This is a genomic window from Ruegeria sp. Alg231-54, assembly GCF_900143525.1.
GTDB lineage: Bacteria > Pseudomonadota > Alphaproteobacteria > Rhodobacterales > Rhodobacteraceae > Ruegeria.
This window is the reverse complement of record NZ_FREZ01000003.1, coordinates 57,672-115,342: the sequence shown is the minus strand read 5'-3', so window position 1 is coordinate 115,342 and position 57,671 is coordinate 57,672. Positions and strand designations below refer to the sequence as shown.

The 57,671-nt window shown below is 56.6% G+C and carries 51 protein-coding genes (1 of these 51 only partly in view); 29 read left to right on the top strand and 22 right to left on the bottom strand.

Annotation, left to right across the window (positions count from 1 at the left end; all coding sequences use genetic code 11):
- Positions 1–745 precede the first annotated feature (745 nt).
- The 7 genes from DHN12_RS07395 to DHN12_RS07365 all read left to right on the top strand — a co-directional run bounded on the left by DHN12_RS07395 (position 746) and on the right by DHN12_RS07365 (position 8,445).
- Complete coding sequence (locus tag DHN12_RS07395) at positions 746–1,810, top strand: hypothetical protein (RefSeq protein ID WP_108859616.1); 1,065 nt, start codon at positions 746–748, stop codon at positions 1,808–1,810.
- A 208-nt stretch (positions 1,811–2,018) separates the two neighbouring features.
- The gene (locus DHN12_RS07390) at positions 2,019–3,437 is read left to right on the top strand and encodes an MFS transporter (protein ID WP_108859615.1); all 1,419 of its coding nucleotides are present in this window, start codon (positions 2,019–2,021) and stop codon (positions 3,435–3,437) included.
- A 170-nt stretch (positions 3,438–3,607) separates the two neighbouring features.
- Positions 3,608–3,880, top strand: coding sequence for a hypothetical protein (locus DHN12_RS07385; RefSeq protein WP_108859614.1), 273 nt, complete (start codon positions 3,608–3,610; stop codon positions 3,878–3,880).
- An 18-nt stretch (positions 3,881–3,898) separates the two neighbouring features.
- On the top strand, positions 3,899–4,330 hold the full coding sequence (locus tag DHN12_RS07380; RefSeq protein WP_108859613.1) for a DUF2141 domain-containing protein: 432 nt from the start codon (positions 3,899–3,901) through the stop codon (positions 4,328–4,330).
- Positions 4,331–4,496: 166 nt separating this feature from the next.
- Positions 4,497–6,269 (top strand): DUF1800 family protein, encoded by a 1,773-nt coding sequence (locus DHN12_RS07375; RefSeq protein WP_108859612.1) that lies wholly within the window; start codon positions 4,497–4,499, stop codon positions 6,267–6,269.
- Between the two features lie 4 nt (positions 6,270–6,273).
- Positions 6,274–7,656 carry a DUF1501 domain-containing protein gene (locus DHN12_RS07370; RefSeq protein ID WP_199913483.1) on the top strand — a complete coding sequence of 461 codons (1,383 nt, stop codon included), beginning with the start codon at positions 6,274–6,276 and terminating at the stop codon, positions 7,654–7,656.
- A 198-nt stretch (positions 7,657–7,854) separates the two neighbouring features.
- Positions 7,855–8,445 carry a TetR/AcrR family transcriptional regulator gene (locus tag DHN12_RS07365; protein ID WP_108859611.1) on the top strand — a complete coding sequence of 197 codons (591 nt, stop codon included), beginning with the start codon at positions 7,855–7,857 and terminating at the stop codon, positions 8,443–8,445.
- 26 nt (positions 8,446–8,471) lie between these two features.
- On the opposite strand, the gene DHN12_RS07360 is transcribed toward DHN12_RS07365, so the two are convergent.
- The 3 genes from DHN12_RS07360 to DHN12_RS07350 all read right to left on the bottom strand — a co-directional run bounded on the left by DHN12_RS07360 (position 8,472) and on the right by DHN12_RS07350 (position 11,640).
- Complete coding sequence (locus DHN12_RS07360; protein WP_159089988.1) at positions 8,472–9,533, bottom strand: 2Fe-2S iron-sulfur cluster-binding protein; 1,062 nt, start codon at positions 9,531–9,533, stop codon at positions 8,472–8,474.
- Positions 9,534–9,616: 83 nt separating this feature from the next.
- On the bottom strand, positions 9,617–10,492 hold the full coding sequence (locus DHN12_RS07355) for an ABC transporter six-transmembrane domain-containing protein (protein WP_108859609.1): 876 nt from the start codon (positions 10,490–10,492) through the stop codon (positions 9,617–9,619).
- Positions 10,489–11,640, bottom strand: a complete 1,152-nt coding sequence (locus tag DHN12_RS07350; RefSeq protein ID WP_108859608.1) for an aromatic ring-hydroxylating dioxygenase subunit alpha — start codon at positions 11,638–11,640, stop codon at positions 10,489–10,491. Before DHN12_RS07350 ends, DHN12_RS07355 begins: the two co-directional genes overlap by 4 nt.
- A gap of 326 nt (positions 11,641–11,966) precedes the next feature.
- Between DHN12_RS07350 and DHN12_RS07345 the strand changes: the two genes are divergently transcribed.
- The 3 genes from DHN12_RS07345 to DHN12_RS07340 all read left to right on the top strand — a co-directional run bounded on the left by DHN12_RS07345 (position 11,967) and on the right by DHN12_RS07340 (position 14,164).
- Positions 11,967–12,848 carry a patatin-like phospholipase family protein gene (locus tag DHN12_RS07345; protein ID WP_159089987.1) on the top strand — a complete coding sequence of 294 codons (882 nt, stop codon included), beginning with the start codon at positions 11,967–11,969 and terminating at the stop codon, positions 12,846–12,848.
- A gap of 56 nt (positions 12,849–12,904) precedes the next feature.
- Positions 12,905–13,093 (top strand): hypothetical protein, encoded by a 189-nt coding sequence (locus DHN12_RS24410; RefSeq protein ID WP_234416573.1) that lies wholly within the window; start codon positions 12,905–12,907, stop codon positions 13,091–13,093.
- Between the two features lie 159 nt (positions 13,094–13,252).
- Complete coding sequence (locus tag DHN12_RS07340) at positions 13,253–14,164, top strand: LysR family transcriptional regulator (protein ID WP_108859606.1); 912 nt, start codon at positions 13,253–13,255, stop codon at positions 14,162–14,164.
- Between the two features lie 28 nt (positions 14,165–14,192).
- Here the strand turns inward: DHN12_RS07340 and DHN12_RS07335 are convergent, their stop codons facing one another.
- Positions 14,193–14,771 (bottom strand): TetR/AcrR family transcriptional regulator, encoded by a 579-nt coding sequence (locus DHN12_RS07335; protein WP_159089985.1) that lies wholly within the window; start codon positions 14,769–14,771, stop codon positions 14,193–14,195.
- 193 nt (positions 14,772–14,964) lie between these two features.
- Here DHN12_RS07335 and DHN12_RS07330 point away from each other — a divergent pair, with 193 nt between their 5' ends.
- Positions 14,965–16,152 (top strand): SRPBCC family protein, encoded by a 1,188-nt coding sequence (locus DHN12_RS07330; RefSeq protein WP_108859604.1) that lies wholly within the window; start codon positions 14,965–14,967, stop codon positions 16,150–16,152.
- Between the two features lie 173 nt (positions 16,153–16,325).
- Here the strand turns inward: DHN12_RS07330 and DHN12_RS07325 are convergent, their stop codons facing one another.
- Together DHN12_RS07325 and DHN12_RS07320 are read right to left on the bottom strand one after the other, a co-directional pair.
- On the bottom strand, positions 16,326–17,876 hold the full coding sequence (locus DHN12_RS07325) for a class I adenylate-forming enzyme family protein (protein ID WP_108859603.1): 1,551 nt from the start codon (positions 17,874–17,876) through the stop codon (positions 16,326–16,328).
- A 120-nt stretch (positions 17,877–17,996) separates the two neighbouring features.
- Positions 17,997–18,494 carry a flavin reductase family protein gene (locus DHN12_RS07320; RefSeq protein WP_108859602.1) on the bottom strand — a complete coding sequence of 166 codons (498 nt, stop codon included), beginning with the start codon at positions 18,492–18,494 and terminating at the stop codon, positions 17,997–17,999.
- 186 nt (positions 18,495–18,680) lie between these two features.
- Between DHN12_RS07320 and DHN12_RS07315 the strand changes: the two genes are divergently transcribed.
- Positions 18,681–20,120 carry a coniferyl aldehyde dehydrogenase gene (locus DHN12_RS07315; protein ID WP_199913482.1) on the top strand — a complete coding sequence of 480 codons (1,440 nt, stop codon included), beginning with the start codon at positions 18,681–18,683 and terminating at the stop codon, positions 20,118–20,120.
- 111 nt (positions 20,121–20,231) lie between these two features.
- On the opposite strand, the gene DHN12_RS07310 is transcribed toward DHN12_RS07315, so the two are convergent.
- The 5 genes from DHN12_RS07310 to DHN12_RS07290 all read right to left on the bottom strand — a co-directional run bounded on the left by DHN12_RS07310 (position 20,232) and on the right by DHN12_RS07290 (position 25,258).
- Positions 20,232–20,933 (bottom strand): ABC transporter ATP-binding protein, encoded by a 702-nt coding sequence (locus DHN12_RS07310; RefSeq protein ID WP_108859600.1) that lies wholly within the window; start codon positions 20,931–20,933, stop codon positions 20,232–20,234.
- On the bottom strand, positions 20,933–21,697 hold the full coding sequence (locus DHN12_RS07305; RefSeq protein ID WP_108859599.1) for an ABC transporter ATP-binding protein: 765 nt from the start codon (positions 21,695–21,697) through the stop codon (positions 20,933–20,935). Before DHN12_RS07305 ends, DHN12_RS07310 begins: the two co-directional genes overlap by 1 nt.
- On the bottom strand, positions 21,694–22,980 hold the full coding sequence (locus DHN12_RS07300) for a branched-chain amino acid ABC transporter permease (protein ID WP_108859598.1): 1,287 nt from the start codon (positions 22,978–22,980) through the stop codon (positions 21,694–21,696). The genes DHN12_RS07305 and DHN12_RS07300 overlap by 4 nt, the downstream gene beginning before the upstream one ends.
- The gene (locus tag DHN12_RS07295) at positions 22,977–23,933 is read right to left on the bottom strand and encodes a branched-chain amino acid ABC transporter permease (protein ID WP_108859597.1); all 957 of its coding nucleotides are present in this window, start codon (positions 23,931–23,933) and stop codon (positions 22,977–22,979) included. Before DHN12_RS07295 ends, DHN12_RS07300 begins: the two co-directional genes overlap by 4 nt.
- 80 nt (positions 23,934–24,013) lie before the next feature.
- The gene (locus tag DHN12_RS07290) at positions 24,014–25,258 is read right to left on the bottom strand and encodes a branched-chain amino acid ABC transporter substrate-binding protein (protein ID WP_108859596.1); all 1,245 of its coding nucleotides are present in this window, start codon (positions 25,256–25,258) and stop codon (positions 24,014–24,016) included.
- 379 nt (positions 25,259–25,637) lie between these two features.
- Here DHN12_RS07290 and DHN12_RS07285 point away from each other — a divergent pair, with 379 nt between their 5' ends.
- The 11 genes from DHN12_RS07285 to DHN12_RS07235 all read left to right on the top strand — a co-directional run bounded on the left by DHN12_RS07285 (position 25,638) and on the right by DHN12_RS07235 (position 37,896).
- On the top strand, positions 25,638–26,471 hold the full coding sequence (locus DHN12_RS07285; protein ID WP_108859595.1) for a xanthine dehydrogenase family protein subunit M: 834 nt from the start codon (positions 25,638–25,640) through the stop codon (positions 26,469–26,471).
- Positions 26,464–29,214, top strand: coding sequence for a molybdopterin cofactor-binding domain-containing protein (locus DHN12_RS07280; protein ID WP_108859594.1), 2,751 nt, complete (start codon positions 26,464–26,466; stop codon positions 29,212–29,214). Before DHN12_RS07285 ends, DHN12_RS07280 begins: the two co-directional genes overlap by 8 nt.
- Entirely contained in the window at positions 29,204–30,697 is a 1,494-nt protein-coding gene (locus DHN12_RS07275; protein WP_108859593.1) for a 6-hydroxynicotinate reductase, read from the top strand. The genes DHN12_RS07280 and DHN12_RS07275 overlap by 11 nt, the downstream gene beginning before the upstream one ends.
- Before the next feature lie 6 nt (positions 30,698–30,703).
- Positions 30,704–31,567, top strand: coding sequence for a UPF0280 family protein (locus tag DHN12_RS07270; protein ID WP_108859592.1), 864 nt, complete (start codon positions 30,704–30,706; stop codon positions 31,565–31,567).
- Positions 31,560–32,141, top strand: a complete 582-nt coding sequence (locus tag DHN12_RS07265) for an amino acid synthesis family protein (RefSeq protein WP_108859591.1) — start codon at positions 31,560–31,562, stop codon at positions 32,139–32,141. Before DHN12_RS07270 ends, DHN12_RS07265 begins: the two co-directional genes overlap by 8 nt.
- A complete protein-coding gene (locus DHN12_RS07260) occupies positions 32,138–32,719 on the top strand; it encodes an amino acid synthesis family protein (RefSeq protein ID WP_108859590.1) in 582 nt (193 codons plus the stop codon). The genes DHN12_RS07265 and DHN12_RS07260 overlap by 4 nt, the downstream gene beginning before the upstream one ends.
- Before the next feature lie 88 nt (positions 32,720–32,807).
- Positions 32,808–34,022, top strand: coding sequence for an ABC transporter substrate-binding protein (locus tag DHN12_RS07255; RefSeq protein WP_108859589.1), 1,215 nt, complete (start codon positions 32,808–32,810; stop codon positions 34,020–34,022).
- 67 nt (positions 34,023–34,089) lie between these two features.
- Entirely contained in the window at positions 34,090–35,934 is a 1,845-nt protein-coding gene (locus tag DHN12_RS07250; RefSeq protein ID WP_108859588.1) for an ABC transporter permease, read from the top strand.
- A complete protein-coding gene (locus tag DHN12_RS07245) occupies positions 35,931–36,704 on the top strand; it encodes an ABC transporter ATP-binding protein (protein ID WP_108859587.1) in 774 nt (257 codons plus the stop codon). Before DHN12_RS07250 ends, DHN12_RS07245 begins: the two co-directional genes overlap by 4 nt.
- Positions 36,697–37,398: an ABC transporter ATP-binding protein gene (locus DHN12_RS07240; RefSeq protein ID WP_108859586.1), complete on the top strand. Its 702-nt coding sequence runs from the start codon at positions 36,697–36,699 to the stop codon at positions 37,396–37,398. Before DHN12_RS07245 ends, DHN12_RS07240 begins: the two co-directional genes overlap by 8 nt.
- Before the next feature lie 72 nt (positions 37,399–37,470).
- Positions 37,471–37,896, top strand: a complete 426-nt coding sequence (locus DHN12_RS07235; protein ID WP_108859585.1) for a MarR family winged helix-turn-helix transcriptional regulator — start codon at positions 37,471–37,473, stop codon at positions 37,894–37,896.
- Here DHN12_RS07235 and DHN12_RS07230 read toward each other — a convergent pair.
- The gene (locus DHN12_RS07230) at positions 37,891–39,003 is read right to left on the bottom strand and encodes a CaiB/BaiF CoA-transferase family protein (RefSeq protein WP_108859584.1); all 1,113 of its coding nucleotides are present in this window, start codon (positions 39,001–39,003) and stop codon (positions 37,891–37,893) included. The genes DHN12_RS07235 and DHN12_RS07230 overlap by 6 nt on opposite strands.
- Before the next feature lie 270 nt (positions 39,004–39,273).
- On the opposite strand from DHN12_RS07230, the gene fdxA reads away from it, so the two are divergent.
- Both fdxA and DHN12_RS07220 read left to right on the top strand, forming a co-directional pair.
- Complete coding sequence (gene fdxA, locus DHN12_RS07225; protein WP_108859583.1) at positions 39,274–39,603, top strand: ferredoxin FdxA; 330 nt, start codon at positions 39,274–39,276, stop codon at positions 39,601–39,603.
- A gap of 9 nt (positions 39,604–39,612) precedes the next feature.
- A complete protein-coding gene (locus DHN12_RS07220; RefSeq protein WP_108859582.1) occupies positions 39,613–40,419 on the top strand; it encodes a ferredoxin--NADP reductase in 807 nt (268 codons plus the stop codon).
- Between the two features lie 76 nt (positions 40,420–40,495).
- Here the strand turns inward: DHN12_RS07220 and DHN12_RS07215 are convergent, their stop codons facing one another.
- Together DHN12_RS07215 and DHN12_RS07210 are read right to left on the bottom strand one after the other, a co-directional pair.
- Entirely contained in the window at positions 40,496–41,266 is a 771-nt protein-coding gene (locus DHN12_RS07215) for a crotonase/enoyl-CoA hydratase family protein (protein ID WP_108859581.1), read from the bottom strand.
- A gap of 9 nt (positions 41,267–41,275) precedes the next feature.
- On the bottom strand, positions 41,276–42,037 hold the full coding sequence (locus DHN12_RS07210) for an SDR family NAD(P)-dependent oxidoreductase (RefSeq protein WP_108859580.1): 762 nt from the start codon (positions 42,035–42,037) through the stop codon (positions 41,276–41,278).
- A 208-nt stretch (positions 42,038–42,245) separates the two neighbouring features.
- On the opposite strand from DHN12_RS07210, the gene DHN12_RS07205 reads away from it, so the two are divergent.
- Genes DHN12_RS07205 through DHN12_RS07190 form a run of 4 tightly spaced genes read left to right on the top strand, consistent with a single transcriptional unit; the run spans position 42,246 to position 47,305 of the window.
- Positions 42,246–44,090, top strand: a complete 1,845-nt coding sequence (locus DHN12_RS07205) for a feruloyl-CoA synthase (RefSeq protein WP_159089984.1) — start codon at positions 42,246–42,248, stop codon at positions 44,088–44,090.
- Positions 44,087–45,715 carry an acyl-CoA dehydrogenase family protein gene (locus DHN12_RS07200; protein WP_108859578.1) on the top strand — a complete coding sequence of 543 codons (1,629 nt, stop codon included), beginning with the start codon at positions 44,087–44,089 and terminating at the stop codon, positions 45,713–45,715. The genes DHN12_RS07205 and DHN12_RS07200 overlap by 4 nt, the downstream gene beginning before the upstream one ends.
- 16 nt (positions 45,716–45,731) lie before the next feature.
- Positions 45,732–46,145 (top strand): Zn-ribbon domain-containing OB-fold protein, encoded by a 414-nt coding sequence (locus DHN12_RS07195; RefSeq protein ID WP_108859577.1) that lies wholly within the window; start codon positions 45,732–45,734, stop codon positions 46,143–46,145.
- Between the two features lie 11 nt (positions 46,146–46,156).
- Positions 46,157–47,305, top strand: coding sequence for an acetyl-CoA acetyltransferase (locus tag DHN12_RS07190; RefSeq protein ID WP_108859576.1), 1,149 nt, complete (start codon positions 46,157–46,159; stop codon positions 47,303–47,305).
- Positions 47,306–47,508: 203 nt separating this feature from the next.
- Here DHN12_RS07190 and DHN12_RS07185 read toward each other — a convergent pair whose 3' ends face one another.
- From DHN12_RS07185 to DHN12_RS07150, 8 genes are all read right to left on the bottom strand, one after another.
- The gene (locus DHN12_RS07185) at positions 47,509–48,678 is read right to left on the bottom strand and encodes an amidohydrolase family protein (protein WP_108859918.1); all 1,170 of its coding nucleotides are present in this window, start codon (positions 48,676–48,678) and stop codon (positions 47,509–47,511) included.
- 286 nt (positions 48,679–48,964) lie between these two features.
- Positions 48,965–49,258: a hypothetical protein gene (locus DHN12_RS07180; protein ID WP_108859575.1), complete on the bottom strand. Its 294-nt coding sequence runs from the start codon at positions 49,256–49,258 to the stop codon at positions 48,965–48,967.
- Positions 49,255–49,569 carry an LLM class flavin-dependent oxidoreductase gene (locus DHN12_RS07175; protein WP_108859574.1) on the bottom strand — a complete coding sequence of 105 codons (315 nt, stop codon included), beginning with the start codon at positions 49,567–49,569 and terminating at the stop codon, positions 49,255–49,257. Before DHN12_RS07175 ends, DHN12_RS07180 begins: the two co-directional genes overlap by 4 nt.
- A gap of 254 nt (positions 49,570–49,823) precedes the next feature.
- Positions 49,824–51,593: an acyl-CoA dehydrogenase gene (locus DHN12_RS07170; protein ID WP_108859573.1), complete on the bottom strand. Its 1,770-nt coding sequence runs from the start codon at positions 51,591–51,593 to the stop codon at positions 49,824–49,826.
- Between the two features lie 12 nt (positions 51,594–51,605).
- Positions 51,606–53,903, bottom strand: a complete 2,298-nt coding sequence (locus DHN12_RS07165) for a 3-hydroxyacyl-CoA dehydrogenase/enoyl-CoA hydratase family protein (protein WP_108859572.1) — start codon at positions 53,901–53,903, stop codon at positions 51,606–51,608.
- On the bottom strand, positions 53,904–55,085 hold the full coding sequence (locus DHN12_RS07160; protein WP_108859571.1) for an acetyl-CoA C-acyltransferase: 1,182 nt from the start codon (positions 55,083–55,085) through the stop codon (positions 53,904–53,906). It lies immediately after the preceding gene.
- Positions 55,086–55,108: 23 nt separating this feature from the next.
- Entirely contained in the window at positions 55,109–56,758 is a 1,650-nt protein-coding gene (locus DHN12_RS07155) for a long-chain-fatty-acid--CoA ligase (RefSeq protein WP_108859570.1), read from the bottom strand.
- A gap of 38 nt (positions 56,759–56,796) precedes the next feature.
- Positions 56,797–57,671: the 3' portion of an amidase family protein gene (locus DHN12_RS07150; protein ID WP_108859569.1), read on the bottom strand. The gene runs 514 nt beyond the window's last position; only the last 875 of its 1,389 coding nucleotides appear in the window; the start codon falls outside the window, past its right edge; the stop codon is at positions 56,797–56,799.

The following is a 57,671-nucleotide window of genomic DNA, read 5'->3' as shown; positions in this document are numbered from 1 at the left end:
CTGCCTTTCCTAGCGCAAATCCCGCAAAAGTGTGAGCGGAACCCTGGTGTTTGTGGGAACTGGATCAAAGCCCTGAAAATACAACGTTTGCCGCGAAATATTATTCCAATTCTGACGTACAATACAAACGTATTGAAAAGTTGTCTGCCATGTGCAACAAATAATTGTCATATCCGACAAACAACAAATCGACGGGTAAACAGCAGGGGCAGATCCATGACCAATCCAGAGCACATTCGGGTCATTGATGAAGTTCGTGCAAGACAGTTGTTCGGTAACGCGGCGCAGACCCAAGAGGAGCGTGCCAATCAAAACATCTAAACAACGAGGAGGTGTCAGCCCGGGGATACTCGCACCGCACTAACCAGATCAAAACCCGGCCTAAGACTGGGCTGCAATAAACGACAGGGACTATGAAAAATCGCGCAGTCGGCTTGTTTGCCGAACCAATTGGTATTGCCTGCTGCAAAGCGGCCGACATCAGGGTCGAGGCATTGCATTCAACGGAAGACAACGTTCCGCCATCGCACCTAATTGCGACGGCCTCACGCTGCGCGCCTCCCTGCTGCACCACAAACAGTTTCACAGGCCGGAAGCGCAACCATTTGAAGACACGTCATTCGATGGTTGCACGACCATGCGCAAACCACGGCGCTTTCAACAGGCCGCCGCGCCCTAGCGCCACGGTCACATCAGGTCCCCTCGGCACAATTGAAGACACAAAGCCGAGGAAAGGGAGGGAAGAATGAATAAAATTGCAACATTGGCATTGGGCGCGTGCTTGATTTCAAGCCCAGCATTTGCCGGCGGAATCGAGGGGTTCCCATCGGTAAACCGGTTCCTTTTTGAGCAGGGCCGTTATGTCGAAATCACCGGAGGATGGGCCGATTCAAAAACCGAAGGCACTGAGTTCGGACAGCCAACAGGTAATGTTACACCCAGCATTAGCGGCCTGTCCCTGGCTTACAAACAGGATGTAGGCGACAAATGGGCAGTCGCAATCCACGGCTTCAACTCGGTCAACTATAAGCTTCTATACCCAACTGGTACGGGCGCCCCGTCTGCTGGCACCAACGTCCGGTATCGCGGCACCGAAGTCGCTTTGATGGCGCGCTACAAATTTAATGAGAATTTTAGTGCCTTTGCCGGGGTACGGTTTGAAAAGATTAACGATTTCAGCGGTGCACTGATAAATCCCTCTCTCAGCTACTCGCTGGATTCCGAGGGTGACTTCAATCCCGGTTTCCTTGTGGGTGCCGCGTATGAGATCCCGTCGATCGCGTTTCGCGCCGACCTGACATACTACTCGGAAATCGATCACGATCTGGATGGCGTCGAACAGCTGCAACCCCTTTCGCCATCTGACGTGACGACGCAATTGAGCACCCCTCAGACAGTCGCACTGAACGTGCAAAGTGCGATCAAGGGCCCTTGGGGTGCCTTTGGATCGATCCGCTGGAGGAACTGGGATGATGTCGCCGTACAGTCTCCGGTTCTTGGCGGTCCGCTTGCGGAATTTGCGGAAAACTCGGTCGACTACCAAATTGGCGTCGGCTACCTACTGAACCCGAAATGGTACTTCTACGGCATTCTGTCCCGCTCTGAACCTGAAGGCGGTTTTGGTGGCTTTGACTACGAAGGCGGCGGCAAAGGTATCACACTGGGTGCCGTGCACTCGATCGGTCAGACCCGAATTCTGGTTGATGTCACGTATGGCACGCTTGGCGATGTGAACGAACCTGACGCGGGCCTGCAGATCCGGGATGTTTCCGGCACCGCTGTACGTGTGAGCCTGTCGCATAACTTCTGATCAAGCACCCGACCGCGAACGCGGTCGGGATTCGCTCTCCACTACGCGAATGGCCCCTGCTTGTTGCCTGTTGCTTCGGCGGTCATTTGCTTCTCAAACGCGGTCGTTAGGCACCTTTTCTAACACCTTTGACAAAAAACGATCCTTGTGATCTGTTTTGAGTGATCGTTCACTCACCGTATTGCTGCAACCAAGATCCGGAGGAAAAATGAACACCAGTACTGAAAGCCCACCGGTCAGCATGCAGTTGTTTTACGGGGCGGGCGGCATAGCCAACGGCATCTTGTCGAACGGGCTGAGCTTTTTCCTGCTTATCTACTACAATCTGGTCATCGGTCTTCCGGCCGAGACGGTGGGGTTTGCCCTTTTCATTGCTCTGATGTTCGACGCTGTGTCCGATCCTGTTGTCGGTTACTTGTCGGATAACACACGTTCTCGGGCCGGCAAGCGCCACCCGTTCATCTACGCGGCGATCATACCTGTCGCACTCCTGTTCTGGTTTATTTGGAACCCACCTGCAGCACTGACCTCAGAGACCCAGCTGTTCTGGTTCCTGCTGATCACAACGATCCTACTGCGGACGGCGATGACGTTGTTTGACGTTCCACACAACGCGATGGTGCCAGAGTTGACCAAGGACTATGGCGGACGAACCATGTTGTCTGGCCTCAAGGTCTCGGTCACCTGGATTGCCGGTCAGATCATGGTCATCGCGATGTATGTGATCTGGTTGGTTCCGACCGACACGATGCCTTACGGCATCCTAAACCAGGCCGGCTATCAGGAAGCAGGCCTTGTCGGCGCAATCCTCATAGCGCTGGCTATCACTGTCACCGCCTTGGGCACGCGCAAATGGCAGAATAGAATGCTGGATATTTCGCATGTGGCGACCTACAGCATCTCTGGGTTTTTCAGACAGTTCTTCGCAGCGTTCAAGCTGCCCGCATTGCTCGCCATCTTTGTCAGCTCGGCCGTTTTCGCGGTGGGCGCCGGGATCGGAGCAGCTTTGTGGACCTACCTGACCTCGTTCTTTTGGGAGCTAAACAATGACCAAATAGCTCTGATTCTGATGGCCAACCTGATCGGCGCTTTGATAGCGGGCGTAACCCTGAAACCTATCGCACGATCCGGCGACAAGAAATCGAGCGCCATATACTTGTCGATTCTCTCGGCAATTGTCGGTGTCGCCCCTTACGTGCTGCGTGAAATCGGGTTCTTCCCTGCAAATGGCACAGAGCTTCTGATCTGGTTGCTGTTTATTCACGGCATTCTGCAAATCATCCTGATTGTCTGGACCACATCTTTGCTGACGTCGATGACCGCGGACGTCGTTGAATTGGGTATCAGCCAGAACGGTTTCCAGAACGAAGGGATCATCACATCGGTCATCACATTCGTGCTTAAGGCGGGCACGGCTGGCGGGTTAGCGATCTCTGGAATGTTCCTGGCATATGTTGGCTTTCCGGAAGCGCCAGATCAATCGAATCTGACCCCCGAGGTCACCCGTGCACTAGGATGGAACTATGCCTGCCTTAGCCTCGTCATATACATGGCCTCGATTGTTGCCCTGATGTTCTACCGGTTGGATAAAGCGCAATTCGACCAGCTTCAGGCAATCCATGACTAAAGAGTTGGCACGTCGCCCGCGTGGACGGAACTTCAACTGATCAGCAATGGCGGCAAGCCAGAATAATACACAGCCTCTTCAAAGCCACACAGTTTTTTGAGGCATAGGTAACCCTTCGTCGTGCCCACTTTGATGCGGGCACAAACCCCGAAAATAGATAGAGAAGTTCAATGCAGTATCTCAAATCCCACCCCCTTTCTTGGATCATCTTCTTATGCTTGCTGTTGGCCACATGGTTTCAGGTCTACGCGATCTGGGGGTTGCTGTTTATGTGGTGGGCCGCCTCATCCTTCATGACCGGTCAGGCCTTTTTGATTGAAACAATCGACAGCCGAGAAAACCCGCCGCTTTTCTACGCCATCACGATCATGTGGTTCGCCTTCGGGCTGCTTTACGTCGTGCAGGATCTCGCATGGCGTCTGTTCGGAATTTACATTGGTTAACTGTTCTGGAGAAACTCAATGACCAAGATTGCATTCTTCGCTGGCCTTATGGCTCTGGCGACCTCTCAGGCTACGGCTGGGGACATACAGATCGATATCACTGGTGTCGACGCCGGACGCGGGGGCGTCATCCACGTCCTGGCATTTGACGATAAGGCCGCATTTGACCAAAGCCAGATGGCGAAAATCGTGGGCTACGCGAAGATCCCGGCCTCAGGTAGCACAGTTTCCGGAACGCTCGAGAACCAGAAGCCCGGACAGCTTGCGATCATGATACACCATGACCAGAACGACAACGGCCAGTTCGAGATGAAAGGGCCGATCCCGCAAGAAGGTTGGGCTTATTCCAAGGGCGCAGGCGTCAGATCGTTGCCGGCGTTCGAAGACGCGGCGATCGAATACGATGGCAATACCTCATCGCTTGGTTTGAAAATGAATTACGCAAACTAAGGCTACCCTACAAGTTTAACCCCAACTGCCCCGGAAACGGGGCATTTTTTTTGCGGATATCGGATTCTTTAGGTTGAAACAGCGGGGCTAAGTTTTATTTTGTCGTATATGACAGTTTATTGAAGTCGCAGCCGCTGTCGTCAGATCTAAAGGACCGCCATCCACCATGAAGTCATCCCTGGAAGACACCAGTCGATTCTTGATGCAGGCCACGCTTGGGGCCGATCAGAGGTTACTGCATCAGGTTAGCAAGACCGGCCCGGAACGCTGGTTGGATGATCAGCTGAACGCCTCGATCGGAAACAAAGGGCCGTTCGAAAAATCCACTCGCAAGATTTGGAAGAATTTCAGAAAGCGCCTGAAGCGCGCGCATGGCGAATGGGCGATCAACGGCGACGGAAACAACCCCGCCCTGCCCTATAAATGGTATTTCCAAATGGCTTGGTGGAACCACACCCTGACGCAACGCGACGACCTGCTGCGCCAGCGTGTTGCGCAGGCACTGTCCGAGATCCTGGTCATCTCGGACGCCTCATCGCTAGAGCTGGATGCCATCGGGATGGCGAATTACTATGACCTGCTCTATAAGCACGCGTTCGGCAGTTATTCAGACCTTTTGTACGATGTGTCGATGCACCCGATGATGGGTATCTACCTGTCGCATATGACCAGTCAAAAGGCGAATGAGTCCAAGAACATCCATCCGGATGAAAACTATGCGCGTGAGATCATGCAGCTGTTTTCGATTGGCTTGTTCGAGCTGAACCCCGATGGCACGGAAAAACTGGATGCCAGTGGGAATCCGATCCCGACCTATGACAATCGCGACATCAAGGAACTAGCTCGGGTCTTCACCGGCCTGTTGCCCGCAGCCTATAAGTACGAGTGGAACACATCGTTCTGGGAAAACAGCTATAACGGCTATCCCGTTCAGTTTGATGACGGGGTTGAAAATGCCTATAAGACAGTGCCCTTCATTGACGCCACAAAACCGATGATCGTGGAAGAAGCCTTTCACGACCGCGGCGCAAAATCCCTGTTGAACGGTCGTCTGACCCTGCCCGGCGATCAGCCCGGCCCAACGGAAATTCGTTCGACCATCGACCAACTGGTTGCCCACCCTACGACCGCGCCGTTCATCGCAACACATCTGATCAACCGGCTGGTCACCTCCAATCCCTCGCCCGCCTATGTCGAAGCGGTGTCCCGGGCATTTGGTCCAAACGGAGATCTGAAAAGCGCGGTTCGCACAATCCTGACCTACCCATTGACCAATGAGGTTGCCGCCAAACGTCTGCCTTCGGCATACAAATCCCCGACACAGATAGTACAATCCCAAAAGCTGAAATCGCCCTTGCATCGCGTCACGCAGGTTCTGCTTGCGTTTGGAGCACATAACCAAACCGGCAAGCTGTGGCTGCTGGGTGATGACATTCAAGAGGCGCTGCAGATGCATCCGCTGTCCGCGCCCACGGTGTTCAATTTCTACAAACCCGACTTCACCCCGCATGGCGCATTGCAGAAGATGGGCCTTCGCGCGCCCGAGTTCGAGCTGCACACGGCCGCGACCTCGGTCGCTTATGTCAACAACATCTACTATTGGTTCTTTGGCGGCTACTTGCCGCTGGTCTCGACTCAGATCGGCACGGGCCCTGAACAGATGATGGTGATGGAATTTGACCCCGATACACTATGGGCCAATTCCAAGAACGCGCTGCGCTTCGACCTGAGCGAAGAGATCAAAATCGCACAGAACCGAGGCCGTCATGATGAGCTGATAGATCGGATTTCGGTCCTATTGACCGGTCGGACTGATGCCGAAGTGCGCAAACGGATCAAGCAGGCCTATGTGCAGTATGCGGACAATCCCGAATGGGTGGTGCAGACCATCGCCTTCATGATTGCCGTTTCCCCAGAATTCACCGTGCAGGAGGCCTGAGCCCATGCTGATCAAATCCTTTACGCGCCGGCAGTTTTTGGCCTCGACCGGTGTTGCCGCAACTGGCGCAATGATGGGTGCCGCCCTGCCCGGTTTGGCGCAAGCTGGGACGGGAATGATCAAGCCCGCCCGCAGGGCGCTTGTTTTTGTTATGTTGGATGGTGGCAATGACAGCTTCAACATGCTGGTACCAAAAGACAAAATCGCGCACGGCCAATACTCGAAGACGCGGGCCAATCTTGCCCTTTCGCGAGGTGAGCTGCTGGACTTGGATACGCCCAAAGATCGGCTGGGCCGCAGCTTTGGCCTGCACCCGTCGATGCCCGAGGTGGCCGAGCTGTTCGATCAAAGGCGCCTCTCTTTTGTCGCCAATGTTGGGCCCTTGGTCGAACAGGTCCGGAAAGAGCAGTTCTATGACGGCTCGGCCGCACTCCCCCTGGGACTGCTGAGCCACGCGGACCAGTTCAAACACTGGCAAACCTCGCGCCCGGATCTGCGTGTGAATGACGGATGGTTCGGGTTCTTTGCTGATGACCTGCAGCCCTCAAAGTCGGCGCACGAGATCGGAATGAACATCTCGCTGGCCGGAAACAACATTGCGCAAAACGGCAAGATAGACTTGCCATATTCAATCACAGACAAGGGCAGCGTCGGTCTATACGTGAAAGAAGAGAAAAGTCCGCTCAACGACCTGCTTTTGGACAGTTTCAACCGAATGATGAATGCCGATCAAAACGGCGATCCCTTCCGCGAGACATATCTGAACCTGACCCGCGACGCGCAGTCCAAACACGACACGTTCAAATCAGCAACCCGCGGGATCAAGATACCCCGGTCCTTCCCGTCTTCGGACCTCGCGCAACAATTGCGCATGGTCGCCAAAACGATTGCCGCCTCGGACCGGCTGGGTCACGAGCAGCAGACGTTCTTTGTGCGCTATATCGGTTGGGACCATCACGATGAGCTGTTGACGAACCATGCCCGTATGCTGCGCGTATTATCCGAAGCCCTCGGTGCATTTCAGGCAACGCTTGACGACATGGGGTCAGCTGATCGTGTTGTGACGTTCACCGGATCAGATTTCGGCCGGACGTTGACGTCGAATGGCAACGGTACGGATCATGGTTGGGGCGGCAATACTCTGGTTATGGGCAACGCTGTCAAAGGCGGGCAAATTCTGGGGGATTACCCCGAACTTGGCCTAGCCAGTGACAACCAGCTTGATGTGGGCGACGGTGTTTTGATCCCAACGACCTCGACCGATCAACTTTATGCTGACCTGTCTATTTGGTTTGGTGTGCAACCTTCGGCACTGAACACTCTGTTCCCAAATCTCAACAGATTTGCGGATGTGGCGGGAGGAGAAAGGCTTGGGCTTTTCACCTAGACCCACCGCCCTCAAACACTTCGCCCCACCGGGAAGCTTGAACATTGCTTGCGTTAGATTATCGACTGGAACGATGGGCACTAATGCAGAAAGCGCTGAAGAGCGGTAGGCAATCTTAGTTTAAATTGACTGTCAATCTTGACAGTCAATTTAAACTAAGATATCACTAAAATTCCGTTTCTGTGTAAGGGTAATCGCATGGGTCGCCCCTCGGTACAAGATCAACGTAAAAAAGAAGTCCTCGATGCCTTTATGTCGTGCGTCGTTCGCTACGGCGTCGAAGGGGCCACACTTGAACATATCGCGGCACAAGCCGGGCTGAAGCGCCCACTGATCCGCCATCATCTTGGCAACCGCAAAGCAATGGTTCTGGCGCTAGGTGAGCATGTCGTCGAAACATTCAGCAAACAGACCGAAACATTGCGCGTTGCGCTGGACGAACATCCCGATGTCCGCAATCTGATCGAGGCCCTGTTCAACTCTGACGGTGAGATGGATCCCCGGATCAACATTTGTTACCAGGCTCTCGTCAACTCGATTGAGATCTACCCAGAGCTTCGCAAGCCGCTACTGGAATCGATGGAGGCTTTTTACAAGGTCGCGATAGACATCGTTCTTGCCTCACACCCAAAAGCCGACAAACAAGCCTGTGAGATCGTCGCGCACGGAATCATAAACCTGTTTATCACCACGGATGCATTCATTCCGCTCAAACCTCCAAAAACATGGGGTTATTCGTCCTATTTCGCCGCGCTGAAATTGGCTGAAACACTGGAAGACAAAACCTGACGGCGACGGCCTGGCCAATGGCCGGGTTAGTCGTAACTGACCGCAAGCTTGTCCATCGTGGCAACGGCCTGGCAGGACAACACGGCACCTTTCGCGATCTCATTATCATCTAAAGCGGTGCGCGCCCGCATATGAACCGAGCCCTTTTTCAACTGGCAACGGCACGCGCCGCAAACCCCAGACTGGCAAGAATATGGCGGCTCCAACCCCGCGTGTTGTGCAGCCTGTAAGATCGTCTGACCAGATGCCATCTGAACCGATTGTCGCTGACCGTTCAGCGTTATGTCCACAACAGCATCAACGCCCTTGATACTGTCATCGGTCTCTTGCGCGCCGCCGTAGCTTTCCATGTGAATCCGATTGGCGGGCACATCCAAAGACATAAGCGCGTCTTTAACAGCTTTGTTCATCCCGCCGGGACCACAGATATAGTACTGGGCATTTTGGGCATACGGCGGATTTTCTGTGATCAGCGCCTCGATCGCATCCTTATCGATGACACCCCTGCGCCAATAGGCGAAACTGGACCACATTGAGGGCTTGGACAGAAGGTGATGCACTGTCAGGCGTACCAGGAACGTCTGCTGGTATGCGGCAAACTCATCTTTGAACAGGATACTGTCCGCGTTCGCATTACCATAGGCCAAATGCGCAACCGACCACGGTTCGGCCAAAAGCACAGACTGAAGCATGGAATGTAACGGGGTGATGCCACTGCCTGCCCCAAAAAAGTAGTGTGTGCGCCGTTCTTCCGGGTCTGTATCCAAACAAAAACTGCCGAATGGCGGCATGACGTCGATCACATCACCCTGTTGAACCGCATCGTTGATATGGTTGCTGACGAGCCCCTTTTTCACCCGCTTAACTGTGATACGCAGCGGATCCCCTGAAACGGGTGAAGACGAGATCGAATAGCTTCTGCGCACCTCTTCACCTTTGATCCAAAAGCGAAGGGTCAGGTGCTGACCAGCACGCCAGGCAAAGTCTTGGGCCAGATGTGGCGGCACGTCGAACATGACGGATTTGGCCTGCCCGCCGATCTCATTGCGCGTTTCAAGCACCTCAAGCGGGTGAAAATCTCTGGTCATTTGAGCCTCCGAAATTCGTGCCATGCGAAAGGGCAGGATGTGTGATGATACCCGATATGGGCCGGGCGTTTGAATTGAACGGATTAGGCATTGGCACCCTGTTTCGATGCCGGTGCGTTGATCCGCTCGGTGATCTCGGACAAGCGCGCGAGGCTTTGCAGGACCATTGGTAAAACCACGACCGATTGCACAAACTCGAACGAATACGTGACAACCGAGAAGATCTGCCCTGCCGTCGCCCCGCTTTGCGTCGCTGCAAACCACAGGTTGAAGGCCAGCATGCTGAGCAAGACAGCAAAAATCGCAGCGTAGACAAGTGCCTCGGAATCCGACAACCGAACCTCATGCTTGCGCAATCGAAACAAGTGCTGGCCGATCTTTTTCAGATCCATGCTTTGCAACGCAGTCACCTGTCTTTCTGACTGGTGGTTCAACAGCCCATTCAGGCGGAAGAAGCGACGCGAAAACAAGGTAAAGATGATCATGATAATCACCGCAGCGGCCCCTGCAGCGGTGGCAAGTGCCCCGTGAAAGGACATTAGAATACCGACCGAGACCATAACCTGCACGACTGCACCCATCGATTCAGGGGCCTCATTCTCCAAAAAATCAACCAGCTCGCGGGCCATCAGCACCCGCGCATTTAGCACCGAAACCCCGCGCCCCGCATCCCGTTTGGCCTGAGCCTTGCCCAATTCGACGCGGATCGTGCCATAGGCCCGCGTGTCGTAAATACGCCGCAACGTCGACACAACCAACAGCGCTGCCATCGCAACACCGAAATGGATGAACGACTTGTAGTCCCCACTCGACAGACCGTCGATCGAATAGCCGATCAAAAGGGGAAGAAGGGTAAACAACGCCGTTTCAACCAGGGTCAGACCCCAGGTCGTTGCGATTTTTGTGCGGAAGACCCGCAGCAAGGTCGCAATCGACAACCGGTCGTCTGGGTTGATCATTCTTCTTGCAACCAATCGCGAACGACCCCTTGGTGCTGAACCACGGGGCTTTCCCCAACTGCGGCTGGACCAACCTCGAAATAGGGCGAGGTCAGGGATTTCTGTTGCTGTTCACAGGCATAGATGTCCTCTTGCGTGAAATCGCCCGAGGCCATTGGATCGTTTTCATCATACGCATCATCACCGTCATATTTGCCTTTGATACCAAAATTGTTCCAGAAGGACGCCGACCGGGTGGCCTGTTTCGAAAACTCCCAGCCCGAGGCATTGGCAACACGCGTCCGGTTCAGAATCCGCGTCCTGTCCGGAGCAAGCGGGGTAATGATAAAGACGTTCCACACGTCCTCGGACGCGCCAATTCCGACCCCGGGAAACAGCATCGGCACCCATGCACCATTCTGATCTTCGGGAACGACCCGCGGCATCTGAAGCTTTTTGTTCTGATCTTTGGCGAACTCTTCGACCGGCGGCTCCCAAAAGATGTAGTGCGGCCCGTACCAACCATATTGCGCATTGGCGTGGTCATACATCTGTAGGGTGTTCGAATGCAGGTGGCTCAGATGGTAGACGTCGATGTAATTCTCGACGACGATTTTCCAATTGGCCTTGATTTCATAGGTGTTCGAGGTGTCCTCGTGTTCCACCAGTTCTTCTGGCACGTGTGGTCCGACCTTATCGTCCACGTCGCCAAACCATTTCATGATCGACCCTGCGTTCGGGTCGGGATGCACAAACAACATACCCTTCCAGATATCGACCGAAGCAGATTTCAGGCCAAGGCAGGATTTGTCGACGGACTTATATTCGCGATGCTCATCCGGGACCGAGATCAGGTTGCCCTCAAGATCATAGGTCCAGTCGTGATAGGGGCAGGTCAGCGCTTTTTGGGTCTTTCCCACGGCGCGGATCAATTGGGTGCCCCGATGTCTGCAGATGTTGTGGAAGGCCCGCAGCCTGCGATCGCGACCCATGACGATAAACAGGTTGTTCAGTCCTGCCTGAACCGAAAGGTAGTGCCCCGGCTCGGGCAAGTCCTCCATGAAGCCAGCAAACCGCCATGTTTTTGAGAATATCTCTCGCTGCTCTCGGTCGAACCACTCCTGCGATGTATACGCCTCTGCAGGTAACTCATGGTACATTTGCGGCATGCTGTCCTCTCCTAGGGCCGTCGTCTTCACGGTTGGCAAGCTAAACGTTTTGACCTCAGCAACAGTGGTTAACACATGCCCGATCTTACGGTGCTTTGAAACGAGATAGGCAAACAGCAAATGTCTGTCAATAGTGACAATTTAAAGAATGAGATCAGCCGAAACACGTAAGCGTATTTTTGCAATGTCTGCCTTTCCGATCGGTGTCATCTCGCACAAGACCTAACGATACAACCAGATTTAGGCACCTGCAGAGATTTGGTACTCAACAAAATATGCTTGGTACTATACAGAGCGGCACCACTTTCAAGACGGACAATTCACCAATGCCTTCATTAAAGATTTGCGTCAATTTAGCCGTCGTGCTGATGCTAATCGCCTGTGCAGGCAGCTATGATCGGTCAGCACTTACGCCGACTCCCGAGAATTACGAGGCCTTTCTGCCGGTTGGCACAACCCCGGACAGCCGGTTTTTCGAGGATGACAGCCGCGACCGTCTGGCAACTCTCAATGCGGAAATGCGCAAGACGCTGGCGCAGGTTCCAAGGGGACAAGGCCTGAACATTCTTGCGCTGTCAGGCGGCGGCCAGCACGGAGCTTTTGGAGCCGGCGTTCTAAATGGCTGGGCCGACAAGGGCACACGCCCATCCTTTGATGTGGTCACCGGAATCTCCACTGGCGCGCTGATTGCGCCCTTTGCGTTCCTCGGTCCAGATTATGACAGCCGTCTGAAGCGGTTCTACACCGAAACCGCGACCCAGGATATCGTGCGATTAGACGTTTCGGGTGCCGTCTTTGGGCGCGGTTTCCTGACCAAAGCAACGCCGCTGAAAGCGGCGATCAGGCAAGAACTGACCGACGATCTGATCCGCGAGATCGCGGAGCAGCACAGATTAGGCCGCCAGCTTTTGATCGGCACCACCAACATCGATGCGGAACGTCCGGTGCTGTGGAACATCGGAGCTATCGCCCAAACCGACACGCCGGGCGCACGGGATCTGATCCGGGACGTAATTTTGGCTTCGGTCTCTATACCTGTCGTATTCCAACCAGTTACAATCAAGGTGACCAATGGCGACGTACAACGCGAAGAACTGCATGTGGATGGTGGGCTTGCCCGCGAGATTTTTACCTATCCATACGACTTGCAGATGCGTCAGCTGTTGCGGGACGCTGGGCTGAGCAACCAAAAAACCGCATTTGGTTAATCCACAACAAAACGCTGGAACTGAGTTTCGATCCCTTGCCCGGAAATGCAACCGCAGTGGCTAACCGCGCGTTCGAGATGCTGATCCGTTCGCAAAGCCTTGGCAATATCGAAAGCATCCTGACCCTCGCGAACCGGGACCAGTTTCAAGCCAACATCACCTATATCCCCAAGGAATTTCAAAGAAAGCCGCAGGAACCCTTCGACCCTGAATACATGACCGAACTGTTTGCGATCGGTTATTGAGCCGGACAGCATAAGTAAGGGTGGATCTATGATGCGCAGCAGTGGCAGTGACGAGGACTTAAGGCCCGGCCAGTTACTGAAGCAGACAATCAACAAGATGTTTGAACAAAGCGCAAATAACTGCAAGATAACGGGGCAATTCATGAGCAGACCGCATAGATGGTAACACCACGCCGCCTTTTCCCCTCAATCTCATCACTCCGCGCCCTTGAAGCGCTGGATCGCTTGGGTTCGGCTTCTGCGGTCGCGGATGAGCTTGCCCTGACCCAAAGTGCCGTCAGCCGGCAATTGCAAACACTGGAAGCCCAACTAGGTGTCGATCTGATCCGTCGGGATCGCAAACGCCTGCTGCTGACACCGGTTGCGCAGGAATATGTAGCCGAGGTTCGGCAAGGCCTGAACCAGATCGCTCAGGCCTCGCTAAAACTGCACATGGCTCCTATTGGTGGCACCTTAAACCTTGCGATTTTGCCGACGTTCGGAATGCGGTGGCTAGTGCCCAGATTACCCGAATTTGCCCGAATGCACCCGGAAATAACCATCAACATGTCGACCCGCCTGCGTCCGTTCAGTTTCACCGCTGAACCCTTCGACGCGGCGCTGCATTTTGGAGAACCCGATTGGCCCGGCACGGATCGGCTGTTGCTGCGTGTGGAAAGTGTATTGCCGGTTTGCGCGCCATCCCTGCTGCCCAAAGGCGCGCCGCCATCACCGCGAGATCTGCTGAAACTACCATTGCTGCACATCCAGACCCGGCCCCACGCCTGGCAAGAATGGTTCAGTCATATGGGGACAAGCCATCCCGACGCATTGCCCGGAACGATTTACGATCAATACACAACGATCAATCAGGCGGCGGTTCACGGTCTTGGCGTTGCGTTGTTGCCCAACTATTTGATCGAACAGGACCTCGCGACAGGCAAACTGATCGCTGCCTTCCCGGACGCGGTTGAGATGATGGGCGCCTACTATCTTGTTTGGCCTAAAACCAAGTCGGACGACCCGTCGCTGCGCAGCTTTCGTCACTGGCTGTCCACGCAGGCCCAAACCGAAGAGGGCCTGCCGCGCTGACGTCGTCGGATGCGACCCGACTTGGCAATCACAAAGTTTCCGTCAGCAATGAAGCCGCCCGCCTCAATTCGGTGCGCCAATTTGACGGCGCATCAAGTGCGGCCAGTGAATCGAGGGACAGGAAGATCGTTGAAATGCCCTGCGCCACGGCCTTCACCCGTTCTGGTGTGGCGTCGGGCGACACGCGAGCAAAGAACTTCTCAAGAACCGCCACAAAACGTGCCAGGACTTCCAGCAACGCCTCCGCAAGTTCGGGATGATCCCCGACTGATGCGGATAACCCCTGCCACGCAGCAGCAAGCCGTGGGTCGATCTCTTCATCTTCGGCAAATAGGATTTCCAAGAGCTGATCGCCTGTTTCGATCTGCGTAAGATGACAGTCCAACTCCAATGTCAGCGCGTTGAACGCGTCTGCGACAAGCTGATTTAGCGCTTCAATCATCTGGTCACGATTGCCAAGGTAGTGCCGTAACAATGGTCGCTTCACACCAGCCTCGGCCGCGACACGCTCTTGGGTGGCGCCATCAAGCCCGTACCGGGCCACGCAGGTCATATAGGCATCAAGGATTTCTTCTGACCGTTGCGGTTTTAAACTCGGGCGCGGCATAGCGTTTCCAGTCTCTCCATCAGGCTCAGGACAAGAGCCCTTGAAATCTTGATTAACCGCAGTTTTTGCGGCCAATTTCTTCCAAATCGTCAAAATTAGTGAACGATCACTTTGCATTGACATATGCCGCGTTCAAGGTTACCTGTCAACAATGACAATTATGAAAACTTAGCAGCCATTTGTGAGATCATTCATGCAACAGCCAAACCAAATGCCAGAGGTCGCCACCCAGGAATTGCCACCCGAAGCCTACACATCAGATGAATGGCTGGCACAGGAAAACAAAAAGTTGTTTTCGCGCAGCTGGGTGTTCGCTGGCGTAGAGTCAAAGGTTGCCAATGCGGGCGATTACATGACGGCCAAGGCAGGGCACTTTACCCTGGTCGTAGTCCGCGGAAACGACGGCGAACTGCGTGCGTTCCACAACATTTGCCGCCATCGCGGAACCGAACTGTTGGACCACGGCTGCGGAAATGCGGGCAAGACGATCGTGTGCCCCTATCACTCGTGGACTTTTGGCCTGGATGGCGCGTTGCGTGGTATCCCCGACCAGCAAGCCTGTTTCCCGCACATCAACAAAAAAGAAAACGGCCTGCACAGGGCTTCGGTCGCGGTCTTCAAGGGCATTGTCTTTGTCAACCCCGAACCCGATCAGGGCTTGTCAGAATGGCTCAGCGGATTGGAAAATGTCGTCTGGCCGCACGACATCACCAGCCCTGAACTGATATCCTACGGTGAACCTGTGACCTATGAAATGCAGTGCAACTGGAAAGTGTTCTTCGAGAACGCCATCGACGGATACCACCTGGCCTATCTGCACAAGAACACTCTTGGCGGCCCAACTCAGGACAAGAACATCTGGGACCCTTATGGCGACAATCAGGTTTGGTACTCGACCGAGAACGAAACCGTGCGTTCGCGTGTTCCGAATTTCGTGTCAACGCGCATGGACAAATGGAACGCGAAGAAAATCCCGCATGCTGAGAAAGAAGGCTATGGCGGCGTCTACATGTTGTTCCCGACGACCCTGATCGTGGCAAGCCCCTGGTCTTTTTCGATATCCGTGATGGAACCTGTAAGCGCCGGTGTGACACGGTTGCATGCTTATGTCTGGGCCGCAAAATCATGGATGTCGAGCCGCGGATCCGTCAAGGATATCCCCGGCTATGACAAAGTATCCGGCATGATCAAAAGCTCGCACTGGAAAGTGCATCCGCTGGAAACGCAGGACTTCCAGACCGAGGATGTATATGTCGTCGAGAAAATGCAGCGTGCGATGATGTCGCCCAAATACACGGTCGGCAAAATGGCCTCTGGTCCGGGCGCTGAATCTCCGCTGACCTTCTTTCAGAGATCGGTTCTGCGCCACATGGAAGCGTAGGTACACGCGGCAAGCGACAGAGATTTCACTGGGTCACTTGCCCAACCGGATGGCCTGCTTCATTTGAGGTGGGCCATTGAAACGACGAGGCTTGACCGCATTTCAGGATCAAGCCTCACACTGTTTTTCGAACCTTCATTCCCTGACCAAGAGCATTCGGTCAGGAGGGGCGCTCAGGCGGCGCCGCTTTGGTCGTCGCGACTGCAAATCTCGATAATTTCGCGTTTTTGAATTTTACCTGTCGGGCCTTTGGGCAATGCGTCCCAAATCTCGATATCTTTCGGGATCTTGAAGTTGGCAATCTTACCCCGGCAGTACTCACGCAGTTCCGCGCCGCTAACAGGGGTATCCGAGTTCAGGGTGACAACGGCATGAATCCGATCCCCCCATTTTGGATCGGGCAAGCCGAACACACTGACTTCGTCGATTGCATCATGTTCAGCCAGACAGTTTTCGACCTCGACCGGGAACACGTTATAGCCGCCGGACTTGATACGGAACTTTGCCCGGTCCTTGAGATGCACGTAACCCTCTGCATCGATCACTGCGATATCCCCGGTATGCAGCCAACCATCGTGGACAGTTTCCGAATACTCCACCGCTTGGTTCCAATAACCCGGTATCACATAGGGCGAGTGTATCAGCAGCTCACCCGCCTCTCCGCTGGGAAGGTCATTGCCCTGCTCATCCACCACACGGACGTCCACGTAGTAAAGTGGTCGACCCGCACTTTCCAGACAGTTGTGCCCGTCTTTCAACGCGCGTTCGTGATCGGTTGCGGTCAGCATCATACCCATGCCCATCAGCTCGGTCGTGCCAAACATCTGCAGGAATTTGCACCCGAAAGCCTTGAGCGCATCCCGCACCGTCGCAGGTGGAATTGGCGCAGACCCATACCCCAGCTGCCGGATCGACGCGCAATTGTATTGCGTGATCAGGCCGGAAGACAGCAGGTCGTTCAGCATCGTTGGCACCAGAACGCAGATCGTCGCCTGCTCACGGTCAATAAGCTTAAGCGCCGTTTCAGCATCCCATTCGCCGACAATAGCGCATTTGGTGCCGTGGAACATGTTGCGCAGCAGGTGAATGATCGGAACGCCCGATGCCGGCATCGCGTGCAGCCAGACATCATCCGGACCCGCACCTTCCGTCAGAGCGATTACACCCATCGACTCGATCATCAACGCGTGAGGATAGATCGCACCTTTCGGCAAACCAGTTGAACCGGTGGTGTAGCAGATCATCAATTGCTCATACGGGGTATGGATGAAGGCTCCGCGATCAGATGCTGATGCGATCAGGGTTTCATAATCCCGCTCCAGCGTATGCTGCGCACCAACTCCCACCAGCACCGGCTGGCGTTTGCTGAAGGTCAGTGCCTCTTGGGCGATTGCAACTTTCGTGTCCTGCACGATCAGAACATCCAAGCCTGCGTCGTCAATCAGCGCGCCAATCTCGCGCGGGGCAAGGCGATAGTTCAGACCCACTCGAATCGCACCGGCCTTGGCGCAAGCGCCTATGGTTTCCGCAACCTCGATGCAGTCAGGCAGGATCACCCCGACCCTGTCACCCTTGCGGACATCCAGCGGCCGCAACGCATGCGCCAGCGCATCTGTTCGCTGGCCTAACTCGCGCCAACTGCAACGGCGGTCCAGTTCCACATAAGCATCTTGATCCCCAAAGCGGTCTGCGTTTCGGTCGATCAGCTGTCCAAGCGTCGGCATTGGTGTCTCCTCCCGGGCATCATCACGGCAAATTACTAGTTACGTGATGGTCGTTTTTAGTGGCGGTTTTTGGTGGTGTAAGACGTGCGGAGGCAGGTGAAAATTCACTTTAACCCTGCATCAGCCTTCCAGCGGTGTGAGTTTGTGAAATCCCTTGCGCCCATAAATTAGCGCCGACTTTTCCGGGTTCAGGTGAACTTCTTTTACCATACCGAAGAACACCGCATGTGTCTTCGTGTTTGCCCAGTTGTCGACCACGCATTCAAAGGACACGACGGACTCTTTCAAAACAGGCAGACCCAGATCTCCGTTGATCCATGTCCCGGCTACCTGGAACTGTTGTTCCTTGTCCATTTTCGACGAAAAGGCACCGACAACCTCGGTCATGTCATCGGGTATGAGGTTTACGGCAAACTTTCGGCTGTCCATCACGACGCCATATGTTCGCGCTGTTCGGTTGATGCAAACCAACAAAGCTGGCGGATCGGCCGTTAGCGAACATACCGCCGTCGCCGCCATTCCAGCGCGCGAATCCTCGAATTCTGATGTGATGATGGTCGTTGAGGCCGCCAGCAACTGCATGCCGGTCTTGAACCTGTCTTCTGTGGTCAGGGTCATACTGCGCTCTTGATAATTAGTGAACGATCACTTACCTTCCACATCGCCGGATAAATGTCAACGCAGACTTCGCAGCCCGGCGGCAAAGAAACGAAACCCGAACCTTGTGACCAATGGGACAGAACGGGCACACAGACCAACAGGAAGGCGGTTGCGCACCGCAAAACCAACCGCAGGAGACGCGTATTGAACCAGCATAGCCCCAACCCCGCCGAGAGCCTCGCGACGCTTTTGGAGACACAAAAAGCCCACCAGGCCGAACATGGCGCGCCAAACGCGGCTGAACGCAAGGATCGCATCACGCGCTTAATCGACCTGGTATTGGATAATCGCGATGCCCTGATTGACGCAATCTCGGCTGATTTTGGCAACCGATCACACCACGAGACGGTCGCGGCCGACATCGCTGGCACGGTGAAACAGTTAAAATTCGCGCGGGGCAACCTTGATCGCTGGATGCGCCCTGAGAAGGCAAAAGTCGAGTTTCCGTTGGGCTTGTTGGGCGCGCGCGGTCGCATCCATTATCAACCCCTGGGTGTCATTGGGATTGTCAGCCCCTGGAACTTTCCGATCTATCTGGCCATTGGCCCTATGGCCGAGGCCTTTGCGGCCGGCAACTCGGTCATGCTGAAGCCGTCAGAGTGCACACCCCGCACATCCGACCTTTTGAAGTCGCTGATAGAAGCAAACTTCGCCCCACACGAAGCCGTGGTTGTGACCGGAGGCGTCGAAGTCGCACAGGCGTTCACTGCCCTTCCTTTTGACCACCTGCTATTTACCGGCGCCAGCACCATTGGCCCGCACGTCCTTCGCGCAGCAGCTGAACATATGGTGCCGACGACGCTGGAACTTGGAGGCAAGAACCCCGCCATCATCGCCCCCAGCACAGATATGAACCTTGCGGTCGCCCGGATTGCGGCGGGCAAAGGATTCAATGCGGGTCAGGTTTGCCTGGCACCGGACTATGTCTTGGTCCCACGCGCAAAGATGGAAGAATTCGCCACCCAGCTTGCGGCAAAACTTGCCGAGGCCTTCCCGACCCTGTCCGGCAACCCGGATGTCACCCATATTGTGACCGACCGCCAATTCGATCGGCTCAAAGGCCTTGTGGAGCAAGCACGCTCGGCAGGGGCGAGGGTCGTTCAGGTCAATCCCGCCAACGAAGATCTCTCAGCCACAAACGAGAAAATTCTGCCTCCGACACTGATCGTCGACGCCGATCCGGCGCTGGACGTCATGCAGGATGAAATCTTTGGGCCGATCCTGCCAATCCTGCCTTACGACTCGCTGGATCAAGCGATAAGCTTTGCCAATGCCCGGCCGCGCCCCCTGGCGGTTTACGTATTTGCCAAGGACGCGGGCGAGCAGGAGCAGGTGATGGAAGGCACCGTTTCCGGCGGAGCGTGCATCAACGAGACCATCATGCATTCGACCCAGAACACCCTCCCCTTTGGCGGTGTCGGAAACAGTGGCATGGGCGCTTATCACGGCCTGCATGGCTTCAAACGGTTCAGCCACGCAAAAGCTATTTTCAAGCAGATCAATATGGATGGTGTCTTCAAGGCTCTTCGCCCGCCCTATGGCGAGAAGTTCTTTAAGACAATGGCACCGTTCCTGAAAAAGTAATCTGGTGCACCAATAAGGAAGGGAACTCCGCATTTACGAAGTTCCCTTCAATCTTTTTGCGGTATTGCTGTCAGCGCGGCTTACAATGGGCGAAGTGCCTACGGCGATGCTTCAAACCTCCAGCCATTCCTTCCGGATTTCGTCATTTTCGCGCAATGCCTGCGGGGTGCCTTCGTAAACCATGTGCCCATGACCCATGACGTAAACTCGATTGGTCACACGCAAAGCGATGGTTAGCTTTTGCTCGACCAACAGGATCGAGACGCCACGCTCGGCAATCTGCAGCAGCAGATTCCCTACCTGCTCAACAATCTTCGGGGCTAGGCCTTCGGTCGGCTCGTCGATCATGATGAAATCGGGGTTGCCCATCAAGGCGCGGCAGATGGTCAGCATTTGCTTTTCGCCGCCCGACATAACCGAGGCATCGACATCCGCACGATTGCGCAGGTTCGGAAACATCTCGAACATATCCTCGATACACCAGCGGCCATCGCCGTCCTTTTGGCCAGGTTTCAGCCCCAATATCAGGTTTTGGCGCGTTGTGAGACCGGGAAAGATATCCCGGTTTTCAGGCACGTAGCCAATCCCGGCCTTGGCAATCTCAAAGCTCTTGCGGCCAGCGATCTCCTGGCCGCGGAACTGGATCGACCCGTGCGGGGCGACCTCGCCCATGATGGCCTTGCAGGTGGTAGACCGCCCAACCCCGTTCCGCCCCAACAGCGATACGATTTCGCCCTCGCCCACCTTAAGGTTAACACCCTGAAGAATGTGGCTCTTGCCGTAATAGGCGTGCAAGTCGGTGACCTGAAGCATTACACAGCCTCCTCTTCCAAACTTGCGCCCAGATAGGCTTCTTTCACTTTCGCCGATGCGCGTACAACATCCGGCGTGTCGGATTCGATCACTTCGCCATATACAAGGACCGAGATCTTGTCCGCCAAATCAAAAATCACGCCCATGTCGTGCTCAACAATCAAAAGCGTCTTGTCCTCGGTCACGTTGCGGATCAGGTCGACGATCAGGTCGGTTTCCGAATGGCTCATCCCGGCGCAGGGTTCGTCCAGCAGTATGATATCCGCCCCGCCTGCGATCGTGATCCCGATCTCAAGCGCGCGCTGTTCGGCATATGCCAGCGTGCCAGCCAGTTCATTCCGGCGCGAACTCAGATTGATCCGCGCCAGAATACCGTCAGCCTTTTCGGTAACGTCCAGTTGGCGGCCAATCATGTGCCAAAAAGAATAGCGATACCCCATTGTCCACAACAACCCACACCGAATGTTTTCGAACACGGTCATGTTGGGAAATATGTTGGTGATCTGGAAAGATCGGCTGAGGCCACGGCGGTTGATCTCGAAGGGCTTCAATCCGGTGACATCTTCGCCGTGCAGAAACACCCCGCCCGAGGTCGGCGCGAACCGCCCGGTGATCAAGTTGAACAGGGTCGATTTCCCGGCCCCGTTTGGCCCGATGACCGCATGGCGTTCACCCTTGGCGATCTGCAGGTTCACACCCTGAATGATCTTGGCCAGACCGAAGCTTTTTTCGAGGTTTCTTAGCTCGATAGCAGGAGCGCTCATGCCCGGTCCTCCGCGTGGTTCGCATTGTCCCAGGCTTCACGGATTTCCGGCAAAACGCGGGACACAAGGAATAGTGAGATCGCGGCGATGATTGTTGCAAACGCTACGGCCTGATAGCCGCCACTGTCAAAGGCAATACCATAGAGGTGCATCTCGTGATCTCCACCGTATCCGTGGCGCTTGTGGAAAAGAATTTCCAGAATGGCGGCCAGGGACAAGACACTCGTGATCGCGGGGATTGCCACTTTGAGATACGGCTTGATCAACAAATTCAGTTTACCCAGGGCAAGTGGTCGTCGATGCATCGCGATCAACCCGGCAAAACCAGACGGGAAGAACATCACACAGGCCACGAACAATATGCCCAGATACAGCGCCCACAATTCGGTATGCAGGCCAAGAACCGTTTGAAGCAAGGTGAACACGACCGCCCCGATGATCGGCCCGACAAAGAAGCCGGCACCACCAATGAAGGTGATCAGCAGGATCGAGCCTGACGTCGCAAGGTTCAGGTTTTCCTCAGTCAGAATTTCAAAGTTGATCGCGAACAATGACCCGGCGACACCGGCAAAGAAGCCCGAGGCGCAGAAGGATATCCAGCGAACGTTGCGCTGGGAATACCCCAGAAACTCGGCGCGTTCCTCGTTATCGCGTACTGCGTTGGCGATCCGCCCGATTGGCGTGCGCGAGAACAGATACATCAGCAGTGCTGCCACCAAAAGCCACACGACCGTAAGGTAATAGACCTCTTGCTGTGTAAGGAATTCATATCCGAACACTGGCGGACCCATGGTCCGGTCGCCCGAGATGCCTTCTTCGCCGCCAAAGAACACGACGATGATGACGGAACAGGCGGCGATCAGCTCTCCGACACCAAGCGAGATCATAGCGAATACAGTGCCTGCCCGACGGGTCGAAAAACTACCGATCAGGAAGGCGAAGACCATGCCGAACAAGCCTCCAACAATCGGAAGAAACGGCAAAGGCAACCATAGCCCGTCCTCAACCATGTTCATCGCGTGCATGGCGAAGAACCCGCCAAGGCCCATATAGACCGCATGACCAAAGGACAGCATCCCGCCCTGCCCCAGCAACATGTTGTAACTCAGCGCGAAGACGATGGTGATTGCCATCTGGTTCATGATCGTCAGCGCCGAACTGGATTGGAACACAAATGGCAGGCACAACAGGAACAGAGCGGCAAAAGCCCAGGGCATCACGTTCGATAGCGATATCAGCCGCGTAGTGCCCGCAGTCAAGGGCGTCTTACTAGCGATACTCATGATTCACGGTTCCCCATAAGACCTTGCGGGCGCAGAACAAGAACGATGATCATCAGCAGGTACGGCAGGATCGGGCCCAGCTGAGGCAATGTTAGTGTCCACAGGTCCTGCAGCGGATGATCCCAGATCAGCTCTGGCTTGGTAAAGCCGATCGCGGTCAGCACCTGTTCAGCCGTGACGTCATAGGCGGTGGCAAAGGTCTGAAGCCAGCCGATAATCAGGGATGCAACCAAGGCGCCCCAAAGCGAACCCAGGCCGCCGATCACAATGGTCACAAAAACGATCGAACCCAGCTGCAAGGCCATGCCGGGGAAAACCCCCAGAACCGGACCAGCGATGACGCCGGCCAGCCCGGCCATCGCGGTTCCTACGCCAAACACGCACATAAAGACCAACGGTACGTTGTGACCCAGGTTCTGCACGGTTTCGGGATAACTGAGCGCGGCCTGAATGGTCATGCCAATACGGGTTTTGGTCAGAATGTATAGTAGCGTCAGGAAGATCCCCATTGCAACGGCGATCATGAAAACCTTGTAGGCAGGAAAGGCATTTCCAGCGATGGCGAAAGCTGCAAAATCCAGCGCGGCAGGTTCCGAGAATGGAAGCTGACTTTTGCCCCAGAAGAATTGAATTGTTTCTTCAATCAGCAGCGCAAGACCAAAGGTAAAGATCAGTTCCGGCACATGCCCGTATTTGTGAACTCGTCTTAACCCGTATCGCTCGATCAGAGCTCCGATCAAACCGACAATCAATGGCGCGACAAGCAAGCCGACCCAGAATCCGGTGACGAGGCTGATCTGATAGGCGAAATAGGCACCCAGCATGTAAAAACTGGCATGAGCAAAGTTCAGAACGCCCATCATGGAAAAGATCAGTGTCAGACCGCTGCATAGCATGAACAGCAACAAACCAGTCACAAATCCATCCAACACGTTCACGAGGAACAGCGCCATTACGTGTCTCCCTGCATTTATTGAGTGGTAGCCTGGCGGCCCGCCCGGATTTCGGACGGACCACCAGAGTGGTTAGAGGGTTATGGGCGTTTCATCTCACACGTGGTGGGCGAGTCATTGGACGCCAGTTCGACAACCGTTTCTGCAACCATACCGCGGCCAGAATTGTCATAGTCGAACGCAGCCTCGGGTGTCTGCCCTTGCACGGTCACGGTCTGGATCGTCTGGTGATCGCTTTCACGCATCAGGGTCTTGCCAGTGACAATACTGTCGTATTCCATACCTTCCAGCGCGTAGGCGATCGCCTTGATATCCGTAGCATTGCCAACTTCGTTGATCGCGGCTGCCAGCATCGGTGCGACATTCGCCATCTGAGGCTGACCGAAGTCAAGATCCGGGAAGCTTACATAGAAGGCTTCGATGAACTCCTGCGCTTCAGGAGTTGGGGCCGGATTGACCTGACCTGCTCCGACCAGCTTGACGATACCGTCGCCTTCTTCACCAAAGGCCGCGGTGATGCCCGAGGTCGCGCCATAGTAGGTGTAGATCGGCTTGTCGAAACCGGCACCCATGACCGCTTTACCCAGACCGACCATATCGCCGCCCCAGTTACCGGTGATCACGGCATCTGCGCCCGAACCAACAATCTTGCGCGCGTAAGGCGTGAAGTCTTTGACTTTGCCGATCGGGTGCAACTCATTCCCGACAATCTCAATATCGGGGCGCTTTTCCTGAAGGAACCGCTGAGCTGCCGCAGCAACAGCCTTACCGAACGAATAGTCCTGACCGATCACATAGACTTTTTTGATATCCGGGTTGGCTGCAATGTCATCGGTCAACGCGTCCATTTTGATGTCAGCATTGGCGTCAAAGCGGAAATGCCAGAACTGGCACTTGTCATTGGTCAACGCCGGGTCAACGGCCGAGTGGTTGAGGAAGATAACCGGATCATCAGGGTTGCGACGATTGTGCTTGGCAACCGCTTCGGTCAGCGCGTTCGCCACACCGGATGATGCGCCCTGAGCGATGATGCGAATGCCCTGATCCATGGCAACCTGCAACTGGATGAGCGATTCCTTTGCGCTGATCTTATTGTCGAAAGGCACCATCTCGAATTCGGCAATTCCATCCAACAGCCCGCCAGGTTCGTTCACCAGCTCTTTGACGCTGTGGCGATAGATCGCCAGGCCTTGTGTGCCCGTCGTCGCAAATGGTCCGGATAGCGGATCAGTGAAAGCGATTCGTACTTTTTCCTGTGCCGCAGCGGCCCCTGCAACAAGACCAGCAGCAAGTGCGGTCGCCATCATCAAATTGAACTTGTTCATTTCTTCCTCCCTATTGACACCAGGCGGTAGGTTTCAGCCCGTTGTAAGATCAACACGTTGGTGAGTGATCGATCACTATATTCATGGCTGTTTGTTAGTGTGTCAACGAATTACTGACCGAATTTGGAACTTCTGGACATTCGTGAAACAAAATCGGTATTGCGCCGTCACATCGCCCAATTTTATCGCGACTAGAGTGGCTGCTCCTCAATTAGCTTTGAAAATTAGGGGAATGATCAATCGACTGAATATCCGTGATCCAATCTTCTGCCAGCGCTCATGATAAACAAGAACCGGCCCAAACAAATCGTTGACATTTTTTTTGTTCGCGTAATATCATTTGTGTACTAACGAGAAATTTCTCATCAGGATAGGCACTTTGCGGTATCTCTCTCCCAACACCCTCGATGATGCATTTGATTTGCTGACCAGCAATGATCTGACGGTTGTCGCTGGCGGAACTGACTATTTTCCGTCCCGGCAGCGTCATGAGTTGCACACTGACATATTGGACGTCACACGCATTAATGGCCTTACGGGCATCAATCTTGTGGACGGCCGTTGGAGAATCGGGGCCACGACAAGCTGGACAGACATTGCCCGAGCCGATCTGCCCGTCGCATTTAGGGGCCTGCAAATGGCCGCGCGGGAAGTCGGTAGCCTGCAAATCCAGAACAGCGGCACAATTGCAGGGAATCTGTGCAACGCCTCGCCGGCTGCTGACGGCGTGCCGCCACTGCTGACGCTGAAGGCCAGCGTTGAGCTTGGCTCGGCCCGTGGCTTTCGCGAGGTTCCGCTGTCAGAGTTCATCACTGGCGTGCGCAAAACGGCGCTGTCCGCCGATGAGATTGTGACCGCGATCTACCTGCCCGATCCGCCCAAAGGAACTGTTGGGCACTTCGAAAAACTCGGCGCGCGGCGATACCTTGTGATATCGATCACGATGACTTCTGTCATCATCGGCCTCGATGAAAACCGCCGGATCAACTATGCGCGCGTCGCTGTGGGGGCCGCATCAGCCGTGGCACAAAGACTGGAACAGCTCGAAGCCGATTTGATCGGGGAATCCCCTGAAACGGCTGGCGTTTCATCAGAGCATTTGGCTCCGCTCAGCCCCATTGATGACGTCCGTGGGGACGCCGCATTCCGACTGGACGCGGTGGCAGAACAATGTGTCCGGGCAATCGCAGAGGCGGGAAAACACCATGGATAAACGCGCTGATGAATTCACGACCGAATTCACCTTGAACGGCCACCCTGTCAGCACGGTGCCGCGCGTGGGTGAGCGCCTGTCGGAAATGCTGCGCGAGCGGCTGTCAGCACGCGACGTCAAGATCGGATGCAATGCTGGCGACTGCGGTGCTTGCACCGTTCTGGTCGATGGTGATCCGGTCTGCGCCTGTCTGGTTCCGGCGCAACAGGCTGCTGGGCGGTCCGTGGAAACGGTGTCGGGGCTGACGCAGGATGACCAGATTGCCAAACGTTTGGCAGACAGCTTTCAGAACCACGGCGCGGCGCAGTGCGGAATCTGTACACCCGGCATGATGACCGCCGCCGTCGCATTGCTGCGCGAGACACCTGAGCCAAACAATGAACAGGTCCAGGATGCCCTTGGCGGTGTTTTGTGCCGCTGCACCGGGTATCGCAAGATTATCGATGCCGTGGTCGCCGCTGGTGCGCCTGCCTTGCCAGAAGCAACACTGGGACACGCGGGCGACGCCATCTGGCGCGTGGATGGGCACAACAAGGTTACAGGCACAGAGCTTTTTGGCGATGATGTTGCCCCGGCAGGTACGTTGGAAATCTATGTCATCCGTTCTCCTTACCACCGTGCCCGATTTACACTTGGCGATCTGGACACTTGGACCAATAAGACCCCAGGGATCGAAGCGGTCCTGACTGCGGCCGACATTCCCGGGCGCAACAACTTTGGCGTTATTCCCGACTTTGCCGACCAACCTGTCTTCGCGGAAACCGAGGCTCGGTTCCGTGGCGAGGCTGTCGCCGCCATCATTGGCCTGCCCGAGGTTCTGGCAACCTTCGACCCAGCAGATTTTCCGGTAACGTGGGAAGAAAGACCCGCCGCGCTGGATTCACTGGACGCCATGACGCCCCAAGCCGCGCAGCTGCACCCAGATCGCGACGGCAACGTAATGTGTGCCGGTTTCGTGAAATGCGGAACCCCAGAAACCGCGTTGGCCAACGCAGATGTTGTGGTCGAAGGCCATTTCCGCTCGGGGTTTGTGGAACATGGGTATATCGAGCCTGAGGCCGGGTTCGCCGAGATCGTGAACGGGCGGGTCGAAGTCCATGCCTGCACGCAAGCTCCGGTGATGGACCTGGACGCGCTGGAGATCATCCTGGGAATGCCGCGCGATCAGATCCGTATTGCCCCGACCGGGGTCGGCGGCGGGTTCGGCTCAAAACTGGATATTTCGGTGCAGCCTTATTTGGCTCTTGCCGCGCTCAAAACCGGTAAGCCGGTGCGACTGACCTATTCCCGAACCGAGTCGATGCAGTCCACCACCAAACGCCACCCTTCCGACCTGCAGGTCAAGATCGGGGCAACCAAAGACGGTCGTATCAGTGGGATGACTTTTGATGGGCTGTTCAACACAGGCGCCTATGCCAGCTGGGGTCCGACCGTAGCCAACCGGGTGCCCGTGCATGCCTCGGGTCCCTACAGAATTGCCGACTACCGCGCCGAAGCCAAAGGCATCCATACGCATTGCCCGCCATCGGGCGCATTCCGCGGCTTTGGCGTTCCGCAATCAGCCATCGCGCAGGAATGCCTGTTCGACGAGTTGGCGGACAAGCTGGGCATCGACGCGCTTGATTTCCGCATCAACAATGCGCTGGAGAATGGGGTCCCCACCGTTTGCGGGCAGGTCTTCGATCAAGGTGTTGGCATTCGCGCCTGCCTCGAAGCGCTGCGTCCCGCGTGGGCTGAAGAAAATAAAGCAGTTCAGGCACACAACGAACAAAACAATACCTTGAAGCGCGGCGTTGGTCTGGCGGCAGGCTGGTACGGGTGCGGCAACACTTCGTTGCCCAACCCGTCGACGATCAAATCGGGCATCCGGTCAGATGGTAGTTTGGTCCTGCACCAAGGGGCGATGGACATCGGCCAAGGGGCAAACACCGTGATCACGCAGATCTTTGCCACGGCGCTTGGCGTCCCGGTTACGCAGATCGAAATCATCGGGGCCGATACGGATGTCACGCCAGACGCGGGCAAAACCTCGGCCTCACGTCAGACCTATGTCTCTGGCAGCGCTTCACGTCTGTCGGGCGAAGCGATGCGGGCGCAGATTCTGTCCCGCGTGAACGCCGGGCCTGACGCCGTGATTACCCTAAACGCAGGAACGATTGTGGTGGACGACAACGGGCAACAACACTCTATCGACCTGACCGTGCTGGAACCTGACGCAGAAGGTTACGTGCTGTGCGCCGAAGAAACTTATGACCCGCCCACAAAGCCGCTAGACGAAAACGGTCAGGGGATACCTTATGCTCAGTTTGGTTATGCTGCGCATCTGGCGGTTGTCGAGGTGGACACAAAACTTGGCACAGTAAAACCGATCAAATTCGTGGCCGCCCATGACGTCGGCAAAGCGATTAACCCGATGCTGGTCGAAGGTCAGGTACAGGGCGGTATCGCGCAGGGTCTTGGCATGGCGTTGATGGAAGAGTACCTGCCCGGACGCACCGAAAACCTGCATGACTATTTGGTCCCGACCATTGGTGACATCCCTCCGATTGAAACCCTGATCATCGAAGAAGAGGATGCCCACGGCCCCTATGGCGCAAAAGGTCTGGGAGAGCACGTGCTGATCCCTACGGCCCCGGCCCTATTCAACGCAATCAAGCGCGCCTGCGGCGTTCGACTGACCCAAGGTCCCGCCACGCCAGCAAAAATGCGTGCAGCAATCAAGGAATTGACAGATGGCAACTGAGCGCACTACACCGGAAAAAATCCGCTGCGACGCCTGCCCGGTGATGTGCTATATCGCAGACGGTAAAATCGGAGCCTGCGACCGTTATGCCAACCATGGCGGCGATCTTGTCCGACTGGATGCGCTGACCATCATCGAAAGCACAGAAGACACACGGCTTGTCCCCTTTTTAAAGGATGGCAAAGACCCCGAAGATTGGGACGGCGACATCGTGCAGGGCAAACGGCCCTTTGTGACGGCCGTCGGCGCAGGCACGACCTATCCCGATTACAAACCCGCGCCCTTCATCGTCAGCCAGGACGTGGCGGGCGTGGATATGGTCACCGTCGTGACCGAGGGGATATTCTCGTATTGTGGAGTAAAGGTGAAGATCGACACCGACCGTCATATCGGCCACGAACGCGATGTCGTCCGCGTAAATGGTGAGCCGGTCGGGCACGTCATGACCTCGGAATACGGATCCAAGATGTTGTCTCTGGGCGGTGTGGAACACCTGACCGGCGGCACCAAGAAAGAAGGCCGGATCACCTGCGATGCCCTGCTTTGGCTGTGCAATCGTGAAGCCGTCGAGATGGTGATCGGTGATGAAGGACATGAGACCACGGTTGTTGTTCAGGCCGGCAAAGCGCCCATCATTAATGGGGTTAAGGAAAAACTGATGCGGGTGGGCTGCGGCTCGGCCACAATCGGAATGTTCGCCAAGCAATGGATTGAACACGTGGATGACGTGGTAGTGGTCGACGACCACATTACCGGCGTTCTGTCCGAGCATCAGGCCGGTAAATTGCTGGATGTCGAACCAACGGGCATCAAGATCAATGGTCGTCGTTCCACCCCGGGTCGGTATTTTCAGGTTGCAGAGCCCGGCACCGGCTGGGGCGGTACTGATATCGAGGACCCACTGAAAATTCTGGGCGATTTCAATCCGAAATTTGCGCGTGAAGGTATGAGCCTGTTCATGGTATCCACCACGGGTGAGCAATATGGCTATTTTGAACTGGATGCAGAGCTGAAACCTCAGCCCGTCGAGATTCCTGCGGCGCTGAAGGCGTCTGCCGAGCTGATTGCCGAGAACTGCGAACCTTCGGTCTGCTCGGTTCTGTTCATGGGAGGCGCAGGCGGCAGCCTGCGGGCGGGCGTCACGGAAAACCCGGTGCGGCTGACGAAATCGGTCAAGGACTCGCTGACCTTTGTATCCTGCGGCGGCGCCGAGGCTTATGTTTGGCCCGGTGGCGGCATCACCGTGATGGTGGACATTCTGGACATGCCCACGGGATCGTTCGGATACGTTCCGACCCCAGCGCTGGTCGCCCCCATTGAGTTCACAATGCGTGTCAGCGACTATGGCACGCTGGGCGGGCACATGGATGAGATTAAGCCAGTTGCAGATGTCATCTCGGACGAAACCCGCAAGGTAAATCAGTTCGAAAACCAACCCGACCCCATGTCCTCGAAAAATTACCGCTGGGCGAAAGGAGCATAAGGTCAGATGCCCCCCGTCTCTGCCATATTGCCGTGTGGTCGCAGATTGCATCTGCAACACGGCCCGATCGACCTGATCGTCGAGGCGGATGGCGCACGAGATATTGCATTTGAAGCTGCCCAGTTACGGTTCCAATCCTTGCTGCAGGGCTTGGTCGATGAACTCGGTTTGCTGAAAATTCCCATGACCGCTGAATGCGCCCGCCCTCAAGGACAGGTAGCGCGCCGTATGGATGAGGCTGCGCGCCCTCATTCCAACGTGTTTGTTACACGCATGGCCGCCGTTGCCGGAGCCGTTGCAGACGAAGTATTGGCGGCCATGCTACAGGCCACACCTTTGGATCGCGCGTCTGTCAACAATGGCGGAGATATCGCTGTCCATCTGGGCACGGGTCAGGACTATCGCATCGCCATGAGCGGGCTTGACGGGTGCAACTTGGGCCGCATTGCTATCCGCGCAAGCGACAAGATTGGTGGCATTGCCACGTCGGGTCGCGGTGGACGCAGCTTGAGCCTTGGCATCGCCGACAGCGTTACAGTGCTGGCCAGCAACGCAGCAATGGCCGATGTGGCAGCGACGCTGATCGCTAACGCGGTTGATCTGCCCGGGCATCCGGCCATCCGGCGCCTTCCGGCCAATCAACTGCGCAATGACAGCGATTTGGGCAACTTGCCCGTTCCGGTTTCTGTCGGCCAACTCTCTGCCCAAGATATTCAAAATGCCCTGTCACACGGCCTGAACACTGCCGAGACCATGCTTGGGCGTGGTTTGATCTCTGCCGCCCATCTGTCTCTTGGCTCTCACTCCTGCCAGACGGGCGCGTCCCGATTGGTGATTTCAACCACTCAGAAGGTTCCACAATATGCCTGACGTTCAACTGCGAAAGAAGCTGTTTTCGCTTGAAGAAATCTATCACGAAGGCGGACCGCTGTCCGACACCCCGCTTATGCGGGTGGCTGCCATGGCCGTGATCGCCAACCCGTTCGCAGGCCGCTACGAACCTGAAATTCAGGGTTTTATGGATGACCTCAAACCTTTGGGTTTGGAAATGGCGCAAACCCTGATCGACATGTTGGGCGGTCCGGAAAACGTCCAAGGGTACGGCAAAGGGTCCTTGGTTGGCGAAGGAGGCGAGCTGGAACACGGCGCGCTGTGGCACGCGCCGGGTGGCTATGCAATGCGCCAGTTGCTGGGCACCGCCAATGCGATTGTGCCTTCATCGAAAAAAGTTGGCGGCGTGGGTGCGCGGCTGGATGTGCCGATCACGCATATCAACGCCTCATATGTGCGCAGCCATTTCGACAGCATGGAGGTGGGTTGCAATGACGCCCCGCGCGCAGGCGAGCTGGCTTTCTCGCTGGTCATGACAACCGGGCCGCGGGTGCATTCGCGTTCGGGCGGGCTTGAGGCGTGGGACATCAAAGGAGAGGACGGCCTAAGATGACAAAGATCCGCAAGATCGCAGTCAACATTGAGGAAACCCATATCGAGGCGGGCCGTGCGATCTCGCCCGCCACGCGCAAGGCGGTGGCCGTGGCCGTGATCGAAAACCCCTTTGCCGGGCAATATGTCGAGGATCTGACCCCCTTGATGGACACCGGGGCCGAGCTGGGCGCCCTGCTGGGTCGCCGCTGCGTCGAGGCCCTTGGCATCACGCCGGAACAGGCTGAAAGCTACGGAAAATCAGCGATGGTGGGTGAGAATGGCGAGCTGGAACATGCCGCCGCCATCCTGCACCCCAAACTGGGCGCACCACTGCGCAAAGAGGTCGATAAAGGTGCCGCTTTGGTGCCCTCGTCAAAGAAGATGGGCAGCCCGGGGCAGGTACTGGACGTACCGCTTGGTCACAAGGACGCGGCCTATGTGCGCAGCCATTTTGACGGCATCGAAGTGCAGTTAAACGACGCGCCCCGCGCGAATGAGATCATGGTGGCAGTTGCGGTCACCGACAGCGGACGACCGCTGCCGCGTGTAGGCGGACTGACGAATGAGGAGGCAGAAGGCAAAGACGGGCTGCGCTGAATGTAGCAGCTGCGCTCTTTAGGGCTGACAACACATTAAGAAGCCGGGATAACTGGCCGTGAACAATGATCATTGGGAGGAATTTGAAATGAATCTGATCAGACGCACGGTACTGGGCGCGCTTGCGGCGCTGCCCTTCACCGGTTTGACGGCTGGGGTCAGCCTGGCCCAGGACACCATCGTTTTGGGTGAAGTAAACAGCTATACTCGTCTGCCCGCCTTTACAGAGCCCTACAAGAAAGGTTGGCAACTGGCGGTCGAACAAATCAACGCCGCAGGCGGGATCGACGGCAAGCAACTGGAAGTGATCAGCCGGGATGATACCGGTGATCCAGCCACGGCAATCCGGATCGCCGAGGAACTGGTCTCAAAAGACGGTGCAGTTCTGATCTTTGGCACCTTCCTGTCCAATATCGGTCTGGCCGTTTCCGATTTTGCCAAGCAGAAAGAAGTCCTGTTCATCGCTTCCGAGCCTCTATCCGACGCGATTGTCTGGTCCAAAGGTAACAAATACACCTATCGCCTGCGCCCCTCGACCCACATGCAAGCCGCGATGCTGGCCGAACAGGCCGCCAAGTTGGATGCTGTGAAATGGGCGACTGTCGCGCCAAACTACGCCTATGGGCAGGATGCGGTGAAGGCCTTCAAATCCGAACTGTCCAAATTGCGCCCCGACGTGGAATTTGTCGAAGAACAATGGCCACCGCTGTTCAAGATCGACGCAGGATCCACTGTCCGCGCGCTTGAGGCCTCGAAACCGGATGCGATTTACAACGTGACCTTCGGCGGCGATCTGGCCAAATTTGTTCGCGAAGGTTCGCTGCGGTTCCTGTTCGAGGATCGCGACGTGGCATCATTGCTGACCGGAGAACCAGAATATCTCGACCCGCTGGGGGCTGAAGCTCCTGAGGGTTGGATTGTCACCGGATACCCCTCGACCGACATCACAACGGATGAGCATAAAGCGTTTGCTGATGCCTATATCGAGAAGTTCGGCGAAGCACCCAAAACCGGTTCTATCGTTGGATATAATTCGATCCTCGCCATCGCCGCAGCGTTGGAAAAGGCCGATTCCAAGGACACTGACGCCCTGCTGGCCGCGATGGAGGGCCTGACCGTCGACAGCAGCCCAACCGGCCCTTTTACCTTCCGCGCCGCTGACCATCAGTCCACGATGGGCGCCTATGTCGGCAAGACGGGAACGGTCGACGGCAAACCATCGATGGTCGACTGGTCCTATGCCGACGGGGCTGATTACTTGCCCAGCGAAGACGACGCAGCAGCCTTGCGTCCGGCGGAATAAGCCGACTTTGGCGGGGCAATAGCTGCCCCGCCCCACAAAAAGAACACGAACAAGGGACGGTGGCCCGATGGGGTTCTATTTTGCACAGCTACTGACTGGATTGGCGAACGCTTCCTCGCTTTTCCTGATCGCATCCGGACTTTCGATCATCTTCGGCGTCACGCGGATCGTGAACTTTGCGCATGGCTCGTTCTACATGGTCGGCGCTTATCTCGCTTACACACTGGTTACACACTGGAGCGGCAGCGTCCTTGGCTTTTGGGTCAGCGTCATTTTGGCGGCAATGATCGTCGGGGTGATCGGCCTGATCATCGAACTCACTATCCTGCGCCGCATTTACCACGCACCTGAGCTGTTCCAACTGGTCGCAACGTTTGGCGTCGTATTGATCTTTCAGGATGGCACGCTGGCGATCTGGGGCGCAGAGGACCTTTTGGGCCCGCGCGCGCCGGGATTGGATAGCGCGGTTCGCATCATGGGTGAACCAATTCCCGAATATGACCTCGCCTTGATTGCTATCGGGCCGGTCGTATTGCTGGCCATCTGGCTGCTGTTTCACAAAACGCGATGGGGGGTTCTGGTGCGTGCTGCAACCCAAGACCGCGAGATGGTCGGGGCGCTAGGCGTCAACCAAGCCTGGTTGTTTTCGGCAGCATTCGTATTGGGCTCGTTCTTGGCTGGATTGGGTGGCGCACTGCAAATCCCGCGCGAGGCGGTATCGCTGCAGATGGATCTGTCCATCATCGGTGAGGCTTTCGTCGTGGTTGTCATTGGCGGTATGGGCAGCGTGTCCGGCGCGTTTGTAGCGGCGGTTCTGATCTCGGTCCTGAACGCTTTTGCAATCCTGATCTTCCCGCAAATCTCAATCGTTTTACCCTTCGTCATTATGGCGATTGTCCTGATCTTCCGGCCCCATGGCTTGTTCGGCAAACCCGGCAGCGAAAAGGGCGCGCCGGAAGAACCGGACCAACCACTGGCGCTGATGGATCAGAAATCAGCAATGGTGCTGATGGCCGCGCTGCTGGTGCTGGCGCTTAGCCCCTTGTTCACTGCTGATTTCACTTCGGTCCTGATGGTCGATGTGATGGTCGCGACGTTATTTGCCGTATCGCTGCATTTTATGATGGGTGTTGGCGGCATGGTCAGCTTTGGGCACGCCGCTTATTTCGGCGTTGGCGCCTATGGCGCGGCGATGGCGGTCAAATTCCTTGGCCTCGGCATGATCTCGGCTATGCTTTTCGGCCCGGTTTGCGCGGCCATAGCAGCGCTGTTCTTCGGCTGGTTCTGTGTCCGGCTGTCGGGCGTTTACCTCGCCATGTTGACCTTGGCCGCAGCCCAGATCCTATGGGGTGTCACGTTCCAATGGCAGGAATTCACCGGCGGGGATGATGGCATCCTTGGCGTATGGCCTGCCAAATGGGCCAGCTCCGACAAGGTTTATTTCTACATCGCCTTCGTCCTATGTATCGGCGGAATATGGGCTTTGCGTCGTGTGGCCTTCTCTCCGTTCGGCTATATCCTGCGCGGCATACGCGACAGCCAGACCCGGGCTGAATCGATCGGCATCGATACCCGGTTTCATCAATGGATGGGCTTTGTGCTGGCGGGTGGCTTTGCCGGTTTGGCCGGGGTCGTCTTTGCATTTTCAAAGGGCAGCGTCTTTCCTGACAGCCTCGGCATCGCGCTGAGCATCGACGGTCTGATCATGGTTCTTCTGGGCGGCATTCACGCGCTGGCGGGTCCGATCCTTGGGGCCGGTGCCTTTGTCCTGATCGAAGATTGGGTCACGCGGTTAGACTACTGGCGCTTTATCTTCGGGGCCATCATTCTAATCGTTGTCCTAGTGGCACCTGACGGGATTGCGGGCGGTGTCCAGCGCCTGCTGCGCGGCCTGAAAGGAGGCCGGGCATGACCAACGTTCTCGAAGTCCGTAACCTGTCCAAATCCTTTGGCGGCGTGCAGGCCGTGAAGGATGTGAATTTCGATCTGAAGGAAGGGGAATTCCTTGCCCTGATCGGTCCCAACGGCGCGGGCAAAACCACATGTTTCAACATGCTGAATGGCTACCTAAAACCGAATACAGGCTCCGTATCCTTGCGCGGCCAGGCCCTGATCGGCCACCCGCCGCGCAAGATATGGCGTATGGGTGTCGGTCGAACGTTCCAGATTACGGCAACCTTCCTGTCGATGACCGTTGTGGAAAATGTCCAGATGGCGCTGATCTCGTATCACCGCCGGGTGTTTGACCTGTTTTCACGCGCAACGCGGATGTATGTGGACGAGGCAATGGCGCTTCTGGAACTGGTCTCGATGCAGGACCAGGCCGGACGGGCATGTTCGGAATTGGCTTATGGCGATCTAAAAAGGCTGGAACTGGCGATTGCCCTGGCGCATGAGCCCGCCCTACTGCTGATGGACGAACCGACGGCGGGCATGGCACCGTCCGAACGGCTAGCCCTGATGGCGTTGACCGCGGAAATCGTGGCCAAAGGCGGCGTGAGTGTGGTGTTCACCGAACATGACATGGACGTCGTTTTTGCCCACGCCCATCGTATTCTGGTCCTGAACCGGGGTGAGTTGATCGCCGAAGGCACAGGGTCTGAAATCCGCACCAACCCATTGGTCCAAGAGGTATATCTGGGCGGTGGCTCAGTCTTTGAAGCGGAGAGCGCCCATGCTTGATGTCAAAAACCTTGGGGCCTGGTACGGCCGTGCGCAAATCCTCAACGGTGTTTCGCTGAGCGTCGGCGAAAACGAGGTGGTTGCGCTGATGGGCCGGAACGGCGCGGGCAAATCAACCACCATGAAGTCCATCATGGGATTAGTGCGCCACATTAATGGCACCATCCGCTATGCCGAACGCGAGGTTCAGGGGAATACCCCTCATGCGATCTGTCGCCTTGGCATGGGTTATGTCCCCGAAGACCGTCGTATTTTCGGAGATCTAACCATCGAAGAAAACCTCGAAGTCGGACGCCGCGAACCACGTCCAGATGCACCCGAATGGACACAGGAACACTTGTTCGAGCTGTTCCCAAATCTGGCTGAGCGTCGCAAGAACCTGGGCAAACAACTTTCGGGTGGGGAACAACAGATGCTAACCATTGCCCGCACGTTGATGGGCAATCCCAAGCTGGTCCTGTTGGATGAGCCATCAGAAGGGATTGCGCCGGTCATTGTTGAACAGATGGCCCGCGTGATTGCGGAACTGAAACGAGAAGGGCTGTCGGTGCTGATCAGTGAACAGAACCTGCACTTTGCGCGCATCGTGTCAGACAGGGCTTTTATCATCGAAAAAGGCGAAATGAGGTTTGAAGGCAGTTTCGCTGATCTCGACGAAAACCCAGAAATTTCAAATACCTATCTTGCCGTCTAATACCTTGGTCTTGTGGGAAGGACATGGCTTTGATTATTATAGTACGAACAATTGAATCAGGCAGGAGCCGTCATGACGGAATCGATTGAAAGCTATGCGCTTGACGAGCAAGTCGGCTATCTTTTGCGGCTGGCCAATCAGCGCCACGCGTCGATTTTCCAGTCACACACATTGGACGGCCTGACGCCCACCCAGTTTGCCGCCCTGATCCGCATTGCCGATTTGGGCAAGTGCTCTCAAAACCGATTGGGGCGGCTGGCGGCGATGGATGTTGCGACGATCAAAGGGGTCGTTGATCGCCTGCGTCAAAAAGGATTTGCGGTTGTCGAACCCGATCCGGACGACAAACGACGCACGCTGATTTCGCTATCCCCCGAAGGCGAGGCCATGGTAGCGCGGATGAAGGATGTTGGTCAGCAGATCACCAACGAAACGCTCAAGCCACTGACGGCCGCCGAACAGCGCAATCTGATCCGGATTTTGCGCAAAATCTCATGATTTGACGGGCCGTTTGGCAGACGCCTTGTCCAACTGCAATTCAGACCGGGAAAACCGGATCGGAGTGCGCAGACCGGGCACACCTTCCGGGTTGATCTGCATCTCGCGATGCTGAATCTGCGGGTCGCTCAGCGCCTCTTGCACTGAATTTATCGGACCACCGGGCACGCCGTGTTGTTCAAGGGCCGCCAACAGATCGGTCTTGGTCCATTCCAGACAGGAACTCGTCAGCAATTCAGTCAACGCAGCGCGATTTTCCACACGATCCGCGTTGGACATGAACCGTGTATCGTCGATCAACCCCGGCAGGCCCAGTATTTCGCACAGGCTGGCATATTGCCGGTCGTTTCCACAGGCGATGATGATGTGCCCATCCGCCACCGGAAACACCTGATAAGGCACGATATTGGGATGGGCGTTACCCAGTCGCGTTGGGCACGCACCCGAGGCCAGATAATTCATCGCCTGATTGGCCAGAACGCCCGTCATGCAATCCAGCAAGCTCAGATCCACGTGCTGTCCCTGCCCCGAGCGCTCTCGTTCAGCAAGTGCAGCCTGAATGCCGATCACCCCGTAGAGGCCTGTGAAGATATCTGCAAAAGCGACGCCGATCTTTTGCGGCTCTCCCCCGGGGTCGCCCGTCAGGTCCATGATCCCGCTCATACCCTGGATAAGAAAATCGTACCCTGCCCGATGGGCATAGGGTCCATCCTGACCGAACCCAGTTACGGATGCGTAGACCAGGCGGGGATTGATCTGTTTGACGCCATCATAATCCAGACCGAATTTCTTCAGCCCGCCAACCTTGAAGTTTTCGATCAACACATCCGCATCGCGGATCAGATCCAGCAACTTGGCCCGATCACCCGCATCCCGGAAATCCAATGCAATACTGTGCTTGCCCCGATTGGCCGCGTGGAAATAGGCGGCTGTCTTATCGCCATCGCGCTCGATAAACGGAGGGCCCCATTTTCGCGTATCATCACCCTCGGGGCTTTCGATCTTGAGTACATCTGCCCCCAGATCAGCCAATGTCTGCCCGATCCAGGGCCCGGCAAGAATGCGGGCCAGCTCGATCACTTTCAATCCGTGCAAGGGTGTGCTCATGGGTTGAACCTTTCAAAACTCTGCTGCGATCGGCCAACTTGTGTCCGGGATCGAATCCTGCATCTCCCCCAACAGCATAAGTCCGATGTTTCGACAACCAGCTTGTCAATCATGCCACCCTGTCGAAGTGCCGTATTTTCGTTAGTACACTAACTTTTTTAGCATTTGGGTCAAGAGTCCGACCCAGGAAAATTTCATTCGTACAGAAACGTATTGACAGGCGCGTATTTCTCACGAATATTCATTCGTATACTAACGAATAGGCACTCCATGACTTACGTCGTCACCGAAAACTGCATCAACTGCAAATTCACCGATTGCGTGGAAGTTTGCCCAGTGGATTGCTTCTACGAAGGGGAAAACACACTGGTCATCCATCCGGACGAATGCATCGACTGCGGCGTGTGTGAACCGGAATGCCCCGCCGACGCAATCCGCCCGGACACCGAGGATGGGATGGAAAAGTGGGTCGAACTAAACGGCAAATACGCAGAGGCGTGGCCCGTCATCACCGAAAAGAAAGACCCGATGCCTGCCGCGGACGACTGGAACGGCAAAGAAGGCAAGCTTGCGCTCTTGTCGGATGCCCCGGCAGAATAGGAGACTAATATGTCGCTGGATTCTACGACCAAAACTGAATTCCCCATTCCGGCGGGCGTGTTCGCCCAAACCGTTACCGAAGTGAAGCATTACACCGACCGGCTGTTCAAATTCCGCATCACGCGCCCGGCTTCATTCCGGTTTCGGTCAGGTGAGTTTGTGATGATTGGTTTGCCGAACGCGGAAAAACCCGTGTACCGCGCCTATTCCATCGCATCACCCAGCTGGGACGAAGAGATCGAGTTCTATTCGATCAAGGTCCCCGACGGCCCGCTGACCGAACACCTGCAGAGAATACGCGAAGGTGATACGATTTTGATGCGTAAAAAGCCCACAGGCACGCTGGTCAATGACGCGCTGTTGCCCGGCAAGCGGCTTTGGATGTTTTCGACCGGCACCGGCATAGCGCCCTTTGCATCGCTGATCCGCGACCCTGAAACCTATGAGAAGTTCGACGAAATAATCCTGACCCATACCTGTCGGGAAAATGGCGAGCTGGACTATGGCAAGGAACTGGTTGCGGCGCTCAAATCCGATCCGCTGGTTGGCGAGATGGCACAGAATTTGCGGCACTATTGCACCCTCACGCGTGAGGACTATCCGTTCAAAGGTCGGATCACCGATCTTATGGCATCGGGCAAAGTGTTCGATGATTTGGACCTGCCGCTAATCTCACCAGAAACAGATCGCGGAATGATCTGCGGCTCGATGGCGATGCTGCAGGATACCAAGGCCGCGCTGGAAGGGTTCGGCCTGGAAGAGGGCGCGAACAACAAACCTGCAACTTTTGTGGTCGAACGCGCCTTTGTCGATTGACCAACCGGGGCTCTGCCCCGCCCTACACCGGGATCTGGTGAAACGCTCTCACACCAGATCCCGCGTGTCTCGGGACTTACTGATTGTCCCGCTTTCCTGTCTTGTTCAGAAACGCCTCCATCCCGGCCCGCGCTTCGGGTGAGGATTGGGCAATCGCCGCAGCCAGGCTTTCGGTAAAGAAGCCATCACTGGCCGACATGTCATTGATGCGCGTGATCGCCTGCATCATCATGTAATTTGACAGCGGCGCATTCTCGGTCACACGCTTGGCCAGCTCCATCGCTTTGTCGAACACAGTTCCGTCCGGCTCAACATAATGCGCCAGACCCAGTTGCAGGCCTTCGTCCGAGCCATAACGGCGACCGGTCAGCATCATCTCCATCATCCGGCTGGCCCCGATGATCCGGCCAACGCGAACGGTTGCGCCGCCGCCTACAAAGATCGCGCGGCGTCCTTCGGGCAGTTCATAGAACGTATTCTGCTGCGAGACCCGAATGTGGGCGGTCATAGCCAGCTCCATCCCACCGCCCAAAACACCACCGTTCATTGCGGCGACAACCGGAACACGTCCGTATTCGATTTTGTCGAAAATCCTGTGCCACAGGCGACATTCATGCATCGCCCCTGCGGCGTCGCGCATCGAATGTTCGAACAGGTCCAGCCCGGCACAGAAATGCTGACCGGAACTGCGGATCACAACGGCGCCAATCTCGTCGGGAAGGGTGTCGAAGTAATGCTCGATCTCGAACAGTAGCCCGTGATTGATCGCATTGAACTTGGCTGGTCGGTCCAGCGTCAGGATACCGACCGGACCGTCTGTCTCTGGGGTGATATGTGTATATTCCATTGCAAAGCCTTACTTGGGTTCCAGACGGATCGCGCCGTCCAGACGCACGCATTCACCGTTCAGCATGGTGTTTTCGATCATGTGCCCTGCCAAGCGCGCGAACTCAGCCGGCTGTCCAAGACGCGACGGGAAGGGAACCTTGGCACCCAGACTGTCCTGAATCTCTTGCGGCAGCAAATCCATCATCGGGGTCGAGAAGATACCCGGTGCAATCGCCATGACCCGAACGCCCGAGCGCGCAAATTCCCGCGCCGCAGGCAAGGTCAGACTGGCCACCCCACCTTTCGAGGCTGAATATGCCGCCTGCCCGATCTGCCCCTCAAAAGCCGCAGCCGACGCGGTGTTGATGATAATCCCCCGCTCGTTATCCTCAAGCGGTTCATTTTGAATGATCCGCTCAGCCGCCAGGCGCATGACATTAAAGGTGCCGATCAGGTTGATCTGAACCGTTCTGGCGAACCCGTCCAGCGCCGCCGGGCCGCTGCGCCCCACGATCCGCTCGCCATGTGTGACGCCGGCGCAATTGACGACAACGCGGGGCAAACCATTGGCGGCAATTGCCGTGTCCAGCGCCGCTGTGACCTGCGCCTCATTGGTGACGTCGCAAGGAGCGGCAATTGCCGCCAGTTGCTTTGTGGCCTCATCCAGCTTGTCGCCGGGCAAGTCGAACAGGGCTACTTTCGCCCCGCGTGATGCCAGATACTCGGCCGTCGCAAACCCCAACCCCGAAGCACCGCCAGTCACTATTGCGGATGCGTTTTCGATTCTCATTTCATGTCTCCCTGTGTGTCCCGCACGCCATGACGCAACAAAATCAGGCTTTGGTCTTGCGCGATTTCCTGATGCATCATACCCGTTGGATCGGAACTTAGTGAACGATCAATAATACATTTGCATACTAACAATTTTTTGGATAGCCTGATTTTCAAAATATGCATCATGTCGCGCCCATAGCGACCAGATGACAGGGAGAGGAAAGATGAGCAATTCAGCCCGGCAAATTGAAGACGGTGTTGTGCCTATCCAAAAATTCGCACCCTCAAAGGTGTTACGTGAAGACCTGGGCGATGGCGCCTTTGTTTTGCGTAGCCCATACCCGCTGAATATGGATGTACAGTGCGTTTCTGAATATCTGGAACGCTGGGCGGAAGAAGCACCTGATCTCCTGTTTCTGGCCGAACGTGGGCCAGACGGAGAATGGATCAGCGTCACCTATTCCGAGGCTTTGGCGCAAACCCGCTCACTGGCTGCGTTTCTTCTGAACAAGGGACTGGGTAGAAATCGCCCGCTTTTGATTCTGTCAGGCAATTCGGTCCGGCACGGTCTGCTGATGCTGGCTGCTATGCATGTGGGCATTCCGGTGGTGCCGGTTTCTGTCCCTTACTCTCTGTACGACGAGTCCCTGGCTAAACTGCGCCATATCGTCAGGACCACAAATCCCGGTATGGCCTATGCCGATGATGCCAAGGGCTTTGCCCATGCTTTTGAGTTTCTCGCCTCGGAAGGCATCGAACAGCTGTCGGACAATGGCGCACTGACTTTTGAACACGCCCTGGAAGCCACAGCTGGCGAACCGGTTGCCCAAGCGCGGGCCACGATTGACCATGACACGCTGGCCAAGATTCTGTTCACCTCTGGCTCAACCGGGTTGCCCAAGGGCGTCATCGTAACGCAGCGCATGATGTTGGCCACTCAAGAAGCCGTGGTGCAGGTTTGGCCGTTTCTGGAAAGCGCCCCACCTGTCGTGGTTGATTGGCTGCCCTGGAACCATACGTTCGGCGGCAATTTCAACTTCAACATGATGCTGCGCAACGGCGGCAGCTTCTATGTCGATGATGGCAAGCCCGTGCCGGGTGAAATCGAAAAGACAATTCGCAACGTACGCGACGTATCACCCACTCTGTTCTTCAACGTCCCACGCGGCTTTGACATGCTTTTGCCGGTCCTGCGCGAGGACGCAGTCTTTCGCAACGTTTTTTTCAAGCGGCTTGATCTGATCTTTTTCTCTGGTGCGGGGCTACCCGACCATCTTTGGGAAGGTCTGGAACAATTGGGCGTGCAGGAACGAGGCGAGAAAATCCCGTTTGTAAGCGCGTGGGGCCTGACCGAGGCGATGATGGCCACCTGTGTACACTTCCCCATCGACAAGGCCGGCGTCATCGGGGTGCCGGGTCCGGGATCCGAGCTGAAGTTTCTGCCCAATGGCGGCAAGCTGGAAATGCGGGTCCGCGGACCGCATGTGACAACAGGTTATCTGAACAACGCCGAAAAGACCGCCGAGGCGTTTGATGAGGAAGGGTATTTTCTGACCGGCGACGCGGGTCGACTGCAAGATCCCGATGACCCGTCAATGGGCATCGTTTTCGATGGTCGCATATCTGAGAACTTCAAACTGATGACCGGCACTTGGGTCGCCGTCGGCAACTTGCGTGTTGCGTTGCTGCAGGCTCTCAGTCCGATTGCCTCGGATGCCGTCATTACCGGCCATGACCGGACTGAAATTGGTGCCTTGCTGTTCCTGAATGCAGAAGAATGCAGGGCCCTGACTGGACGGGACGACACTTTGGCCGGCTATGCCGATGATCCGACTGTGCGCGCCTTCATCACCGAACGTTTGGCTGCGTACAATGTCGGGCAAACCGGCAGCGCCACACGCGTGAAGCGCGTTCGCATCGAACACGACGCCCCGGCGGTTGAAAAGAATGAGATCACCGACAAAGGCTATATCAATCAACGCCTTGCGCTAGAGCTTCGGGCTGACGCAGTCACTGGATTGTATGAAGGATCCGAGGATGTGATCGCATCAGGAAAGGCCTCCTCATGATAGACTACACCGCCTCTGAAGCCGAGATTGCATTCGTCCTCAAGCATATCGGTCGGCCCGAGCGGCTGCCAGATTGGAGCGACGATCTGGCCGAGGCTGTAATCCCCGCCTTAGGTCGCTTCATCAACACCGAAATTGCCCCTTTGGACATGATCGGCGAGGAACAAGGCGCGCGTCTGGAAAATGGCCGTGTGCGGATGCCACCAGGCATGGTCGCCGCCTATAAGAGCTATGCCGATGCCGGTTGGCCGGGCCTTTGCGCGCCTGAAGAATATGGCGGGCAAGAACTGCCGCACATTCTGGGCGCGGTTCTGGCGGATATGCTGGCTGGCGCGTGTATTTCCTATGAAATGGTGCTGAGTCTTGCGCAGGGCTGCATTCGAACCCTGAATGCCTCGGGCAATGACGATCAAAAGGCGCGGCTGTTGCCGCCGCTGGTGTCGGGCGAATGGATGGCATCGATGTGCCTGACCGAACCGGATGCGGGGTCAGATCTGGGCCGGATCAAAACAACCGCTACACACGATGGCGAAGGTTATGTGCTCAGCGGCACTAAAATCTTCATCTCGGCCGGTGACCACGACTATACCGACAACGTATTGCATCTGGTGCTCGCCCGCACTCCGGACGCAGCGCCGGGTGTGCGGGGACTGAGCCTGTTTGCCTGCCCCGCCGTTTTGCCGGACGGTATGCGCAATCAGGTGCAAACCGTCCGTATCGAAGAAAAGATGGGTATGCATGCCTCACCCACCTGTCAGATGGCGTTCGACGGCGCAAAGGCCGAATTGTTGGGCCAGGAAGGCCAGGGTCTGGCCGCCATGTTCACTATGATGAATGCCGAGCGTCTGGATGTGGCCCTGCAGGCCGTGGGCCAAATGGACGTGGCCTTTCAGCGTTCGCGTTTGCATGCCGCAGGTCGGCGCCAGGGCACGACATCAGAAGGCACGGCGCTGATCACCAAACACGGTGACGTTCAGCGAATGTTGCTGGATATCTATGCCTACACCCTGGGATGCCGGGCGATGGTTTATCGCACCTTTGTGGATATGGACCTGGGCGCCGATCAGGGGTTGCTGGATATCCTTACTCCGACCTGCAAGGCCTTCGCGACCGACGCAGTCAACGCGTCCTCAAGCCAGGCGGTGCAAATCCACGGCGGCTATGGATTCTGCAAGGAATACCGCGTTGAGCAGGTCATGCGCGACAGCCGCATCATGGCAATTTACGAGGGCACCAACGGCGTTTTGGCGACCGGAGTGGCCCGCCGCGCGATCCGCGCAAATGGCGGTGCGGCAGCGCAGGCTTTTGCCGATTTGGCCTCAACGGGCCCCAGCTCGATCGAGCTGGCCGATGCGATCGACGCCTGGAAAACCGCAACCCAAGCTATGCAAAGCTATACGGATATCGGTCCGTCGGTCTCGGACTATATGCGGCTGACCGGGCTGGTATATTTTGGTCGCGTCTGGGCGGATCTCGAGGCTGCCGCGGACAACGCTCCGGAACCCGATTTGTTGCGCGCCACTGCGGCCCATGTCCGGGCGCGCATCCTGCCCGAAGCCGGTTTGCTGCGGCACCGCATCCTTAATCCAGAACCCACGCATTCTGCGGCGATCTTTGCCGCGTGAACATCAAGGACGACACATGACTGACTTTACTCTTCCCGAAGCCAGCCCTCAGGCCGACGCGGCATTCTGTTCCGGTCTGGCCACTGGAAAATTTCTGATCCAGCGCTCAAAAACCACGGGTGCATACAATTTCTACCCACGCGCCATTTCCCCATCCACCGGAGCAGACGATCTGGAATGGGTCGAAGCCTCGGGCCGCGGCACTGTCTTTGCCTCGACTATCATCCGGCGTCCGGCAAAATACGGCGGTGACATCAACAACGTGCTGATTGATCTGGACGAAGGTCCGCGCATGTTCAGCCGCATTGTGGACCTGGACAACGAAGCGATCACCATCGGTATGAAAGTACAGGCCGTTGTCATGACCCCCGACTTCGGACCCAACGCAAAATCCGGCGAAGCCGCCGTGTTCTTCAAGCCTGCGGAATAAGGAATTCAATCATGGCACATGCACTTCGCGGCAAATCCGCAATCGTTGGCAAAGGCTATTGGGGCCTGGGCAAAACGCCCAACACCTCACCAATGGAACTGATTGCCAAAGCAACGCAGAACGCGCTGACCGATGCAGGCATGGACCTGTCCGAGATCGACGGCGTCTGTGGTGGAACATTCTACCACTTCTTCCCCACCCTTTCGATCGCCGAGTATCTGGGCATCAAGCCAACCTGGGCGAACTCGGACATGGTGGGCGGATCGTCCTTCATGTCCTATCTGGTCGAAGCGACCATGGCGATTCAGGCGGGCTTGTGTAAGAACGTGCTGATCTGCTACGGCTCGAACGCGAAATCCGCGCGCGATCTCAACGGGTTGATCGAAACCCCGCAATGGGAACGCGCCTATGAACCAATGGTGCCGGTGCCGGGATATGCCTTCACCGCGCAACGCTATATGCACGAGTTCAACGTCCCCAAAGAGCATTTCGGGCATGTCGCCATCTCGGCCCGGAAATGGGCCCAGCTGAACCCCGATGCGACAATGCAGGATGACCTGACGATGGAGGAGTATCTGAACTCGCCCATGGTTGCCGATCCATTGGCGGTTCTGGATTGTTGCCTGATGTCGGATGGCGGTGCCGCGATCATCGTGACCTCAGCCGACCGCGCAAAGGATTATCAGGAAAAGCCCGCCTATTTCCTGGGCGGCGGCAACGCGATTTCCCACCGCGAGATCAGTCAGGCCGCCACGCTGACCACCACCTGTGCCACCGAAAGTTCGAAACGTGCGTTCGAGATGGCCGGCGTCACTACCAAAGACGTTGACGTCGTCGAGCTTTATGACGCCTTCACGATTAACACGCTGCTGTTTCTCGAGGACATGGGCTTTGTGAAGAAAGGTGAGGCCGGGGCCTTTGTGGCCGATGGCAACATCGCGCCGGGCGGCTCGCTGCCGGTAAACACCAATGGCGGCGGGCTAAGTTGTGTGCACCCCGGCATGTACGGCCTGTTCTGCCTGATTGAGGCTGCAACCCAAATCCGGGGCGACGGCGGCAATCGTCAGATCGATGATGTGAATATTGCGATTGCCCATGGCAACGGCGGCACGTTCTCGAACGAGTTCACGACCGTTCTGGGCAGCGAAGCGGCGCTTTAAACGATCAAGGGGGCTAATGCGTCCCCCCGCCCCAAAGTTTGAGGCTTTGCCAATGCGATAGAACGCAACCTACCGAAGACGAACCCTCGGCAAGGGTCAGTTAGCGTCAGAAGCACACAATCCAATTTCGTATTTTTGGGAAAGCCCTAAGACCGCCTATCTGGCGGTCGGGCTTAGGCATCAAACCTAGGTTTCCCGTGTCTTTAAAGTACGGGTACGCGCGCTGCAGGAGGGGTCGAACGTGACCGTCCAGTTCGCATTTTACCATCAATCATAACGGCCCCAACTCCGGGGATGTTGCCGACCGCCATGCCCTCCAAAACGTTCTTACCGTCCGATCCTTCTGGGCGGTCCATGAACACCAGATCGGCTGGGCGGCCTCGTGCGACGATGCCTTGTGCAAGATCCCGTTTCTTTGCCACGTTTCCCGTGCCACAGCACCACGCCTGTTCGGCAGGCAATCCGCCAATACTGGCCAGCAGAGTTGCCATTCGCAGCATTCCATTCGGCTGTACACCAGACCCCGCTGGGGCATCTGTTCCAATCAGGAAATCGGCAAGGCGACCTTCGGCCAACGCGCCTTCCAGCGTCACTATTACCGACTTCTCGTTGCCATTGTGTACCGCTTCAAGCGCCCCTTTCGCGTGGCGGCAAAGCTCTCGGATTTCATCCTGGGAAATTGAGGTTGGTCCGCCATTGATATGACTGACTACGTCCGGTTGCGCCTCTAGCACATCTGCTGCTCGAACATCGTGAGAGCCCGCAATCGAAGGGCCGCCAGTATGCATAATGGTTTCTATTCCCAATTCCCGACACCAGCCGGTGACGCGGGCCGCGTCGGGACCTTTGGCAACTGTCCCAAGGCCGATCTCTCCAATATGCCGGATACCGGCCGCCTTTATTGCCGCATAGAAATCGCGATCAAAATCAAGTTCGGGCACTGGCGCTCCTGCCAAAACCTTGGCACCGGACGGGCGGAAATTTGAATAGCAACGTTGTGCCACCATCGCCAAAGCCTTGACGCCTTCGGCATCCTTGGGCCGACCAGGCAGATGGACTTCGCCGGCGGAAATAAAGCTTGTGACGCCGCCGTTAACATTCATTTCGATCCAGCCAATCTGGCTTTGGCGCGGGGTCCAATCGCCGAAAACCGGGTGGCAATGGCCATCAATCAGGCCCGGTGCGACCGCACAACCAGAGGCGTCAATGACGCGATCCGCGTCGCCGGCCGCAAGGCCCACAATCACTCCGTCTTCGATGAGAAGGCAATCACTGTCGGCAATAGGCGATTCCAGATCACCGGTTAGAAGCAAACCGATGTTACGGATTAGTGTGCGACCCTGTTCCGGTGTGTCTTTTGGTGCGTCAGCCATCTGATCCCCCATTTAGCGTGTGATTTCTGGTTCATATTTGGATCAAAAAAAGCACGCCAAGAAATCGTTCGGTCGTCGTGCTTCCTTCATCCATTTTCATTAGTATACAAGCGATATTAGGACGCCTGTGTCAAGACCTTCTAACTGGCGCTAGGCCGGGAATGGCTACCCTTGAACGGTTGATTGACCAGAGCCGACCAATCCTCGCCTGTTATTAAGAAACCTGCATTCGGCAAGCCACCGACTAGTACCGCGGCTTGGGCGCTGTTGCCCCTATTACCGCGGTTCACGAAAACGCCTTGACGACTTTGGCGTAGTTGTCCAGTTTCTCAAGCTCTTCATCCTGCGTGAAGTAACCGACGTGATGCCAGACGACGAATTCTTCGGTCCCGTATTTCTCTTCCAGCGCACCAACCTGATCGATCACCTGGTACACGGCGCCTTTCCAGACCCGCCACATCGGCACATGATATGGCGGGGCGTTAGAGGCGAAATTGAACGATTCCTCAAAAACGCGATAGTACTGCCCGGTCTGCGCTTCGGTCGATCTGATGGTCAGATTGGGTTGTGATGATATCAAGATGCTGCGCCAGTGTATTCAGCCAGCGCGGCGTGTTGTCCCGAACAAAACCGCGGCGTGTTGTCCCGAACAAAACCACAGAACAGTCGGCCACCGGGCATGTAATCGATCGTTGCCAGATCCTGGGCCAGACGCATCGGGTGATGCGCCGTCAGCGCCATACCCACCTGCCCCACCATCGGGTTTTTGGTGTTTGCAGCGATGTGCATATTCCACAAAGGCGGATTGGTCATGGTTTCGATCCCTTCCACCTGAAAATGATGCTCGGTCATGCAAAATCCGGCATACCCGTTTTCGTCGGCAAATTTCATCTACCCGGTTGTCCGTTCTAACAGCGTTTCATACCGATCCGGGTCCGAGCCGGGCAGAACGACATCTTCGCCCTTTGAATGCATATTAAGTTGCACAAGGTTGTGGGTTTTCAAGACTATACCTGCCTTTAGTGCCCGTTCACGAAATTCTACTGCTGACCGCTCAACGGAACTTGATTTGGGTCAAGAAACGCAAAAAGGGCGCCCTGTTTCCAGAACGCCCTTTAGCGCCGCTGTCTGTGAAGAAGGAGGAGTTACAGACAGCGATCAGCCCGACATACAACGCCGGGTTCACCGGCCTGCATGATTAATTCGTGGCTGACAGCACGGGGCAATGCCCGCGCCATAAAGGCGCGCGCTGCATCCACCCGATCCGCATAGTACTCTGACGATTGAGCGCCCGCTGCTGCCTTGGCCACCCGTGCAATCCGGGCAGACATCCAGGCCGATACGCTGAGAGCTACAATTTCCAGATAGTCACAGGCCCCGGACAGCACGTCACCTTGCGCTGTGCCCAGCACCCAATCCGTCGAACGCCCAAGCCGTGATGCCGCATCGCGCAAACTTTTCTCTAAGTCAGAGAGGTCGTTGCCCAGTTTGCCCGCCTCGTCCAGCATATCGGCCACCAGACCCTTGATGACGGCACCATTGTCGCCGCGCACCTTGCGCATAACCAGATCGCGGGCCTGAACGGCATTGGTACCTTCGTAGATTTCGGTGATCCGCACGTCACGCACCAGCTGTTCGACGCCGTAATCCTTGATGAACCCATGCCCGCCATGCATCTGCACAGCCTCATTCGCCATTCGCGATCCCATGTCGGAAAGGTAGGACTTGATGACCGGCGTCAGTAGCGAAAGGCGCGCGTCTGCAACTTTGCGCTGCTCGGGCGTTGCGGCACGATGAACTTCATCCAACAGGCCCGCTCCGAAATAGGCCAGCGCGCGGGCAGCATCCATCTCGCCTTGAGCGGTCAGTAGGCGGCGGCGTACGTCCGCATGGGCAATCAGCGGATCGGCGGGACCGTCCGGGTTCAACGGTTTCCCATCCGCGCGCCCCTGAAGGCGTTCGTGGGCATATGCCGACGCGGTTTGCACAGCGGCCTCAGCCACGCCCAACCCTTGCAGGCCAACCGACAGGCGCGCGGCGTTCATCATCACGAACATCGCGGCCAGGCCCTTGCCCTCTTCGCCGACAATCCAGGCTTTGGTGTCCTCGAAGGAAATGGCGCAAGTGGGTGATCCGTGAATACCCATCTTGTTCTCGATCCCGGCAATGGTGATCGTGTTCTGCTCGTCCGTCGTGTTGTTGTCCGCATCCAGCATGTATTTCGGCGCCAAAAACAGTGATAGTCCGCGCGGTCCGGGCTCAGCGCCCTCGACCCGAGCGAGGATCAGATGGGCGACATTTTCCGACATGTCATGGTCGCCCCAGGTGATGAAGATCTTGTTGCCGGTGATGGCATAAGATCCGTCATCATTTCGAACGGCCTTGGTGCAGATCAGGCCCAGATCGGTGCCGCAATGCGGCTCGGTCAGGTTCATGGTCCCGGCCCAGTTGCCAGACGTCAGATGAGGGCAATAGACCGCCTTTTGTTCGTCCGAGCCATAGGCCATCAGCGCTTCGACAACGCCGAAGTTCAGTTCGTGGATCAGGGCAAAAGCCAGATTGGTTCCGGCCATCCCTTCACGCAGGGCGGCATGCAGGACGAAGGGCAGTTGTTGGCCACCATATTCTTCTTCCAGTGCCAGCGCGTTCCAGCCGTCTTCGCAGAATACCTTGTAGGCGTCGCCAAAACCGGGCGCGGCATAGACCTGACCATCTTCAAGCCGTGCGCCTAGTCTGTCGCCCGCCTCATTGCAGGTTGCCAGATTGTCGCGCACAAACCCGTTGATCGCGTCAACGATCGCAAAGAACGTATCTTTGTCGCAATGCTCATATCCAGGCAGCGCCAGCGTCTTGTCGAGGTCAAGAACCTCGTTCAACAGAAAAGTAATGTCCCGCTGCGGGAGTTGATAATCCATACCTATGATCCCTCAGTTTTTAAGCGGCTTGCCGGTCGTCATGGTGTGGCGCATCCGTTCAATTGTCTTATCCTGTCGGATCAGGCGCATCATGCCTTCGGCTTCCAGCCTGTGCAGCGCTTCTTCATCCAGAACGCCGCCCTCACCCCCGGCCAGTACGTGCGCCGTTTCACGCGCAATCTCGACCGTGTAGGGCGCGTCGGGCATCGCCTCGGCCAGTGCGGCCAGCTTTGGCTCCAGCGCGGCGTTGATAGCTGCGGCATCCAATGTGATCTCGGCCTTAGGCGCGGATTTGTACCCGTCGACCAACGCCAGAGCCGCCGCCTTGGCTTCGGCCAAAAGGCGGTCGCGGTTCTTCACCACGCCATCGGTTTGCCGCAAGTAACCCGCATGCTGCGCCATAGGGGCAGAGCCGGTCATCAAAGCGACCGAAATCACATCGAACGCTGCCTCGGCCCCTTTGACAGCATCACCCAGTTCCGCCGCTTTGAGCAGCAACAGCGCGGTTGTTCCGCCCCATGCAGGCAGCAGACCAACATTGGCCTCGACCAATCCGACATTGCTTTCCAAAGCGGCCATAACCCGATCCGAATGCATTAGGATTTCGCAGCCGCCGCCAAGGGCAAGCCCACAGGCGGCCGAGACAACCGGGAACGGCGCGTACTTGATCTTGCGCATCGTGGCCTGACCGATGGCCAATTGCTCTTCGACTAGAACCAATTCCCCCGCATCAGCACGATCCAGCGCTTTTTTCAGGTTTGCGCCCACTGAAAAGTGGTTGCCGTCCGACCCGATGACCATCGCTTTGAAATCTCGGGCCACGACGTCCAGTGCTTCGCTTACACCTGTCATCACCTGATCGTCCAAAGCCGCATTAGGTGCGGTGATCGTCAGCAGAGCGACACCATCACCCATATCGCGCAGCACAACAGCCTCGGCCTGGAACACCGGAGCATCCGTCAGATCAGATGCAAAGATCACCCCGGGCCCACGCGGCACATCTGCCTGTTCGCCCGAAGGCAACAGCACCTTACGGTCACGGCCCTGACCTGAATAAATCCCGCCGCGTTCAGCGGCCAGCGCCAGCAAGGGCGGCACATCCTGACCCTCGGCCTTCAAGCGAGCCACAATCTTGTCCGCACCAATCTTGTCGATCAACTTGAATGGGCCCATGCGCCAATTGTATCCCAGCTCCATCGCTGCATCGATATCCGCCGGGTTGGCGGTAATCTCGGGCACGCAGTAAGCTGCGTAAGACAAAGTCGGCCCCATTACAGCCCAGGCATAATCAGCCAACCGATCACTGGCCTGATCAATAAAGTCGACACCAAAGCTTTTGGCCAACTCCGGACCCTTGGCCTGCGCACGATACTCTAGCGTTCCCAGATCAACGGCTTCGGCGATTGTTTCGCCATTTTCGTCCTTGGATCTGCGATAGAAACCCGCACCGACCTTGCGACCGGCCAAACCCTTGGCGGCCATCTGATCGAACAGCTCCAGACCGTCGGTGTGGAATTGCTGCGGATCATCAGCCTCAAGCAGATTGCGCATGGACAGGCGCGATTTGCCCATCAGGTCGATGCCGATCAGGTCCATCAACGCGAATACACCCGTTCCGGGCACGCCGAAGGGACGGGCCAGCACTGTATCAGCCTCTTCAACTGTGATGCCACGCGCCACGGCCTCGCGGGCAGCGGCGTTCATCCACAGCCCGCCCAGACGGTTGGCGATGAAACCGGGGCGGTCGTTGCAGGGCACGACGGTTTTGCCGAGGCGTTCATCGCTGAACGCACGCGCACGTCCCGCAGCAGCCGGATCTGTGTCCGGTCCGGTCACAAGCTCAACCAAGCGCATATAGCGCGGCGGGTTGAAGAAATGCACGATGATGAACCGCTTGCGCAGGCTGTCATCCATCTGGCTGACCAAATCGGCCAGCGGAATGGTCGAGGTGTTCGAGCTCAGCAATGTATCGTCGCGCAGGTAAGGCGCAATTTTCGCATAGAGCGCGTGTTTGATGGCGAGGTCTTCCAGAACGACCTCAACCACCCAATCACAGGTCGAAAGCTGATCCAGATCATCATCCAGATTGCCCGCTGTCAGCCGGGCCGCATAGGCCGGGTCGGCCAGTTGCGGCGCGCGGCCCTTGGTCATGCGTGCAACAGCACCTTTGGCCAACATCGAGCGGTCTTCGGCATCCTTTGGGACGATGTCCAGCAAAATGACTTCGGCACCGGCATTGGCGAAATGGGCGGCAATGCCTGCCCCCATCACGCCCGAGCCGATGACAGCAACTTTGTTGATCGCAGTCATTTAGAGAACCTCGAACAGACCAGCAGCACCCATGCCGCCGCCGATGCACATAGTGGCAACGATGTACTTCGCGCCGCGTTTCTTGCCCTCGATCAGCGCGTGACCGACCATACGCGTGCCCGACATACCATAGGGGTGGCCCACGGAAATCGCGCCGCCATCGACGTTCAGGATCTCATTCGGGATGCCCAGCTTGTCACGGCAATACAGGGCTTGCGATGCAAAGGCCTCGTTCAATTCCCAAAGGCCGATATCGTCCATCTTGAGGCCATTACGTTCCAGCAATGTCGGCACTGCAAACACCGGGCCGATACCCATCTCATCGGGCTTACAACCCGCGACGACATAGCCCATATAGCGACCCAGCGGCGCAAGCCCGCGCTTTTCAGCCAGTTTCTCTTCCACCACGACCTGCGCCGAGCCACCGTCGGACAATTGCGAGGCGTTGCCAGCCGTGATCCATTTGTCCTCACCCATCACTGGGGTAAGACCCTGCAGGCTTTCCAGCGTGGTCGAAGGGCGGTTGCACTCGTCCTGCGTCAGCGTGACCTCTTCATAGGTGATCTCGCCAGTTTCCTTGTTCTTGTTTGCCTTGGTGACCGTGATTGGCACGATCTCGTCATCAAACTTGCCCGCAGCCTGCGCCGCGGCGGTGCGCTGCTGCGATTGCAGGGCAAACGCATCCTGCGCTTCGCGGCTGATACCATAGCGTTCGGCCACAGTATCGGCGGTCTGGATCATCGGATCGTAGAACCCACGAATGTTCTGCGCGATCCAGTCCTCTTTCAGGCGATAGGTGTTATCGCGACCCATCACCAGCGAAATGCTTTCTGCTCCGCCGCCAACGACAACGTCACAGCCGTCCACCATGACCCGAGAACAGGCGCGCGTCAGGGCCTCAAGACCGGACGAGCAGAACCGATTGATGGTCTGGCCCGATGCGGTCACGGGCAGACCGGCGCGCATGGCGACCTGACGACCCAGATTTCCGCCGTTTGCACCTTCGGGGACGGCATTGCCGATGATCACGTCCTCAATTTCAGACGGGTCAACACCGGCGCGTTTGACCGCCTCGGCGACGGCATGGCCACCATAAACGGCGGGGTGAGTGTCGTTGAAAGCACCACGAAAGGCTTTGCCAATTGCAGTACGGGCGGTCGAGACGATTACAGCAGAACGCATTAGATTGATCCTTGAAGGAAATATTAAATGTCAGTGGGCAGCTTGTAGTCGGCGTATTGCTCACGCAGATGCAGCTTTGAAATTTTGCCGGTCGCGGTGTGCGGAAGCTCGGCGTGGAACACCACGTCGTCGGGCGTCCACCATTTGGCGATCTGGCCGTCATACAGCGCCAGAATGTCCTCGCGGCTGACATCCGATCCGTCACGCTTGACAGCAACGATCAATGGGCGTTCGTCCCATTTGCGGTGTTTGGCGGCGATACAGGCGGCCTCCAGAATGTCCGGGTGGCTCATGGCGATGTTTTCCAGATCAATCGAGGAAATCCACTCGCCGCCCGATTTGACCACGTCCTTGGTTCGGTCCGTCAGGCGCAGATAGCCTTTCGGGTCGATGGCCGCGACATCACCGGTGATGAACCAGCCGTCGTTGGTAAAGGCATCAGCACCGGCCCCACCCCAATAGCTTTCGGCAACCCAGTGACCACGCACCTGCAACATACCCGAGGCAACGCCGTCATGCGGCAGCAACTCGCCTTCATCATTAACGATGCGCATCTCGACCCCATAAAGCGCACGGCCCTGTTTGGTTTTCAGCGCAAGGCGGTCGTCGATTGGCAGTTTATCCTCGCCCCATTTGGGCACCGAAAGCGTGCCGACGGGGCTCAACTCGGTCATACCCCAGCCATGCACCACCTCGATACCGTGGCCTTTTTCGATCTGCTCGATCAGTGACAGAGGTGCCGCTGAACCTCCCATCATCGCGCGTTTGACTGTTTTTAGCGTGGCGCCCTGCTGATCCAGATATTCGAACAAGCCCAGCCAGACAGTCGGCACACCCGAGATCATCGTGACCTCTTCATCGTCCATAAGTTCGCGCAGCGGGGCTGGATCCATGCCCGGTCCGGGCATAACCAGTTTGGTGCCGTTCATCAGGGCTGCATACGGAATACCCCAGGCACAGGCGTGGAACATCGGCACCACCGGCAAAGTGGCATCACGCGAGCTGAGCGCCAGCCAGTCGCCGCCGGACACTCCCATGGCGTGCAACACGGTCCCACGATGGGAATATAGAACGCCTTTTGGATTGCCTGTTGTGCCAGATGTGTAGCACAGCGCCATGGCAGCGTTCTCATCCAGTTCGGGCCAGTCATAAACCTCGGGCTTGCCCGCGATCAGAGATTCGTAGTCACTGACCAGAGTCTTCATCTGCGGCACCTGATCCGGGCCAGTCAGACTGAACCAGGCTTGGACGCTGGGACAGCGGGCCGAGACAGCATCGATCAGCGGCGCAAAAGTCGTGTCGAAGAACATATGCGTGTCTTCCGCGTCGTTGATAATAAACGCGATCTGATCGGGATGCAGGCGCGGATTGATCGTGTGGCAAATCGCACCGATGCAAGCCAATGCATAATAGAGTTCCAGATGCCGATTGTTGTTCCAGGCCAGCGTCGCGACGCGGTCACCCGGCCCCACACCCAATTCGGTCAAAGCGTGGGCCAGTTGCTGGGTCCGTCGCCCCATATCCGCAAAGCTGTAGCGATCAATCGTCATGTCCGAGTTACGCCAGACAATCTCCGCCTCGGGATGCGCACGCATGCCATGACGAAAAATGCTGGTCACCGTCAGTGGCATCGTCATGATCTGACCGGGAATCGTCGTTTTTTCTGCGCTCATTTTTTGCCTCTCAATGTGGTTCTCTGCATCTGCGTCCGTCACAGAGGCGCAGGCGGCATTTCTCCGATGTCCCGTTCGATCCGCCACGACATTTGCAAAACGCCCAGATCGTCAAAGCGGCGTCCGACCAGTTGAATACCGATCGGCAACCCGTTGCGGTCTAGTCCGACCGGAATGCTGGATGCCGGTTGCTCAGTGAGGTTGAACAGGAAGGTATTGGCCCAGCTTTCGAACGGCTTATCGGGGTCAGACCCCGGCAGGTCGGCAGCAAAGGCGGTGTCCGGTGTCGATGGCAGCAGGACAAAATCATGGCCGTCAATCAGCGCCAACGCACGTTCGCGTAACGCCTGCGTGTGATCGAAGTTCCGCTGATGCTCAACAGCGGACAATGCGCGTGCATTGTTGGTCCAGTCGCGGATATAGGGCGTTTTCGCCTGTTCGGCCACGGGTTGGCGCATCAGTTCGGACAGGGTACGTATTTTGTAGAACGCCTCGGCGGGTCCCCAGTCCGCTCGACTGAACGGTGCGGTTTCAAGATAGGTGACCTGAACGCCCATATCCCGCAAAACCTGTGCCGTCCGTTCCAGCGCTGCCTCAACATCTTCCGCCACCGGTTCGCCCAAGCCCAGCTCGGGGATAACCAGAACCGACATGCCTTTGCGGTCGCCGCGCGTCAGGCGCGAGACATAGTTCACACCGTCCCGTGCCAAAGCCGCGAAATCGCGCGTATCCTCTCCGGTCAGAACATTCATATGCAGCGCGACGTCGCCAAAATTGCGGGCCAAAGGCCCCGCCGTGATCGCCGGACTGTTGCAGACGTAATAGGGCACTCGCCCTTGGCTGGGCTTCAGCCCGGCCAGGCCGCAATACGAGGCCGGCAGACGAATGGATCCCACGATGTCGGTCCCAATCG

Coding starts and splice junctions, on each gene's coding strand:
- DHN12_RS07395 (WP_108859616.1), top strand. CDS start 746: ATGAATAAAATTGCAACATTGGCATTGGGCGCGTGCTTGATTTCAAGC.
- DHN12_RS07390 (WP_108859615.1), top strand. CDS start 2,019: ATGAACACCAGTACTGAAAGCCCACCGGTCAGCATGCAGTTGTTTTAC.
- DHN12_RS07385 (WP_108859614.1), top strand. CDS start 3,608: ATGCAGTATCTCAAATCCCACCCCCTTTCTTGGATCATCTTCTTATGC.
- DHN12_RS07380 (WP_108859613.1), top strand. CDS start 3,899: ATGACCAAGATTGCATTCTTCGCTGGCCTTATGGCTCTGGCGACCTCT.
- DHN12_RS07375 (WP_108859612.1), top strand. CDS start 4,497: ATGAAGTCATCCCTGGAAGACACCAGTCGATTCTTGATGCAGGCCACG.
- DHN12_RS07370 (WP_199913483.1), top strand. CDS start 6,274: ATGCTGATCAAATCCTTTACGCGCCGGCAGTTTTTGGCCTCGACCGGT.
- DHN12_RS07365 (WP_108859611.1), top strand. CDS start 7,855: ATGGGTCGCCCCTCGGTACAAGATCAACGTAAAAAAGAAGTCCTCGAT.
- DHN12_RS07360 (WP_159089988.1), bottom strand. CDS start 9,533: ATGACCAGAGATTTTCACCCGCTTGAGGTGCTTGAAACGCGCAATGAG.
- DHN12_RS07355 (WP_108859609.1), bottom strand. CDS start 10,492: ATGATCAACCCAGACGACCGGTTGTCGATTGCGACCTTGCTGCGGGTC.
- DHN12_RS07350 (WP_108859608.1), bottom strand. CDS start 11,640: ATGCCGCAAATGTACCATGAGTTACCTGCAGAGGCGTATACATCGCAG.
- DHN12_RS07345 (WP_159089987.1), top strand. CDS start 11,967: ATGCCTTCATTAAAGATTTGCGTCAATTTAGCCGTCGTGCTGATGCTA.
- DHN12_RS07340 (WP_108859606.1), top strand. CDS start 13,253: ATGGTAACACCACGCCGCCTTTTCCCCTCAATCTCATCACTCCGCGCC.
- DHN12_RS07335 (WP_159089985.1), bottom strand. CDS start 14,771: ATGCCGCGCCCGAGTTTAAAACCGCAACGGTCAGAAGAAATCCTTGAT.
- DHN12_RS07330 (WP_108859604.1), top strand. CDS start 14,965: ATGCAACAGCCAAACCAAATGCCAGAGGTCGCCACCCAGGAATTGCCA.
- DHN12_RS07325 (WP_108859603.1), bottom strand. CDS start 17,876: ATGCCGACGCTTGGACAGCTGATCGACCGAAACGCAGACCGCTTTGGG.
- DHN12_RS07320 (WP_108859602.1), bottom strand. CDS start 18,494: ATGACCCTGACCACAGAAGACAGGTTCAAGACCGGCATGCAGTTGCTG.
- DHN12_RS07310 (WP_108859600.1), bottom strand. CDS start 20,933: ATGCTTCAGGTCACCGACTTGCACGCCTATTACGGCAAGAGCCACATT.
- DHN12_RS07305 (WP_108859599.1), bottom strand. CDS start 21,697: ATGAGCGCTCCTGCTATCGAGCTAAGAAACCTCGAAAAAAGCTTCGGT.
- DHN12_RS07300 (WP_108859598.1), bottom strand. CDS start 22,980: ATGAGTATCGCTAGTAAGACGCCCTTGACTGCGGGCACTACGCGGCTG.
- DHN12_RS07295 (WP_108859597.1), bottom strand. CDS start 23,933: ATGGCGCTGTTCCTCGTGAACGTGTTGGATGGATTTGTGACTGGTTTG.
- DHN12_RS07290 (WP_108859596.1), bottom strand. CDS start 25,258: ATGAACAAGTTCAATTTGATGATGGCGACCGCACTTGCTGCTGGTCTT.
- DHN12_RS07280 (WP_108859594.1), top strand. CDS start 26,464: ATGGATAAACGCGCTGATGAATTCACGACCGAATTCACCTTGAACGGC.
- DHN12_RS07275 (WP_108859593.1), top strand. CDS start 29,204: ATGGCAACTGAGCGCACTACACCGGAAAAAATCCGCTGCGACGCCTGC.
- DHN12_RS07270 (WP_108859592.1), top strand. CDS start 30,704: ATGCCCCCCGTCTCTGCCATATTGCCGTGTGGTCGCAGATTGCATCTG.
- DHN12_RS07265 (WP_108859591.1), top strand. CDS start 31,560: ATGCCTGACGTTCAACTGCGAAAGAAGCTGTTTTCGCTTGAAGAAATC.
- DHN12_RS07260 (WP_108859590.1), top strand. CDS start 32,138: ATGACAAAGATCCGCAAGATCGCAGTCAACATTGAGGAAACCCATATC.
- DHN12_RS07255 (WP_108859589.1), top strand. CDS start 32,808: ATGAATCTGATCAGACGCACGGTACTGGGCGCGCTTGCGGCGCTGCCC.
- DHN12_RS07250 (WP_108859588.1), top strand. CDS start 34,090: ATGGGGTTCTATTTTGCACAGCTACTGACTGGATTGGCGAACGCTTCC.
- DHN12_RS07245 (WP_108859587.1), top strand. CDS start 35,931: ATGACCAACGTTCTCGAAGTCCGTAACCTGTCCAAATCCTTTGGCGGC.
- DHN12_RS07240 (WP_108859586.1), top strand. CDS start 36,697: ATGCTTGATGTCAAAAACCTTGGGGCCTGGTACGGCCGTGCGCAAATC.
- DHN12_RS07235 (WP_108859585.1), top strand. CDS start 37,471: ATGACGGAATCGATTGAAAGCTATGCGCTTGACGAGCAAGTCGGCTAT.
- DHN12_RS07230 (WP_108859584.1), bottom strand. CDS start 39,003: ATGAGCACACCCTTGCACGGATTGAAAGTGATCGAGCTGGCCCGCATT.
- fdxA (WP_108859583.1), top strand. CDS start 39,274: ATGACTTACGTCGTCACCGAAAACTGCATCAACTGCAAATTCACCGAT.
- DHN12_RS07220 (WP_108859582.1), top strand. CDS start 39,613: ATGTCGCTGGATTCTACGACCAAAACTGAATTCCCCATTCCGGCGGGC.
- DHN12_RS07215 (WP_108859581.1), bottom strand. CDS start 41,266: ATGGAATATACACATATCACCCCAGAGACAGACGGTCCGGTCGGTATC.
- DHN12_RS07210 (WP_108859580.1), bottom strand. CDS start 42,037: ATGAGAATCGAAAACGCATCCGCAATAGTGACTGGCGGTGCTTCGGGG.
- DHN12_RS07205 (WP_159089984.1), top strand. CDS start 42,246: ATGAGCAATTCAGCCCGGCAAATTGAAGACGGTGTTGTGCCTATCCAA.
- DHN12_RS07200 (WP_108859578.1), top strand. CDS start 44,087: ATGATAGACTACACCGCCTCTGAAGCCGAGATTGCATTCGTCCTCAAG.
- DHN12_RS07195 (WP_108859577.1), top strand. CDS start 45,732: ATGACTGACTTTACTCTTCCCGAAGCCAGCCCTCAGGCCGACGCGGCA.
- DHN12_RS07190 (WP_108859576.1), top strand. CDS start 46,157: ATGGCACATGCACTTCGCGGCAAATCCGCAATCGTTGGCAAAGGCTAT.
- DHN12_RS07185 (WP_108859918.1), bottom strand. CDS start 48,678: ATGGCTGACGCACCAAAAGACACACCGGAACAGGGTCGCACACTAATC.
- DHN12_RS07175 (WP_108859574.1), bottom strand. CDS start 49,569: ATGAAATTTGCCGACGAAAACGGGTATGCCGGATTTTGCATGACCGAG.
- DHN12_RS07170 (WP_108859573.1), bottom strand. CDS start 51,593: ATGGATTATCAACTCCCGCAGCGGGACATTACTTTTCTGTTGAACGAG.
- DHN12_RS07165 (WP_108859572.1), bottom strand. CDS start 53,903: ATGACTGCGATCAACAAAGTTGCTGTCATCGGCTCGGGCGTGATGGGG.
- DHN12_RS07160 (WP_108859571.1), bottom strand. CDS start 55,085: ATGCGTTCTGCTGTAATCGTCTCGACCGCCCGTACTGCAATTGGCAAA.
- DHN12_RS07155 (WP_108859570.1), bottom strand. CDS start 56,758: ATGAGCGCAGAAAAAACGACGATTCCCGGTCAGATCATGACGATGCCA.